This is a genomic window from Collinsella aerofaciens (genome assembly GCF_015548375.1).
GTDB lineage: Bacteria > Actinomycetota > Coriobacteriia > Coriobacteriales > Coriobacteriaceae > Collinsella > Collinsella aerofaciens_AB.
Map to the genome: position 1 here is coordinate 124,987 of NZ_JADMWW010000001.1, position 57,671 is coordinate 182,657.

51 protein-coding genes and 1 riboswitch (1 of these 52 running past the window's edge) are annotated in these 57,671 nt (G+C 59.4%); of the genes, 20 read left to right on the forward strand and 31 right to left on the reverse strand.

Annotated elements, in window-relative coordinates; translation table 11 throughout:
* Positions 1-614: 614 nt before the first annotated feature.
* From ppk1 to I1969_RS00585, 5 genes are all read left to right on the forward strand, one after another.
* Positions 615-3,017, forward strand: coding sequence for a polyphosphate kinase 1 (gene ppk1, locus I1969_RS00565; protein WP_229028171.1), 2,403 nt, complete (start codon positions 615-617; stop codon positions 3,015-3,017).
* 98 nt (positions 3,018-3,115) lie between these two features.
* Complete coding sequence (rlmD, locus tag I1969_RS00570) at positions 3,116-4,444, forward strand: 23S rRNA (uracil(1939)-C(5))-methyltransferase RlmD (RefSeq protein ID WP_117745918.1); 1,329 nt, start codon at positions 3,116-3,118, stop codon at positions 4,442-4,444.
* Between the two features lie 105 nt (positions 4,445-4,549).
* A complete protein-coding gene (locus I1969_RS00575) occupies positions 4,550-5,092 on the forward strand; it encodes a DJ-1 family glyoxalase III (protein ID WP_055287259.1) in 543 nt (180 codons plus the stop codon).
* Complete coding sequence (locus I1969_RS00580) at positions 5,089-5,670, forward strand: Maf family protein (RefSeq protein WP_195232075.1); 582 nt, start codon at positions 5,089-5,091, stop codon at positions 5,668-5,670. Before I1969_RS00575 ends, I1969_RS00580 begins: the two co-directional genes overlap by 4 nt.
* A 100-nt stretch (positions 5,671-5,770) precedes the next feature.
* A complete protein-coding gene (locus I1969_RS00585) occupies positions 5,771-6,772 on the forward strand; it encodes a P1 family peptidase (protein WP_195232076.1) in 1,002 nt (333 codons plus the stop codon).
* Between the two features lie 372 nt (positions 6,773-7,144).
* Here the strand turns inward: I1969_RS00585 and I1969_RS00590 are convergent, their stop codons facing one another.
* Both I1969_RS00590 and glf read right to left on the reverse strand, forming a co-directional pair.
* The gene (locus I1969_RS00590) at positions 7,145-8,176 is read right to left on the reverse strand and encodes a glycosyltransferase family 2 protein (RefSeq protein ID WP_195232077.1); all 1,032 of its coding nucleotides are present in this window, start codon (positions 8,174-8,176) and stop codon (positions 7,145-7,147) included.
* Entirely contained in the window at positions 8,169-9,371 is a 1,203-nt protein-coding gene (gene glf, locus I1969_RS00595; RefSeq protein ID WP_195232078.1) for a UDP-galactopyranose mutase, read from the reverse strand. The genes I1969_RS00590 and glf overlap by 8 nt, the downstream gene beginning before the upstream one ends.
* A gap of 231 nt (positions 9,372-9,602) precedes the next feature.
* Between glf and pta the strand changes: the two genes are divergently transcribed.
* Entirely contained in the window at positions 9,603-10,583 is a 981-nt protein-coding gene (pta, locus tag I1969_RS00600; RefSeq protein ID WP_006234296.1) for a phosphate acetyltransferase, read from the forward strand.
* 551 nt (positions 10,584-11,134) lie between these two features.
* Here pta and I1969_RS00605 read toward each other — a convergent pair.
* From I1969_RS00605 to rnd, 9 genes are all read right to left on the reverse strand, one after another.
* Positions 11,135-12,313: an acetate/propionate family kinase gene (locus I1969_RS00605; protein ID WP_138339777.1), complete on the reverse strand. Its 1,179-nt coding sequence runs from the start codon at positions 12,311-12,313 to the stop codon at positions 11,135-11,137.
* Between the two features lie 163 nt (positions 12,314-12,476).
* On the reverse strand, positions 12,477-13,655 hold the full coding sequence (locus I1969_RS00610; RefSeq protein ID WP_195232079.1) for an acetate/propionate family kinase: 1,179 nt from the start codon (positions 13,653-13,655) through the stop codon (positions 12,477-12,479).
* 120 nt (positions 13,656-13,775) lie between these two features.
* Positions 13,776-14,936, reverse strand: coding sequence for an MFS transporter (locus tag I1969_RS00615; RefSeq protein ID WP_195232080.1), 1,161 nt, complete (start codon positions 14,934-14,936; stop codon positions 13,776-13,778).
* Between the two features lie 119 nt (positions 14,937-15,055).
* Positions 15,056-15,946: a LysR family transcriptional regulator gene (locus tag I1969_RS00620; protein ID WP_118260350.1), complete on the reverse strand. Its 891-nt coding sequence runs from the start codon at positions 15,944-15,946 to the stop codon at positions 15,056-15,058.
* A gap of 41 nt (positions 15,947-15,987) precedes the next feature.
* Complete coding sequence (locus I1969_RS00625) at positions 15,988-16,323, reverse strand: histidine triad nucleotide-binding protein (protein WP_118334004.1); 336 nt, start codon at positions 16,321-16,323, stop codon at positions 15,988-15,990.
* A 49-nt stretch (positions 16,324-16,372) separates the two neighbouring features.
* Positions 16,373-16,639: an exodeoxyribonuclease VII small subunit gene (gene xseB / locus I1969_RS00630; protein ID WP_006234311.1), complete on the reverse strand. Its 267-nt coding sequence runs from the start codon at positions 16,637-16,639 to the stop codon at positions 16,373-16,375.
* A gap of 42 nt (positions 16,640-16,681) precedes the next feature.
* Positions 16,682-18,133: an exodeoxyribonuclease VII large subunit gene (xseA, locus tag I1969_RS00635; protein ID WP_324248641.1), complete on the reverse strand. Its 1,452-nt coding sequence runs from the start codon at positions 18,131-18,133 to the stop codon at positions 16,682-16,684.
* A 115-nt stretch (positions 18,134-18,248) separates the two neighbouring features.
* Positions 18,249-18,953 carry a zinc metallopeptidase gene (locus tag I1969_RS00640; RefSeq protein ID WP_195232081.1) on the reverse strand — a complete coding sequence of 235 codons (705 nt, stop codon included), beginning with the start codon at positions 18,951-18,953 and terminating at the stop codon, positions 18,249-18,251.
* A gap of 130 nt (positions 18,954-19,083) precedes the next feature.
* The gene (gene rnd / locus I1969_RS00645) at positions 19,084-20,217 is read right to left on the reverse strand and encodes a ribonuclease D (RefSeq protein WP_195232082.1); all 1,134 of its coding nucleotides are present in this window, start codon (positions 20,215-20,217) and stop codon (positions 19,084-19,086) included.
* A 98-nt stretch (positions 20,218-20,315) separates the two neighbouring features.
* On the opposite strand from rnd, the gene I1969_RS00650 reads away from it, so the two are divergent.
* The 5 genes from I1969_RS00650 (at position 20,316) to I1969_RS00670 (ending at position 27,253) form a co-directional block, all read left to right on the forward strand.
* A complete protein-coding gene (locus I1969_RS00650; RefSeq protein ID WP_117735253.1) occupies positions 20,316-21,233 on the forward strand; it encodes a diacylglycerol/lipid kinase family protein in 918 nt (305 codons plus the stop codon).
* Positions 21,234-21,630: 397 nt separating this feature from the next.
* Positions 21,631-23,577, forward strand: a complete 1,947-nt coding sequence (locus I1969_RS00655; protein ID WP_161159684.1) for a C69 family dipeptidase — start codon at positions 21,631-21,633, stop codon at positions 23,575-23,577.
* 399 nt (positions 23,578-23,976) lie between these two features.
* On the forward strand, positions 23,977-24,549 hold the full coding sequence (locus I1969_RS00660) for a hypothetical protein (protein WP_161159682.1): 573 nt from the start codon (positions 23,977-23,979) through the stop codon (positions 24,547-24,549).
* A gap of 213 nt (positions 24,550-24,762) precedes the next feature.
* Positions 24,763-26,514: an ABC transporter ATP-binding protein gene (locus I1969_RS00665; RefSeq protein WP_195232083.1), complete on the forward strand. Its 1,752-nt coding sequence runs from the start codon at positions 24,763-24,765 to the stop codon at positions 26,512-26,514.
* Positions 26,507-27,253, forward strand: coding sequence for an energy-coupling factor transporter transmembrane component T family protein (locus tag I1969_RS00670; protein ID WP_195232084.1), 747 nt, complete (start codon positions 26,507-26,509; stop codon positions 27,251-27,253). Before I1969_RS00665 ends, I1969_RS00670 begins: the two co-directional genes overlap by 8 nt.
* Positions 27,254-27,378: 125 nt before the next feature.
* Here I1969_RS00670 and I1969_RS00675 read toward each other — a convergent pair whose 3' ends face one another.
* On the reverse strand, positions 27,379-28,125 hold the full coding sequence (locus tag I1969_RS00675) for an aspartate/glutamate racemase family protein (RefSeq protein ID WP_229028173.1): 747 nt from the start codon (positions 28,123-28,125) through the stop codon (positions 27,379-27,381).
* A gap of 84 nt (positions 28,126-28,209) precedes the next feature.
* A complete protein-coding gene (locus tag I1969_RS00680; RefSeq protein ID WP_195232085.1) occupies positions 28,210-29,466 on the reverse strand; it encodes a carboxylate--amine ligase in 1,257 nt (418 codons plus the stop codon).
* Positions 29,467-29,700: 234 nt separating this feature from the next.
* Here I1969_RS00680 and I1969_RS00685 point away from each other — a divergent pair, with 234 nt between their 5' ends.
* Complete coding sequence (locus I1969_RS00685) at positions 29,701-30,333, forward strand: MOSC domain-containing protein (RefSeq protein ID WP_271747924.1); 633 nt, start codon at positions 29,701-29,703, stop codon at positions 30,331-30,333.
* Positions 30,334-30,567: 234 nt separating this feature from the next.
* Positions 30,568-31,701, forward strand: a complete 1,134-nt coding sequence (locus I1969_RS00690; protein WP_117770125.1) for a coiled-coil domain-containing protein — start codon at positions 30,568-30,570, stop codon at positions 31,699-31,701.
* A gap of 37 nt (positions 31,702-31,738) precedes the next feature.
* On the opposite strand, the gene I1969_RS00695 is transcribed toward I1969_RS00690, so the two are convergent.
* The 7 genes from I1969_RS00695 to I1969_RS00725 all read right to left on the reverse strand — a co-directional run bounded on the left by I1969_RS00695 (position 31,739) and on the right by I1969_RS00725 (position 36,614).
* Positions 31,739-33,112, reverse strand: a complete 1,374-nt coding sequence (locus tag I1969_RS00695) for a serine/threonine protein kinase (protein WP_195232086.1) — start codon at positions 33,110-33,112, stop codon at positions 31,739-31,741.
* A gap of 98 nt (positions 33,113-33,210) precedes the next feature.
* On the reverse strand, positions 33,211-33,633 hold the full coding sequence (locus tag I1969_RS00700; RefSeq protein ID WP_195232087.1) for an XRE family transcriptional regulator: 423 nt from the start codon (positions 33,631-33,633) through the stop codon (positions 33,211-33,213).
* A 39-nt stretch (positions 33,634-33,672) separates the two neighbouring features.
* On the reverse strand, positions 33,673-34,218 hold the full coding sequence (locus tag I1969_RS00705; protein ID WP_195232088.1) for a DUF4352 domain-containing protein: 546 nt from the start codon (positions 34,216-34,218) through the stop codon (positions 33,673-33,675).
* Between the two features lie 161 nt (positions 34,219-34,379).
* Entirely contained in the window at positions 34,380-34,649 is a 270-nt protein-coding gene (locus tag I1969_RS00710; protein WP_195232089.1) for a hypothetical protein, read from the reverse strand.
* Positions 34,650-34,729: 80 nt separating this feature from the next.
* Positions 34,730-35,071, reverse strand: coding sequence for a HigA family addiction module antitoxin (locus I1969_RS00715; RefSeq protein WP_195232090.1), 342 nt, complete (start codon positions 35,069-35,071; stop codon positions 34,730-34,732).
* Positions 35,043-35,324: a type II toxin-antitoxin system RelE/ParE family toxin gene (locus I1969_RS00720; protein ID WP_195232091.1), complete on the reverse strand. Its 282-nt coding sequence runs from the start codon at positions 35,322-35,324 to the stop codon at positions 35,043-35,045. Before I1969_RS00720 ends, I1969_RS00715 begins: the two co-directional genes overlap by 29 nt.
* A 102-nt stretch (positions 35,325-35,426) precedes the next feature.
* Complete coding sequence (locus tag I1969_RS00725) at positions 35,427-36,614, reverse strand: N-acetyldiaminopimelate deacetylase (RefSeq protein WP_229028174.1); 1,188 nt, start codon at positions 36,612-36,614, stop codon at positions 35,427-35,429.
* 144 nt (positions 36,615-36,758) lie between these two features.
* Positions 36,759-36,927, forward strand: a riboswitch (Lysine riboswitch).
* Between the two features lie 65 nt (positions 36,928-36,992).
* Between I1969_RS00725 and dapA the strand changes: the two genes are divergently transcribed.
* From dapA to dapD, 3 genes are read left to right on the forward strand one after another with little or no spacing between them, the layout of a single operon-like run.
* A complete protein-coding gene (dapA, locus tag I1969_RS00730; RefSeq protein ID WP_195232093.1) occupies positions 36,993-39,302 on the forward strand; it encodes a 4-hydroxy-tetrahydrodipicolinate synthase in 2,310 nt (769 codons plus the stop codon).
* Positions 39,295-40,035, forward strand: coding sequence for a 4-hydroxy-tetrahydrodipicolinate reductase (gene dapB, locus I1969_RS00735; RefSeq protein ID WP_195232094.1), 741 nt, complete (start codon positions 39,295-39,297; stop codon positions 40,033-40,035). The genes dapA and dapB overlap by 8 nt, the downstream gene beginning before the upstream one ends.
* Positions 40,036-40,074: 39 nt before the next feature.
* Positions 40,075-40,794: a 2,3,4,5-tetrahydropyridine-2,6-dicarboxylate N-acetyltransferase gene (gene dapD / locus I1969_RS00740; protein WP_082437754.1), complete on the forward strand. Its 720-nt coding sequence runs from the start codon at positions 40,075-40,077 to the stop codon at positions 40,792-40,794.
* A gap of 256 nt (positions 40,795-41,050) precedes the next feature.
* Here dapD and I1969_RS00745 read toward each other — a convergent pair whose 3' ends face one another.
* From I1969_RS00745 to I1969_RS00765, 5 genes are all read right to left on the reverse strand, one after another.
* Complete coding sequence (locus I1969_RS00745) at positions 41,051-42,055, reverse strand: nucleoid-associated protein (protein WP_022094136.1); 1,005 nt, start codon at positions 42,053-42,055, stop codon at positions 41,051-41,053.
* A gap of 111 nt (positions 42,056-42,166) precedes the next feature.
* On the reverse strand, positions 42,167-43,327 hold the full coding sequence (locus I1969_RS00750; protein WP_006234342.1) for a DUF2974 domain-containing protein: 1,161 nt from the start codon (positions 43,325-43,327) through the stop codon (positions 42,167-42,169).
* A 129-nt stretch (positions 43,328-43,456) separates the two neighbouring features.
* The gene (locus I1969_RS00755) at positions 43,457-44,407 is read right to left on the reverse strand and encodes an L-lactate dehydrogenase (protein WP_006234343.1); all 951 of its coding nucleotides are present in this window, start codon (positions 44,405-44,407) and stop codon (positions 43,457-43,459) included.
* A gap of 201 nt (positions 44,408-44,608) precedes the next feature.
* Positions 44,609-45,772 (reverse strand): pyridoxal phosphate-dependent aminotransferase, encoded by a 1,164-nt coding sequence (locus I1969_RS00760; RefSeq protein ID WP_195232095.1) that lies wholly within the window; start codon positions 45,770-45,772, stop codon positions 44,609-44,611.
* 118 nt (positions 45,773-45,890) lie between these two features.
* Positions 45,891-47,870, reverse strand: coding sequence for an NAD(+) synthase (locus I1969_RS00765; protein ID WP_229028175.1), 1,980 nt, complete (start codon positions 47,868-47,870; stop codon positions 45,891-45,893).
* A 203-nt stretch (positions 47,871-48,073) separates the two neighbouring features.
* On the opposite strand from I1969_RS00765, the gene I1969_RS00770 reads away from it, so the two are divergent.
* A complete protein-coding gene (locus I1969_RS00770) occupies positions 48,074-49,024 on the forward strand; it encodes a hypothetical protein (RefSeq protein ID WP_195232097.1) in 951 nt (316 codons plus the stop codon).
* A gap of 136 nt (positions 49,025-49,160) precedes the next feature.
* Positions 49,161-50,468, forward strand: a complete 1,308-nt coding sequence (locus I1969_RS00775; protein ID WP_195232098.1) for a hypothetical protein — start codon at positions 49,161-49,163, stop codon at positions 50,466-50,468.
* Between the two features lie 221 nt (positions 50,469-50,689).
* Here the strand turns inward: I1969_RS00775 and ettA are convergent, their stop codons facing one another.
* The 3 genes from ettA to I1969_RS00790 form a co-directional block, all read right to left on the reverse strand.
* Positions 50,690-52,369 carry an energy-dependent translational throttle protein EttA gene (ettA, locus tag I1969_RS00780; protein ID WP_117763769.1) on the reverse strand — a complete coding sequence of 560 codons (1,680 nt, stop codon included), beginning with the start codon at positions 52,367-52,369 and terminating at the stop codon, positions 50,690-50,692.
* A 177-nt stretch (positions 52,370-52,546) separates the two neighbouring features.
* Positions 52,547-53,251, reverse strand: coding sequence for an SdpI family protein (locus tag I1969_RS00785; protein WP_195232099.1), 705 nt, complete (start codon positions 53,249-53,251; stop codon positions 52,547-52,549).
* Positions 53,244-53,522 (reverse strand): autorepressor SdpR family transcription factor, encoded by a 279-nt coding sequence (locus I1969_RS00790; protein WP_195232100.1) that lies wholly within the window; start codon positions 53,520-53,522, stop codon positions 53,244-53,246. The genes I1969_RS00785 and I1969_RS00790 overlap by 8 nt, the downstream gene beginning before the upstream one ends.
* Before the next feature lie 300 nt (positions 53,523-53,822).
* Here I1969_RS00790 and I1969_RS00795 point away from each other — a divergent pair, with 300 nt between their 5' ends.
* Both I1969_RS00795 and I1969_RS00800 read left to right on the forward strand, forming a co-directional pair.
* Positions 53,823-54,617 carry a tRNA threonylcarbamoyladenosine dehydratase gene (locus I1969_RS00795; protein WP_117794489.1) on the forward strand — a complete coding sequence of 265 codons (795 nt, stop codon included), beginning with the start codon at positions 53,823-53,825 and terminating at the stop codon, positions 54,615-54,617.
* Between the two features lie 14 nt (positions 54,618-54,631).
* A complete protein-coding gene (locus tag I1969_RS00800) occupies positions 54,632-55,414 on the forward strand; it encodes a TatD family hydrolase (RefSeq protein WP_195232101.1) in 783 nt (260 codons plus the stop codon).
* 278 nt (positions 55,415-55,692) lie between these two features.
* Here the strand turns inward: I1969_RS00800 and I1969_RS00805 are convergent, their stop codons facing one another.
* The 3 genes from I1969_RS00805 to I1969_RS00815 form a co-directional block, all read right to left on the reverse strand.
* Positions 55,693-56,556, reverse strand: coding sequence for a PfkB family carbohydrate kinase (locus I1969_RS00805; RefSeq protein ID WP_195232102.1), 864 nt, complete (start codon positions 56,554-56,556; stop codon positions 55,693-55,695).
* Between the two features lie 60 nt (positions 56,557-56,616).
* The gene (locus tag I1969_RS00810) at positions 56,617-57,276 is read right to left on the reverse strand and encodes an HAD family hydrolase (RefSeq protein ID WP_324248642.1); all 660 of its coding nucleotides are present in this window, start codon (positions 57,274-57,276) and stop codon (positions 56,617-56,619) included.
* Positions 57,277-57,339: 63 nt separating this feature from the next.
* Positions 57,340-57,671, reverse strand: partial view of a Cof-type HAD-IIB family hydrolase gene (locus I1969_RS00815; RefSeq protein WP_195232104.1) — the 3' portion only. The gene runs 511 nt beyond the window's last position; the window shows 332 of its 843 coding nt (coding positions 512-843); its start codon lies off the right edge, out of view — the gene reads right to left on this strand; its stop codon occupies positions 57,340-57,342.

Genomic DNA, 57,671 nt, shown 5'->3' on the forward strand with positions numbered 1-57,671 from the left:
CAGGCAGACCTTCCTGAGCTTGCCGATCTCGGAAGGCACGTGCAGACCTTTCGTCATGGCCTCCTACCTTTCTTTCGGGCCTTACTGGCCGAATGTATCAGCGCCCCTCCGTATGGGACGCTGCTTGCTGACAGCTCTAGTTATATCCAAAAACCACCTGCAATTCCACCTCGCCCCCGAACGGTCAGCAAAGTGCGATCAACGGTATATCTCATATGATTCCCCCATGATGCACTTCGGTTCTCTAAAGCAGGTTTTCAAAGGTAAATGTTCTTTTTTCTAAGGAATTAAGCTAGATTGCACAAATATTTTCATGTTTAGGAATTGCATAGCTAAAACGGTTTTCTGCATATATATGTCGTTTGTTCATGATTCAATTTGGATTCGATTATATTCAGCTCGCAATCATTCTTATTCATACATCCTCACCAATTGAGTATGGATATAGATTGTTTCTAAACGAGTTGGGCAGTTAGTTGCATGCCTTGGCAGCGTAAGAAGTAGGTAAAGATACCGTTCACGCAATACGTCCGTGCCACAGGTCGACTAAATTGAGACAATAGTGAATAGTGTTAGGCTACCGTCCCCTGTGGGGACTGAACGGACAGATGCATATGCCGAGCAAAATCGAAAAGAAGCAAGCCGCCGCAAAGCTGCGCAAACCGCCGCGCGACTTCTCATACACGCAAAACCGAGAGCTCAGCTGGCTACGCTTTGACAACCGCGTGCTCGACGAAGCCTTCGACGAAACCGTTCCGTTATTCGAGCGACTAAAGTTCGTCTCGATCTTCGAGTCCAACCTCGATGAGTTCCTCATGGTGCGCGTGGGCGGCCTGTCCGATCTGGCGGAGCTCAAAAAACAACCTGTCGACAACAAGAGCAATATGACCGCCTCCGAACAGGTCGATGCTGTCATGGCCGAAATGCCCGGGCTCCTTACCCGTTGGGAGTCCATCTTTAAGAGCATCGAGGGCAAGCTCGACACCTTGGGCGTTCACCGCGCCCACATCGATTCGCTTACGCCCGAGGAGCGTACCTTTGTAACCCGCTACTTCCAGGCCTACGTGTCGCCGGTCATCTCGCCGCTGGTCATCGATCCTCGCCACCCCTTCCCCAACCTGCGCAACGGCGCGCTCTATCTGGCCTGTGGTCTGGACGGCACCACCGACGAGGAGAGCCTACTGGGCCTTATCGAGATTCCCGCCTCGATGAACCGCGCGGTCGAGATCCCCTCGCCCACCGGCACCTACTCCTACATCTTGCTCGAGGACGTCATCCTCGCCTGCCTGGACAGCTGCTTTGGCTCCTATAAGCCGCTGGATCGTGCGCTGATCCGCGTCACCCGCAACGCCGACATCGATCCGGACGGCGAGGGCGTCGAAGAGGAAGAGGACTACCGCCAGCACATGAAGCGCATTCTCAAGAAGCGCCTGCGCCTGCAGCCGGTAGTGCTCGCGGTCTCGGGGTCGCTCGAGAAGGCGACGCTCAAGACTATCCGCAAGGCGCTCGAGCTTTCGCGCCGCTCTGTCTTTACCTGCGATATCCCGCTCAACCTGGGCTACGTCTTTGGCATTGAGGGCAAGATTCCCGAGCACCTGCGCAACGAGCTCCTCTTTACGCCGTTTAAGCCACAGCCCAACCCCACCATCGACATGACCCGCTCCATCCGCGAGCAGGTGCTGCAGCACGACAAGCTGCTCTTCTACCCTTACGAGGCCATGAATCCGTTCCTGGATCTGGTACACGAGGCAGCCTACGATCCCGAGTGCATCTCGTTGCGCATCACGCTCTACCGCGTGGCCAAGCAGAGCCGCCTATGCGAGTCGCTGATCGATGCCGCCGAGAACGGCAAAGAGGTCACGGTGCTCATGGAGCTCCGCGCCCGCTTTGACGAGCAGAACAACATCGAGTGGGCCGAGCGTCTGGAAGAGGCAGGCTGCACCGTCATCTACGGCTCCGAAGGCTTTAAGTGCCACTCCAAGATCTGCCAGCTCACCTATCGCGAGGGCATGGCGCTCACCCGCCTCACGCTTTTGGGCACCGGCAACTTTAACGAGAAGACGGCCAAACTCTACAGCGACTTTATGCTCATGACAGCCCATCCCGGCATCGGTGAAGACGCCAACCTGTTCTTCCGCAATCTGTCGCTGGGCAACCTGCGCGGCGACTACCGCTTCCTGGGTGTGGCGCCCGTCGGACTGAAACCGCTCATCATGCGCGGGCTTGACCGCGAGATCCAGCGCGCCCTTGCCGGCGAGCCCGCCCGCGTGTTCTTTAAGCTCAACTCACTGACCGACCGCGAGGTTATCGACAAGATCGCCGAGGCATCGTGTGCCGGCGTGCGCGTAGACATGATCATCCGCGGCATCTCGTGCCTCAAGCCCGGTGTTCCGGGCAAGACCGAGAACGTGCATGTCCGCTCCATCGTCGGACGCTTTTTGGAGCACGCGCGCGTCTATGCTTTCGGCGTGGACTCGGACATGATTTACCTGAGCTCGGCAGACATGATGACGCGCAACACCGAGCACCGCGTGGAGATTGCCTTCCCCGTGCTCGACCCCACCTGCCGCGCTCTGGTGCACGAGTACATGGGCATGCAGCTGCGCGACAACGTGAAGGCCCGCAGCCTCACGAGCGACGGCACCTGGGTCCCCGTGGAGCGTGCAGAGGGTGAGAAACCCTTCAACTCACAGGAAGCCCTGCTGGAGCGCGCCTATCGCAACGCCGAGGCCGCGCCCGAGCCCGTCATTGAGGCGGAACCTGCCTCCGAGGCCGAGCCGCAGCCAGTAGCACCCAAGGTCCAAGAGGTCCAGGCGACCGTCATTGAGCCCGAGCCTGCACCTGCACCTCAGCCCGATCCGCAGGTCACCAAGCCCGCACCCGAGACGAGCGCCCGTCGCGATAAGCCCGCTGGCAAGACCAAGGCCATCGAGCGCCATCGCCCCGGCCGCGTGCGCATGGGCCTGGGTCTGATCGGCCTGGGTCTTAAGACGCTCATTACCGGCAAGACGAAATAGTCGTTTGTAGAAGCAGTTTGTAGAAGCGCCCCGCATTTGAGGAAAGCCTCGGATACGGGGCGCTTTTCCCTGCTACCATGGTGCGAACAACAACGCGAATGACAGGCAGGAATATGAAGCTCACTATAGAATCGATGACCTACGGCGCCGACGGGCTGGCGCACGCCGACAACGGCAAGGCCGTCTTTGTGCAGGGTGCCGTGGCAGGCGACACCGTCGAGGCCGAGGTCGTACAGGACGGCAAGTCATTCATGCGCGCCCGCACCACCGAGATTCTGGAGCCAAGCCCCAATCGCATTCAGCCTCCCTGCCCCTTCGTGGGCATCTGCGGCGGCTGCTCGTGGGGCAATCTCTCACGCACGGCACAGCTCGCCGCCAAGGAGCAAAACCTGCGCTCCACGCTCGAGCGCATCGGCAAGTTCGCTCCTGAGCTGGCAGATGAGTTGGTACAGCCCATCTGCCACACCAAGGACGACTGGGGCTACCGCAATAAAATCGAGCTCGAACCGACCGTCGTCAACGGTCGCGTGCGCCTTGGCATGCACGGTGTCGACCCCAGCAAAATCGTGACCGTCGATATGTGTCCGCTGTTCGATAAGCGCTTCCCGAAGGCACTCAAATCGGTCGTCGGCGCACTCAACTATCTAAGCGGCAGCCATGACTTGGGGCTCGAACGCGTGGGCATTCGCGCATCGCGCCGCACCAAGGCACTCGAGGTCGCACTCTGGACGCCCACAGGCTCTTTTCCGCGCTCGCAGGTCTCCCGCGTGCTGGCGGACGCCGCTCATCCTACGAGCATCGTACGCGTGATGAGCAAGGGCGAAAAGAAGGCCCGCCGTGTCTCCAAGGTCGAAATGCTCGCCGGAGAGGGCTCATGGACCGAGAATATCGCCGAGGATCAGATGCGCTTGTCTGCCCCGTCTTTTTTCCAGGTCAACACCAAGGGTGCCGAGATTTTGATCGATCTTGTCATGGAAGCGCTCGACCCGCAGGAAGACGAGCTTGCCGTGGACCTGTACTGCGGTGCCGGCACCTTTACCCTGCCGCTCGCCCGCCGCTGCGACTTTGTCGCTGCCGTCGAGGCCTACGGCCCCGCCGTGCGCGATCTACGCCGTAACCTGGAAATCAACAAGCTTGATAACGTCGACGTCATTGGCGGAGACGCGGTGCGCGAGTTCCCCGACCAGGATGCCGACATCTTGGTGGTCGACCCGCCGCGCGCAGGCCTCGCCCCCGAGGCGATCGGCCTTATCGCCAGCACGAGTGCCCGCGATGTCGCCTACGTGAGCTGCGACCCGGCCACCCTGGCGCGCGATCTCAAACGCTTTGTCGAAGAAGGCACCTTCTCCCCCGTAAAGATCACGCCAGTCGACCTGTTCCCACAAACCTTCCACTGCGAGACCGTCGTCCACCTTAGGCGCAACTAGCCGCTTAATCATTGCTCAGAAAATCATTGGGAAATCGAGCGTGGCAAGCGGAGGTCTTCGGGGTATAAGACGGCTAATTGTATGCCGCCTATGAAAGGAACCCTCATGCCCAGCGTTGCCGTTCTCGCCGCCGATGGCTTTGAAACTATTGAATGCTTGACCATGGTCGATGTCATGCGTCGCGGCGGCGTGCGTGCCACGCTCGTCTCGATCATGCCCACGCGCGAGGTCGTAAGCTCGCTGCAGATCCCCGTGACCTGCGATGCGCTCTTTGATGAGATCAACTTTGACGAGTACGACTGCGTCGTGCTGCCCGGCGGCCTGCCCGGTGCCACCAACCTGCGCGCAGATCAGCGCGTCTGCGACGTGGTCTGCGAGTTCGCCGCAACCAAGCACGTCGCCGCCATCTGCGCCGCCCCGTTTATCCTGGGCGAGCTCGACCTGCTCGAGGGGCGCCATGCCACGTGCTTCCCTGGCTTTGAGAAAAGCTTCCCCGAAGGCGCCTATACCGGCGAGAAGGTCACGCAAGACGGCAACATCATCACTGCCAGCGGCATGGCACAGTCCCTCCCCTTTGCATTGGAGCTGCTGCGCACGCTCGCCGGCGACAAGGCCGTCGAGAAAGTCGCCGAGGGCATTCAGCTATGATTTTGGCTTCGCAATCGCCGCGCCGCATCGAGTTGATGCGCGAGGCGGGCTATGACATCCGCATCATCCCTGCCGATATCGATGAAACGCCGTTTGACGACGAGGCGCCGCTCACGCTTGTCGAGCGATTGGCACGGGCCAAAGCCGCTGCTGTCGCTGCCGAGCATGCCGAGCCCACCGAGCTGACCGTCGCGGCCGACACGATCGTCACCTTCGATGGCAAGATTTTAGGCAAGCCGGCAAACGAGGACGAGGCCTGCACTATGCTCCGTGAGCTTTCGGGCCGCACGCACCAGGTCGCGACCGGCGTCTGCATCGTTAAGGCCGGCGACACTGCCGCCCCGCATGCCGCCGAGAGCCTATCCTTTGTCGATGTGACCGACGTGACGTTCTATGAGCTCACTGACGAGCAGATCGAACACTACGTCGCCTCGGGCGAGCCCATGGATAAGGCCGGCGCCTACGGTATTCAGGGTGTCGGCGGACGCATGCTCGTGCACGATATTTCGGGCGACTTCTACAACGTGGTGGGCCTACCCATCTCACGCGTCGCACGCGCGATTCAAAAACTCTCGTAATTGCATCTGGCGCTGGGTATCCCCCAGCGCCTACAATTTTGCCGTACCGTACGGATCCCGACCGGGCATAAGGCCCGGCCGAAAACCGATAGGAGAAAACATGGACACACTGCTTGAAGCCATTGACGTTTGCGATATCGATGGCTTTTGCTTTGGCAACTATACGGACGAGGAGGCTGGCACCGGTTGCACCGTAATCGTGGCCGCCGAAGGCGCCACCGGCGGCGTTGACGTTCGTGGCGGTGCCCCAGCATCACGCGAGACCGACCTGCTGCGCCCCGAGAACACCGTCGACAAGGTCCACGCCGTCTGCCTCTCGGGTGGATCGGCCTTTGGCCTCGAGGCAGCAAGCGGCGTTGCCCGCGAGCTCGAGAGCCGCGGTATCGGCCTGCCCGTCGGCCCCACGCAGGTGCCCATCGTATGCTCCAGTTGCATCTTCGACCTCGCCTATGGCGACCCCACCGTGCGTCCCGACATCGATGCCGGCATCGCCGCCGTGCGCGAGGCGCTCGATAACACCCCCACCACGCTTGAGCAGGGCAATGTAGGCGCCGGCACCGGTGCTACGGTAGGCAAGCTCATGGGACCTGCCACCTGCATGAAGGCCGGTCTTGGCGCCGCCGCCGTGTCACTCGGCCCCGTCAAGGTGGGCGCCGTGGTCTCGGTCAACGCCTGCGGCAACGTCGTCGATCCCCTCACCGGCGAGTGGGTCGCCGGCATGCGCGCCGCAGCCGATAGCGACCAGATCGTCGACATGGAGCTCGCAGCCTTTGCCGCTGCCGGCTCCATGCAAATGCCGCTCGACCGCACTAACACTACCATCAGCTGCATCGTCACCAACGTAGAGCTCACCAAGGCCCAGGCCACCAAGGTCTCCCAGATGGCCGCAGACGCCTACGCACACGCCATCCGCCCCACGCACACCACCAACGACGGCGACACCATCTACACCCTCGCCAGCGGCAAACTAGGCACCCAGGCAAGCGCCGCCGTACCCCTAGACCTGCTTGGTATGCTTGCCGTAAGGGCCCTACAAACCGCCATCGTAAACGGAGCCAAAACCGCCAAAACCTCCCACGGCATCCCCGGCGCCGCGAAGTAGCCTAACCTGACCGGTTGCCCGGTGGGGCTTGGTTATGTTTGCTGCTCTACAGTCCTGGCTCGCACGAAGAGCACATTAAGTGCTCTTCGGCTCGTGCGGAACTCGCGACAAACATAACCAAGCCCCACCGGGCAACCTACCAACCAGATTCTTTTCAGCCCAGGCCCCTGTGTACCGCGCGTCGAAGATCTTCAAATTCAAATAAACTGACAATCGATTCTTATAGCAGAGGCCCCTTGGCCTTTAGTTTGATACAAGTTCCGCACGAGCCGAAAAGCACTTAATGTGCTTTCCGTGCGAGCAGGACTGTTCGCAGTAGCAAACTAAAGGCCAAGGGGCCCAGTCAACCTATCAGCAGCGATTACTCGGCAGCTAGTTGAATTTGAAGATCTTTGAGGCAAGACGGTATAGGCCGAGTGTGGTTTTGTCTCCGGCCCGTCCGCGCAGATTGGTGAAGAACCCGACCACGCCGTAGCGGGCACGACGATACATGCGCTCGTCGTAGGCCTTCAAATCATTCCACAGCATCTTTAGGCGCTCGTCGGCGCAATCTTCCTCGGAAAGCTTGGTGAGAACCGAGCAGATCGCCATCATCATGGTGAAGTAGCCCATCATGTACGAACGCAGACGCGACGACTCAACATCGCTGTACAAGTGGTACGACTCCATCATAATACGCGTAACACGGAACTGCTGGTCCAGACGCTTGACCATCGTTGCCTCGTTGACGCTCTGACCTTCGCGACCGATAAAGTAGCGGTAGAGGTCGATGTCGGCGTAGTACATGGTCTTGCAACGCGGCAGCGGCACGTAGGCGTAGATGTTGTCCACATAGAACGTGTGCGGCGGCATGGGAAGGTTGGACTCACGCAGCACATCCGTGCGATAGCACAGGCTGTGCATGAGTAGGTTCTGGTCCAGGCGGAAATGACCGATCTGATCCCAAGAAAAGATCTTTTTGCGCGGCAGGGCAAATTTGTAGCCAATAGCGGTATGTGTCCCCTCGTAAACCTTCTCGTACACGTAGTTCGAGATAAACAGGTCAACGCGCTGGTCGCGCTCCTCAAAGCCACGCAGAATCGACAGCATGGTCGAAAGGGCAGCGCCGTCAAGCCAGTCGTCCGAGTCGACAACCTTGTAGTAGGTGCCCTGCGCCTCGCGCAGACCCGAAAGGACGGCAATACCGTGACCGCCATTCTCCTGGTGCACCGCGCGGATGATTCCAGGATAACGGGCCTCCCACTCGTCGGCCTTGGCGGCCGTCTCGTCCTTGGAGCCGTCGTCCACCACGATAATCTCGATATCGGTGGCGTAATTGCTCCCCTCCAAGATGGAGGTGATGCAATGGTCCATGTCCTTGGCGGCGTTATACGAGGGAATACCGAATGTTATGACTTTATGCATGGCAGGCGATAATCTCATCCGAAAGATCGAGGGCGGAATTGGTCACGGCGTCCATATCGTAGTAACGATACTCGGCCAGACGACCCACCGGGTGGAAGTTCGTCAGGTTCTGGACGCGCTCAAGATAGCGCTCATAGAGCTCACGGTTCTCGGGCTCAAGAATGGCGTAGTACGGCGTCTCGCCCGAGTCGGGCGTATAGGCCTTGGAGTACTCCTTCATGATGGTGGTCTTGCCGGGCAGGACCTGACCGGTCATGTTCTTGAACTCGGTGATGCGCGTGTAGTCCTCGCTCGTGGTGTAGTTGACGGTGCCCACGGGCTGGAACTGGTCCATATCGAGCGTCTCGAACTTCATATCGAGCGTGCGGTACGGCAACGCGCCCAAGTCGAGGTTGAACAGCTCATCGAGCGGACCTGTATAGACAATCTCGCCGCCGTAGACCTTACCGTCGACCTTGACGGTGGTCTCGTCGATCTCAAAAAGATCGCGGGCGTCCACGTCGCAGAACACGTCAATCAGGTCGTGGTCGAGCATGTGCTCAAAGAGCGCCGTGTAGCCCTCCTGCGGCATGCCCTGGAAGGGAGCTTGCGGGAAGTAGCGGTCATCATCGCCCACAAAGACGGGAACGCGGCCGGTGATCGAGGGGTCGATCTGATCGGGCGTCTGGCCCCACTGCTTCATGGTGTAATGCAAAAAGACATTCTCGTAGACGTAATCGGCGACCTCGGCAAGATCCGGGTCGTTCTTCTTACGCAGCTCCATAATGGGCACCTTGACATCCTTGCCAAAGGTCTCCACGAGCTTCTGATACAGCTCCTCGCCGCGCTCGTCACCAAAGGCGAGCTTGAGACTCGCATGGTTGAAGGGCACGGGCATAAGGGTACCGTTGATGTTGGCGAGCACCTTGTGCTGATAATCCGTCCACTTGGTAAAGCGCGACAGGAAATTGTGCACGCGCTCGTTAAAAGTGTGATAGATATGCGGACCGTACTCGTGGATCAGGATTCCGGCCTCGTCAGTGCAGTCATAGGCATTGCCCGCAATGTGGCTACGGCGCTCCAAAACGGCAACACGATAGCCGATGGTCTCGGCAAGACGGCGGGCGCAAACGGCACCGGCATATCCAGCACCGACGACAATCATGTCGTACGCGCCGGCGTTAAAGCCTTCAGGCAGGCCTGAGGTAATCTGCATCGATACTCCTTGTCAAAAGCCACGGGCTCGTTAGCTGGGCTTTTCTCGAACATTCTTCGAGACATATTTATCAGAGCGATTATAGCGCTAATGCGTCCTATAATGAGCTTGCCACACAAGGAAAGCTCAAGCACCGCGGCGTACATAATTGAAAGGTAAACCCGCTAGCAGCGGGTTTATTCGTGAACAGCCGGGTGCCTGGAGCTTAGCGAAACGCTTGTAAGGAGTAACATGAGCGATTTCCTAAACCGTATGAAGTCTGCCGCCAAGGCCGACCTTAAGACGATCGTCCTGCCCGAGGGCGAGGATCCGCGCACTATCGTCGCGGCCACCAAAATCATCGAGGAGGGCCTGGCAAAGATCGTCATCCTGGGCAACCCCGACGAGATCAACGTTCCCGGCGCTACCGTCATCGACCCGCGCAATGCCGAGAAGCACGAGGAGTATGCGCAGAAGTTTGCTGAGCTCCGCGCCAAGAAGGGCGTTACCATCGAGCAGGCTCGCGCCCAGGTGATGGACGCCACCTACTTTGGCACCATGATGGTCAAGATGGGCGACGCCGACGGCCTGGTCTCCGGCGCCTGCCACTCCACCGCCGACACCCTGCGCCCTGCACTTCAGATCCTCAAGACCGCCCCGGGCACCAAGCTGGTCTCGGCCTTCTTCGTGATGTGCACCGACACCCCGCAGTTCGGCACCGACGGCACGCTGATCTTCGCCGACTGCGGCCTCAACATCAACCCGTCCTCCGACGAGCTCTCCGAGATCGCCATCGCCTCCGCTCACTCCTGGTCCACCTTCATGGGCAACGTTGAGCCGCACGTGGCCATGCTCTCCTACTCCACCATGGGCTCCGCCGGCGGCGAGGTCGCCAAGAAGGTCCAAGAGGCCGTAAAGTTCTGCAAGGAGAAGGCTCCCGAGCTCGCCATCGACGGCGACCTGCAGCTCGATGCCGCTATTGTCCCCACCGTCGCCCAGCTCAAGGCTCCCGGCTCCTCCGTTGCCGGCAAGGCCAACGTGCTCGTGTTCCCCGACCTCGAGGCCGGCAACATCGGCTACAAGCTGGTCCAGCGCTTCGCCGGTGCCGACGCCTACGGCCCCATCCTGCAGGGCATCGCCAAGCCGGTCAACGACCTGTCGCGCGGCTGCTCTGCCGACGACATCGTGGGTGTCGTAGCCATCACCGCCGTCCAGGCTCAGATGGCTGAGTAGCGGACATATCCCCTCGGGACCCTACAGGGTAAAGCTCTGAAAACGTCCTCGGACATGCATGAAACCCCCGCTGCGCAACTTCGTGCGGCGGGGGTTTCATGCGTCCTGCGGAATATTTTCAGAGCTTTACCCTGTAGGGTCTCTGCCACCACGTAGCAATCAGGGAATCCGGGGTGGACGGCGGCTTGGCTACGAGCTGGGGCTGAAAATCTGAATGGATGGGTGCCGTTGCTGGGAGCGCAGGCGTTGCTGATGATGATCGCTTTGGAGATTGAAAGGCCGGTGGGCTTCGGCGGTTGTTGTGCCGGAAACTACATCCCAGTTTGGAGGCGGATTGTGGGATGTGGCTTCCGCTTGGGGCCTGTTTGGGAAACTTTGGGACGGAATTTTGCTTTATTGTGGGTCGCACTTTCCGCAACATGCCTCAACTGGAAAGCGTGTCCCAGAATTTACGCTCGAAATGGGATGGAGTTTCCGTCGTCCACCTGCTAGCAAAAAGGCCTCCGGAGCTGTTGCTCTGGAGGCCTTTCGTTTACTTGCAAATGCGCGCGTTAGTTGTTCTTGGTCAGGCGCTCGACGTCGTGGGCGATCATGTATTCCTCGTCGGTGGGGATGACCATAACCGTGACGGAAGAGCCGGCGGCGCTGATGACCTGTGGGCCGTTGCCCACGGCCTCGCGGTTCTTGTTGTTGTCGATGCGCACGCCCAGCCACTCGAAGCAGTCGCAGAAAGCCTTGCGGATCGACCAGTCGTTCTCGCCAATGCCGGCGGTAAAGGTAATGGTGTCCACGCCCGCCATGGAAGCGATCATGGAACCGGCCTGCTGCATGGCCTTATAGGCGAACATATCGAAGGCGAGAAGGCAGCGCTCGTCGCCCTCGGAGGCGCGCGTGCGGATGTCGCGGGCGTCGTTGGAGATACCCGAAATGGCAAGCAGGCCGGACTGCTTGTTCATCATGTCGTCGACTTCCTGGTAGCTGTAGCCGCCCTCGCGCTGCAGGTAGCACACGGTAGCCGGGTCAATGGAACCGCAGCGGGTACCCATCATCAGACCGTCAAGCGGCGTGAGGCCCATCGTGGTGTCGCGGCACACGCCGTCCTCAATGGCGGCAAGCGAAGCACCGTTACCCAAATGGCACGAAAGCAGACGGTGGCAGCGCGAACCCAGGATCTCCTTGGCCATCATCCACTCATAGCGGTGGCTCGTGCCGTGGGCGCCGTACTTGCGCACGTGGTACTTGTCGCACACGTCCTTGGGCAGCGCGTAGGTATAGGCGACCTCGGGCATGGTCATGTGAAACGAGGTATCGAAGACGGCGACGTTGGGCAGCTCCGGATACTTCTCGCGGCAATACTCGATTGCTGCGGCCTCGCCGTAGTTGTGCAGCGGAGCAAGCGGTGCCACCTCGAGAATCTTGGCCATAACCTCGTCGTCGACAACTGCGGAATCATCGAAGTGCCAGCCGCCCTGAACGATGCGATGCCCAATGCCATCAATCGTAAAGTCGGTCTTCTCGAGCTCCTCGAGCACGCGAGCGATAGCAGAGCGATGATCGGGGAAAGGGACCTCCTCGGTTTGCTTGGCGCCACCGTTCTCGGAGTGACCAAAGATGCCCATGTCCGATCCGATACGCTCGCAGTTGCCCTTGGCGAAAACCTTGCGGGTATCGGTATCCAAAAGCTGATATTTAAGGCTTGAGCTGCCGGCGTTGACAACAAGTACGTTCATGAGACTCCTTCGCAGTGCAATACGGTCGACGCAGGCCCCTTAAGGCGGCCGCATTTTAATAAGAAGTTATCATATCTTGATAAATAGATATCAGCATATCGCCCAACGAGCGCAAAAGAGGGGCCGAACGGCGCTCGGTCGTCCAGCCCCTCCCCTCTTGCAATTACTTGCCGTTGACGATGCGCTCGACGTCGGAAGCGATCATGAACTCCTCGTCCGTAGGGATGACGAAAATCTTGACCTTGGAATCCTTGGCGGACAGGCACCAAGCGCCGTCGCCACGCAGGGCATTACGGGCGTGATCCATCTTGACGCCCATAAAGGCCAGACGATCGGCCACGCCAGCGCGAACGGCCGGAGCGTGCTCGCCGATGCCGGCGGTAAAGACCAGGGTGTCCATGCCGCACATGGAGGTGGCCATCTCGGCGGCCTTAGCGGCAATCTTGTAGACGAACATATCGAAGGCGAGCTGAGCCTCGGGGTCACCAGCAGCGGCGAGCTCCTCAACGTTGCGGCAGTCGTTGGTCTTGCCACCGGTCACAGCCAAAAGGCCAGACTTCTTGTTCATCATCTCGTCGACCTCGTCGAAGGTGTAGCCACCCTCGCGCTGCAGGTAGCACACGGTAGCCGGGTCGATGGAGCCGCAGCGGGTGCCCATCATGACGCCGTCGAGCGGCGTCAAGCCCATGGTGGTGTCCATGCACTTGCCGTCCTCGATGGCGCACAGGGAAGCGCCGGAGCCGATATGGCACACGACGACCTTGCGGGCCTCGCCGTTGGTCATCTCGGCGATCTTCTTGGAGATGTAGCGATAGCTGGTGCCGTGGGCGCCGTACTTACGGATGTGCAGCTTGTCGCAAACATCCTTGGGAAGGGCGTAGGTCTTGGCAACCTCGGGCATGTTGAAGTGGAAAGCGGTGTCGTAGACCGTGACGTTGGGCAGGTCGGGATACTGCTCCAGGCAGTACTCGATAACGTTGGCCTCGGGGTTGTTGTGCAGCGGCGCCAGCGGAGCGACCTCGCGGATCTTGGCGAGAACGTCCTCGTCGACGAGGGAGGAGTCGCCAAAGTACCAGCCGCCCTGAACGATACGGTGACCAATGCCCTCGATCTTGACGCCGTTGGCCTCGAGGTCCTTCAGAACGACCTCGATGGCGACCTTGTGGTCGGGGAACTCGATGTTCTCGGTCACCTTCTTGGAACCGTTGGCAGCGTGGGTGAAGGTACCGCCGGTAAAGCAGACGCGCTCGCAGGAGCCCTTTGCGGACACCTTGTGGGACTTGGTATCGATGACCTGATACTTAAGGGTCGAAGATCCTGCGTTGACGACCAGAACGTTCATGTGTCTCCCTACTAACAGGCGGTGTGGCGCCGCCAGGTTACATACGCTTCAATAATAAACCCAAACGCCCTCGCGCTCGGGTTTATTGCGTTGATATATAAGTTATCGGTACCTAAATACTCATGGCCTTTGACTTGTAAGACGAAATAGCGCGGGGATATACACCAGGGAAGAAATCCCGAGCGCAACAAGCAATACGACTCGAATGCCCGCAACGCTACTCAGCACAGAGTTGAGCAGATAGAAAAGAACAGCACCCACCGCCACCATCTGGCTTTGAACCGAAATCAGTGAACAGCGCATCGATGAATCGGCAGCATTTTGGAAAACTGAGTATTTGATTGGGGCAAACAACGAGTACGCAACCGTCTGCAGCACATAGAACACGGACAGCAAATTAGCCGGAGTAAGAGGAATCAAAAACAAAGCTGTCAATACTAAGCGAAAGATGCCGCAAATACGCGCAAAACGGCCCTTGTCGACACGAGCAATCACACTGGGCACAATAAACCCCATGGAGGCCGAGGCAAGGAGCTGGACCGCAATGGTCACGCCCGAAGCGACGGCATTCATTCCGCGGCCTGCAAGTAACAGTGAGAAGAAGTCTTCCAGAGCGACGAAGGCAAATGCCTGAGAACAGTCCATGATGAACGCTGACCGAAGAATGCCATTACCCGCAATAGCAGCACCGATCATCCTCGGGCTCATTCCATGCCCAGGTGTCACCGCAGCGCCCTCTCTTCTCGCCTCAGGAATACAGACAACGACAACCAATGTCAGCACCATTGTGATGATATCGACCGAAAGCCCAATGAGATACGTGCCAGCGGACGAAATGAAACCACCCACACAAGCGGAGAGGGCATAAGAGGCATAGAAAACAAATCGCTCAACGACATTAAGTCTTACGAGCTGGTCCTGAGAGACGCTGTCAATGTAAATCGCTTCTATGGATCCGCTCAGACATGCAACGGCAAAACCTTTGAGAGCAAACGCACCGATTAAAAGCAGAGGAGATCGGACGAGAAGCAGGGCGGCGTAGTACCCAAGCATTCCCACAATGCCAACGAGGCCGCTCACCTTTCGTCCAAACCTATCAGCAATATAGCCAGTGGGAACTTCGAGGATGAACTTGCTCACTTGATATGCAATCATCATGCTAGAAATCGCCACCATCGAGAATCCGACGAATTCAAGGTAAACCGTCAGAAAATACAAAATGGTGCTGAAGTTCGACAGAAAAACGAACGTCATATAAAGAAAAACCGTACGGTTTTTCATGCTCCGCCCTCCAAGAGTCAGCAATCTAAATCGGAATCTTGGAAAAGCATGAGGGCAAAGCTGTCAGCTATGTGTTGCAAGGCGTCAATAATCACTTGACGTCTCGAAGCCAATTAATCTCACGAAGCAAGATGACGCAATAGGTGCAGAAAAACCGTCTGGTGTCGATCGGTCCAGGAGTTTTGCCGATAGCAGAAGTAGATGGGCAAGGCTACGTCATGCGAGGCTTCAATGGAGCACTCGCTCACTTCCGATCCATCTGATGCGAGAGAAGAGCCAGAAAAACCCAATATCAATCCCCCGGCTTGAAGAAACTCAGCCTGCGCTCTGTTTCCGTATTCGACGTCGCGGAAGCGGAAATTAACCAGCTGAGCTTCGGGGCATTGATTGATTGCATTGAGACAGGGCGACAAATTAATGGGAACAGCTAACCTGCCGCCCAGTAACTCACGAACGGTCATAGCGCCCACAGATTGATGACCCGCTGGGCACGAAAGAACCTTGAGCTCCTTTTCACCCAAGTATTTCGAAGAAAGGACACTGTTCCTTGGTTCCTCAAATGAGATGGCCGCATCCGAAATGCCAAGCACAAGTGATTCAAAGCATGTAGCCGTTGGCTGATGCCACACATCAAGGTGAATCTGAGGGTGCGAGCTTTCAAACGAGTCGTACCAGTTTTCGGAAAAGAGACGCCCCCGCCCTTGAAGGCAGGGGGCGTAAAGACGGAAGTGGCCGTCGGGCGAGACGCCGTCGTCCCTCGATTGGGCGTACTTTTTAAGATCGTCGACTTGTGCCAGGATCACGCGTGCACGACGCGCAAATTCTCTGCCCGCCGGAGACAAAACAGCCTCCCCCGCCGATCGGTCGAGCAAAACAATCTGATACTCAGATTCCAACTTTTTGATTGCCGACGAAACGGCCTGCGGACTCACATGAACGGCGCGAGCTGCTTTGCGCACGCCGCCATAGTTCGCTACCGCTTGAAGGTATTCGAGTTGAGAAAGCTGCATAGATTACTCCAAAGGCAGCCAAGTCGACGGGCTACGTGTCCTCAGATGAGGTTCTCGCCCAGGTTCTTGCCGCCGAGGACATGCATGTGGAAGTGCATGACGGTCTGGCCGGCGTTGACACCCTTGTTGGAAATGACGCGGAAACCGTCCTCCAGACCCTTGGCCTTGGCGACCTCCTGGACGGCGTGGGCCATGGCACCCATGGTCTCGGCCGGCACGTTATCGGCGATATCGCTGTAGTGCTTTTTGGGGATCACGAGCGTATGGACCGGCGCCTGGGGATTGAGGTCGTCGAAGGCGATGACCTGGTCGTCCTCATAGACAACGGTCGAGGGGATCTCGTGGTTGGCAATTTTGCAGAAGATGCAATCGCACATGGTTGGTTCCTTTCTCACAGACCAAGGTAATTATATTTGGTCGGGATGGTTAGAACGAGAGGTTGTCGTCGGTGTTGGCGGCTTCGCCGTCGGCGAGCACGTCGTTGCCGTCGACGTCCTTAAGAAGCACCGAGACCTTCTGCTCGGCATCGGACAGGCGGGTGCGCAGGCTCTTGAGGAGCTCGACGCCGCGGGTATAGCTCTCGAGCGACTCCTCGAGCTCCATATCGCCCGACTCCAAGCTGCGGATGATGAGCTCCAACTCCTGCGAAGCCTGCTTGTACGTAAGCTGCTCGACCGGGGTTTTCTCTGCCATATCTGTTTCCTTTCCTAAAGGTTTATCGCTATGAAACGCGGCCTACTCGACCGTATCGACCGTTGCCGTCACGTTGCCGTCTGCCATGCGCACGCGGATGGCGTCACCGGCCTTAAAGGTCTTGGCGCTCGTGGCCACCCCATCATCGCTGTACGCGATGGAATAACCACGGGCAAGCACCTTGAGCGGCGACAGGGCATCTAGCGAGGCTGCCGCACGGCCCAGGTCGGACGCGGGCTTGTTGAGCATCGTGCGCCCCTGATGCTCCAGACGGGAACTCGCAATCGCGAGCGCATGGCGCTTGCCATCGAGCCCCGAGGTGCTTGCAACCAGACGCTCGGGCAGGCGCTCAAAGTTGGAGCGGAATGTCCCGACCGAGCGTACTATGGCGCCCGACAGGCGATCGGCCGTCAGGGCAAGCTCAGACTCGCGACGCTCGACCATAAACGTTGGGTCGTTGAGGCACGGGCGGCACGCAGCCGCATCGAGCGCATCGCCCAAGCGGGCCGTATAGGTATCCCAGGCGCGGCGACCGCGCTGGTCGAGCATCTCCAGATCAACCTGATTCGACCCAATCATCGATGCCATCGCGGCACCCAGACGCTGATGGCGCGCCTCGAGCACATCGGCCAACTCCGTCATAGCCGGCGCCACCGATTCTGCCGCCGCCGTGGGCGTGGAGGCGCGGCGGTCGCTCACCATGTCGCAAATCGAGGTATCAGGCTCATGGCCAATGCCGGTCACCACGGGCACAGGACAAGCCGCCACCGCGCGAGCAAGCTCCTCGTCGTTAAAGGTCATGAGGTCCTCAAAGGAGCCGCCGCCGCGCACCAGCAAAATACAGTCGGGCGCCGGCGTAATGGAAGCGGCGCGGCGCAAGCCTTCAATAAGCTCTGCTGGCGCACCCTCGCCCTGGACCTTGGCACCCACGCAAACGAGCTCGACAAGTGGGTTGCGACGGCGCAGCGTACGCTTGACGTCGTCAATCACGGCGCCGGAAAGCGAGGTGACGACCGCCACGCGCGAGCAAAACACCGGGATGCGGCGTTTGCGGGACTCGTCCATCAACCCCTCGCGGCGCAGCTTTTCGGCCAACTGTGCCACCTGTTGACGCAGCAGGCCCTCCCCCGCCAGCGAGAACGAGCGAGCGACAAAGCTCATACGGCCTGTGGGCTTATAGAGATTGAAGCTGCCCTTAAAGCTCACCTGCATGCCGTCACGCAGATCGAAGGTGCGCTTGAGATAGGCGCCCTTCCAGATGATGCAGTCAACGGCGGCCGAGTCGTCCTTGATCTGGAAGTAGCAGTGGCCGCTTCGGGCATTGGGACCACGAAAGCCCGTGACCTCACCCAAGACGCTCAGCTGCGGAATCGCATCGAGCGCACCAGCGGCAATCTCCACCGCCTGGCTCACGCTGAGCTCTTTGCGCTCCTGCTCGTCCGACCCGTCAAACTCGGCGGAAACGCTGTTGCCGGTTAGATTCCAGCCTGCCACGCAGCCTCCTTTCGTCATCGCGCACTAGGGCTCCGGCCCTGTGCAAATTCAAGTCCCACACATAGTACAGCGCCGCGGGGACACAAATCCCCGCGGCGCCTGCCAGTCCAATTTGTTATCGATTGGAGTCTCTGTTGTAGCGAGCCATAAGGTAGAGCAGCTGAATGATCGAGGTGAGCGCCGCTGCCACATAGGTAAGCGCGGCTGCCGTCAGCACCTTCTTGGCACCGTTGACCTGCTTGGAGCTCATACCCGACTGCTCGATATACGCCACGGCGCGACGACTGGCGTCAATCTCGACCGGCAGCGTAACCAGCTGGAACAGCACGCTAAACGAGAAGAAGATCAGCGCAAGGGTCGTGAGTCCGGCGATGTTCATGAACAGGCCCATGAGCAGCACGATGGTCCAGGTGTTCTGAGTAAAGTTGACGACGGGGACCAAAGCGGTGCGCACCTTCATCATGGCGTAGCCGCTTTGACGCTGAGCGGCATGGCCCGCCTCGTGGCAGGCGACGGCAACGCTTGCGACCGACCCGCCCGAACGGTTGGCGTCCGACAGATACAGGTTGTTGTCCTGCGGGTTGTAATGGTCGGTGAGCTCGCCGGCAACCCCCTTGATACCCACGGCGTTGCAACCGTTGGCGTCGAGCATGCGGCGAGCAACCGCAGCGCCCGTATCGCCGTCCGAGCGCACCTTGGACCACGTCTTGTACGTCGAGTTGATATAGCTCTGCGCGGCAAGGCCAAGCACCGTACAGACAAGAACAACCAGCAGGTACAGCGGGTCGATACCAAAGCCGTATCCATAGTAATAAGGCATGTGAATTCCTCCGAATCGAGTTACACGTTGGAGGCATTTTACCCACCGGAGCGGGACAAACGACCTCACCCCGATGTCGGTGGGACAAATTCATCATGAATTTGTCCCACCACTCAGCTGCTAGGCTTCCCTACAGCAGCTCAATCTTTCCGTCCTTCACGGTGAGCCCCATATTGCCCGAAAGCAAATCATCCAGGCGCGAGCCCACAAGCTCAAAACGCCAACCTTCGCGCAGGGGGCTCTGCTCGGGATGCTCTATGTAGTCTGCCAGGTCATCGCGCGAGGCGATGACCGAGGTCGCCACGCCCGAGCGCTCGGCAACCAGGCGAATGAGCGCATACATCAGGTCCGTCACGCTCTCCAACTCCGGAGAGATCTGGCGATGCCCGCGCATCATGAGCGGCAGGCGATCGTGCGGGCAGCTTGCGCCACGCTTGATGGCCATGAGCGCACCGTCCACGTCGCGCTCCCCCAACTGATCGGTACCGCGAATGCTGCGGAACTCCTCAACGCGCACGGGATTGCGTTTAACGAGCGCAAGCAGCGTGTCGTCGGACATGACCCATTTGCGCGGGATGTTGCGGCGCTCGGCGCGGTCCTCACGCCAGGCGGCGAGCTCGCGCGCGATACCCAGCTGGTGACGACTGCACGAGTTGATGCGTTTGACCTTGCGGAACGCCTCGTGGCGATCGGCACGATAGTGCGACTCGTCAGCCAGCGGGCGCAGCTCGTCGAGCACCCAGTCCACGCGGCCCAGCTCGCGCAGGCGGCTCATCATCTCGGTATAGGCGACGATCAGATACTTGACGTCATCGATCGCGTACTCAATCTGCTTATCGGTCAGCGGGCGACGCGACCAGTCGGTCAGTGACTCGGTCTTGGGCAATGAGACGCCGCAAAACGTCTGCACGAGCGCGCCGTAGGAAATCTGCTGACGCTCGCCCAAAAAGGCGGCGGCCACCTGCGTGTCAAAAATCGGACGCGGCAGCACGCCTACGGTATGGAGCATGACCTCCATATCCTGCGAGCAGGCGTGGAAGACCTTGGTCACGCTCTCGTCGGCCATAAGCTCGGCCAGCGGCGATAGGTCGTCGATTACCAGGGGATCGACCGCTACACTCTCGGCAGGGGTGGCAATCTGAACCAAACACAGACGCGGATGGAACGTGCGCTCGCGCAAAAACTCGGTATCGACGGCAATCGCGTCGAACTCACGGGCGCGCTGGCAAAAGTCGAGTAGAGCCTGATGTGTGGAAATGTACATATCAACCCATCGAATAAGGTTAGGCCCGAAAAACACGGGTAGGATATCGGCATTGCCTTACAACTATACTCGGTTAGTCACAGAACGGGAACGTAAGTATGCGCTGCCTTATCATCCACAACCCGGCATCGGGCCCCAGCTCAGATGAAATCTACGCATTCACGCACGCCCTTGCACAGGGCGGCGACGAAGTCGTGATGCGCTTTATCGGCGATGGCATGGAGCCCGAGGACGCCGTGGCAGACGTTCGCGAGTTCGACCGCGTGGTCGTCTCGGGCGGCGACGGCACCGTCTCCAACGTGCTCGACCAGATGCGCGGCTGCGGCGTCCCCACGCTCGTTTTCCCCTCCGGCACGGCCTGCCTGTTCTTTAACAACATCGGCAATGCCCCCGAGGCAGCGGCGCTTGCCAAGGCATGTCGCGCCGGCCGCACGGTCAAAGTAGACATGGGCGAGCTCTTTTGGCTCGACGAGAACGGCAACGAAAAGCGCCATGGCTTTATCATCATCGCCGGTTCGGGCTTTGACGCCGAGATCATGATGAAGGCCGCCCCCACCAAAAACGACATCGGCGAGATCGCCTACTTCCTCTCCGCTCTCGCCACGCCCAACCCCACGGTGGCGCACTTTACCATTGAGCATGATGGCATTGTTGAGGAGCTCGACGGCATCTGCTGCATGGCGGGCAACACGTCTGTCATCCAAAACGACATCAACCTGTTCCCCAACTGCCGTATGAACGATGGCATGGTCGACATTGCGGTTATCGAACCCGTGCGCACCGTGCAGCTGCTGCCTACTGTGATCACCGCTGCGCTTGACCCCGCCGGCAAGGTACTCGGGCGCCCGCAGTTCAAGATCATCCAGACCAAGGAAGCCAAGATCACCTGCACCCCGTCGCTGGGCATGCAGTTCGATGGCGAGATTATCTCCAGCAATTCGGGCGTCTTTGGAGCCCGCGCGCTTCCGCAATGCCTCGACCTCATCGTCGACGAATTCTCGCCGCTCGGAAAATAGGAGGACCCCCGTGAACGACAACCCCATCCTTGGCTTTATCGTCATCGTTTTGGCCATGCTCGTCGGCTATGCCATTAACGTGATTCACCGTCGAAAGAAGTAGCCATTACTCTTAGACGGCCCGTGCAGCCCGGACCCCTCGCCGGCATGAAACCACATGCCGGCGAGGGGTCCGCTTTTTTCTTGACGCTTTATTTAGCTACATTTTTCGCTGGCGTTATACAAATTGATTTCCCACTAAATGAGTTCAATTTACCGTTAATCGCATATTTCGCTACGCTTATCGAGTAAATAACTTTCATGAATGTATATTGTTTCGAATTCGTTACGCTAAGGGGGTGTAATTATTGGGTGAAGCCCTCTGGAGACAGAGGGCTTTCGCGCGCTGGGAGGGAATATGAGTAAAACTCATCCCGTCAACGCGCTCAAGAAGCTTGGCATAGGCCTTGCATTTGGAGCTGCAACCATCATGTCCATGCCGACATCTGCGCTCGCCTGCACGCAGATGTACATGGGCAACAAGCTGACGGCCGACGGTGACACGTACTATGGCCGCGCCGAGGACTTCGATAAGCGCTACCTCAAGCACTTTGGCATTGAGCCTTCTCACGGCCCGGGGCATACGTACGGCTCGGACGAGTCCGCATTCATGTATACCTCGACCAAGACCACGTATCGCTACACCTATGTACGCGACCATCCCTCCCAGTGGCACGGGCGCTATGATGCCTACTCTGAGGCAGGCATCAATGAGAAGGGCGTGTCCTGCTCCGCAACGCTGACCACCGGCATGAATGCTGATGCTGAGGCAGCAGACCCCCTGACCAAAACCGGTATTGGCGAGTACAGCTACGGCAGCGTTATCTTAGGTGAAAGCGCCAATGCACGTGAGGGCGTCGAGCTCCTCGGCAAGATCATCGACGAGCAGGGCGCCTGCGGCAACGATCAGATTATCATCGCCGACAGCAACGAGACTTGGCTGTTTGCCGCACTTTCCGGCCACCAGTGGATCGCCATGAGGCTCACTGACGATATCGCCTCGCTCAACCCCAACATCGGCAACCTCAACTACAAGGTTGACCTCACCGACACCGCGAACTGTCTCCACTCTGCGACCATCGAGTCCATGCCTAAGGAGAATGGCTTCGCCAAGTACTTCGATGACGGTCAATTTGACGTTGCCCAGACCTACGGCGAGGCAATTAGCGAAAAGGCCATGCATTCTTGGGCCCGTTATGTCCAGGGTCGCGCCTACTTCGGTGTGCCGCTCACCGAGGGCACCGACTACGAGATCGTCAAGGACGAGCGCGAAGATGCTCGTGCCACGACCGGCGCCCTGGTTAGCAAGGCGCAGCCGCTGTTCTTCCAGCCCGGCAAGTCCGACTGGAACACCTTTGAGATGATCCGCGCGTTTGGCAACCGCGGCGAGAAGGTCCCGGGCCTCAACGCCAACACCGACGGCGCCTACGCCATTGGTACCGAAACCAACACCGAGGTCAATCTCTTCCAGATCCGTCAGGGCATGGACCCCGAGATCGCGACCATCCAGTGGGAGATGCTCTCCCGCGCCGCCTACTCCGTCGCCATCCCCTACTACTCCGCACTGCTCACCGAGGTTAGCCCGTACTACAGCGACCAGACCGTCTCCTTCGATCACTGCGAAGAGGAGGACATCGTGAACAACGAGGAGCCCGAGAACTCCATCAACTATGTCCTCATGGACATCAGCTCCCTGTGCTTCGAGCACCGTGAGCAGCTCGGCACCGGCGTTCGCACCTACCTCGACGCCCTCCAGAACGAGCTCGTCGAGCAGAACTTGGAAGTCGACGAGGTCATGCAGGCCACCGAGGGCACCGAGGCCCGTACCGCCCTGGCAAACAAGGCCGGCAATGCTGCCACCGAGAACACCTACGTCAAGTGCAAGGCCTTGCTCCAGGAGATGCGCGCCTATCTGAAGGCTGAGAACTTCGACCAGCCCTTCACCCCGAGCGACCTGAACACCGAGACCAACGGCCTCAAGGTGTCCATCACCTACGCCAAGGACGCTCTTGCCACCGACCCGGTAACCCCGGATCAGCCTGGCACTCCCGAGCAGCCTGGTACTCCTGAGCAGCCCGGTACCCCCGAGCAGCCCGCTAAGCCCGAGCAGCCCACCACCAAGCCCGAGAAGCCTGGCAAGTCGGACACCACGACCACGGTAACCACCAACAAGGCGAACACCAAGGGCGGCCTGCCCACCACCGGTGATCGTTTTGATGGCCGCGTGGTGGCTGCATTCGCCATCGCTGGCGTTGCCGTCATCTCCGCGGGCGGTTACTTCCTCTACCGTCGCAATAAGGAGTAACGTCCTAGCTGAGCGGGCAAGGCAGCAATGGCAGCCTCGCCCGCTCAGCCCGCTCTTTTGACCGGCGGGAAACCCGCCTGAAATCTTTTTAAAAAGATTTCCCCGCACACACTTCGCTGTGCTATAGTGCAGCGCAACAGCAACTAGGTGCGACCGCGCCACGGCATCACGAAAGGAGCCACCGACATGAAGAACACGATGAAGTCTCTCAACAACTGGTGGTGGCGTGATGCGAATACGATCGGTCGACAGTGAGTCCCTCACGCCTGTTTTTGCGCTCTAGGTGATTGGAAGGCCTCCGGTTTCGACCGGGGGCCTTTTTCTATCTCGAGCCCGATCGCATTCGCATCACGCGCCTCCGCTTTTCTCTTGCACCCCCATTCCGAAAGGATTTTCACCATGTCTCAGAACACCACCGCCGCCCAGCCCCGCACCGTCCAGACCGCCGACCGCGGCAAACTCGACGTCCGCGCTCTCGTCCTGCTCGCCATCCTGCTCGCTGCAGGCTTCATCCTCAACTTCACCGTCGGCAAGGCCATCTCGGGCATCTCGGGCGGCATGATCAGCCCCGAGTTCATCATCTCGGCCTTCTGCCTCACCATCCTGGTCGTTCGCCCTAACATCGGCCAAGCGCTCGTCATCGGCCTCATCTCGGCTGCCGTGATCCAGATCACCACCACTTCGCCGTTCGTCGATTTTGCCGCCGAGGGCATCGCCGCCATGCTCATGGCCGGCATCGTCAACGCCGCCGGCAAGAACGGTCAGGTCAAGCCTGCCGTCGCCATTGTTGCAACCTTCCTGACCACCTTTGTCTCCGGCGTCATCTTCATGGTCATCAAGATGGCCATGCTCGGCGTGGTAGGCGAGCTCGCCGCCGCCATGTTGCCCGTCGTCGCCATGACCGCCGTCTTTAACGCCATTCTGGTCGGCGCCCTCTACCTGCCCATCCAGAAGGCCCTTAGGCTCAACTAACCCGCTCGGCTTTACGAGCCACCCCATCTTGGCGTTCATTCGTCGCTCGCGTACCCAAGTACGCTTCGCTCCTCTTTCGCGCCAACCTGGGCCCCCTCGTAAAGCCGTCTCCGTGCTTCACCACCAAAGACCGTCCCAAACAACGAACTTTTTTGGGACGGTCTTAAACAACTGGTCATTTAAGACTGTCCCCAATGACTATGAAAGGTATCCATGGAAACGATCATCAACGTCGACGATGTCTCGTTCTCCTATGGCACGCAGACCGAGCAGGCGCTCAGCCACATCTCGCTCAGCGTGAACAAGGGAGATTTCATCGGCATCATCGGGCCCTCGGGCGCCGGCAAGTCCACGCTTGCCGCCTGCCTGTCGGGTGCCGTGCCCCACCACTACACCGGCACGTTCTTTGGGTCCGTCATGGTCGACGGCCACGACACCTGCGAAGTCTCGCTCACCGACGTCTCGCAAATCGTCGGCAGTGTGCTGCAGGATATCGACACGCAGATGGTCGCTTCGGTCGTCGAGGACGAGATGCTCTTTGGCCTCGAGAACTTTGGCGTTCCCCACGACCAGATCGAGCAGCGCGTGAGCGAAACGCTCGAGACCGTCGGCATCAGCGACCTGCGCGACCGCGAGATCGCCACCCTCTCGGGCGGACAGAAGCAAAAAGTGGCCATCGCCGCCATCCTCGCCATGCGTCCGCGCGTCTTGGTTCTCGACGAGCCCACCGCGGCACTCGACCCCGCCAGCTCCACGCTGGTTTTCGAGACCCTGCGTGAGGCCAACCGTGCACTCGGCATCACCATCGTCGTCGTTGAGCAAAAGGTCGCCCTGCTTTCGGAGTACTGCAACCGCGTGCTCGTGCTCAATCATGGCGAAATCGCGCTGCAGGGCGAGCCACACGAGGTCTTCGCGCATACCGACGAGCTCCGTGCCATCGGCGTCGACTGCCCTCGCGTCACGCGTATCTTCAATAGCCTCCAGGCCGATGGCCTGGTAAGCGGCACCCCCTGCTTGGATGTCGATGAGGCCGAGCGCCTGATTTCGGGCATCGTCGACCCCGCACACGCGGCTATCGAAGCCCAGGCGCCCGCCGGTTCCCCGCATGCACCGTCGTTGCGTCCTCATGCCAAGGACGCCGAACCCGTACTCACCTTCGACCATGTTGAGTTTGCCTATCCCAATGGCGGAGCCGCCGTACACGACCTTAGCCTGACGCTCTATCCTGGCGAGCTCGTGGGCATCGTCGGCCAAAACGGCGCCGGCAAGACCACGCTCACCAAACTGCTCACAGGCCTGCTTAAGCCCGCCTCGGGCAGCGTGCGCGTCACGGGACTGGATACCGCAGCCGTTCCCACGAGCCGCATCGCTCGCGAGGTCGCGACCCTCTTCCAAAACCCCGACCGCCAGATCTGCAAGGACACCGTGCTCGACGAGGTCGCCTTTGGCTTGGAGCTTGGCGGCATGGACCGTGCCGAGGCTCTGCGTCGTGCCCAACTCGTCATCGACCGCTTTGGCTTGCCGGCCGACGAGGCGCCCTTCTCGCTCTCGCGCGGTCAGCGACAAATGGTGGCGCTTGCCTCCGTCGTAGTGGTTGAGCCCAAGATCGTCGTGCTCGACGAGCCCACGAGCGGCCTTGATTACCGCGAGTGCATGACCGTCATGGAAACGGTGCGCACCATGGCCGAGCGCGGTTGCGCCGTTATCATGGTTTGCCACGATATGGAAGTCGTCTCGGATTTTGCCGAGCGCATTGTGGTAATGGCCGACGGTCGCATCCTCGACCGCGGCCGCACGCACGAGCTATTCTCGAACATCGATCTCATGCGGCGTGCCTACGTGGAGCCTCCCCAGGTTATTGAACTCTCGCGCCGTCTGGCATCTTCCGTCTCGCCCGCTTTTGCGCAGGTGAGCGAGGTCACCGATGTCGTTCGAATTACCAAGGAGATGGTCCACCGTGGTTAACGTCATCGACTACATGCCGGGCGATACGCTACTGCATCGCCTGAACCCCGTCGTCAAACTGGGCCTCGCCGCCGCCATCATCGTCGGCATCTTCTTGTCCGACACCTACGTGGCGCTGTTGGGCTTTTTGGCACTCACCCTTGCGCTGGGTGCCTATGCCGGTGTCATCGACCGTCTGCTCTCGCTGCTCAAGTTGCTGATTCCGCTCGCGCTTATCATGCTGGTGCTCCAGCTGGCCTTTATGCGCGATGGCAACGTGGTGTGGAACTTTATCACCGACACGGGTCTCATCACAGGATCGAAGGCCTGCCTGCGCCTGCTGGGCGTGGCGTTACCACTCATCCTCATGCTCATGGTGACCAAGCTCAACGACCTTGCCAACGCCTGCGTCGAGGTGCTGCACGTGCCGTATCGCTATGCCTTCACCTTTACCACGGCGCTGCGCTTTGTGCCGGTGTTTGGTCAGGAGATGAACGCCATCATGGAGGCGCAGACCGCACGCGGCGTCGAGTACGACACCAAGAACCCCATCAAGAAGCTTAAGCTCATGCTGCCACTGTGTGTGCCACTGCTCATCTCGAGCGTGGGCAAGACCGATGCCACAGCCTTGGCGGCAGAACAGCGCGGCTTCTATCTGCGTACGCGCGCCAGCTCGTACAAGCGCTACCCCATCAAGGGCCTGGACATCGCCGTACTCATCGTCAGCATCGCCCTCATCGCCATCGGCTTCCTGTTCTAGTTCACCACCGACAGCAACCGCCCAACGCAAAAGGCCTCGGCTCGCACCAAACGAGCCGAGGCCTTTACTGTTTCACCAGATAAAACCTACCAACATTAACCTGTCCCTTTTTGGCGGGTCGGAAGCTAGAGGCGGTAGGGAGCGCCGCTACGGATGATGGATTCGCGCACCAGGACGTCCATGGCGTCAAGGGTAATCTCGGGCATCTCTCGGTACTTTTGCAGCACCGAGAGCTCGGTGCAGGCCAGAATGACGCGGTCGCAGCCGCTACGGGCGAACTCCCACATCACGCGGTCGAACTTATCCATATCGGGCTCACGTCCGGCCTTCACATCATCGTAGATAAGCGACATCACATCGTTCTGACGTTTCTCGCTGGGATAGACGACCTCAACACCCGCAGCCTCGCATTCGCGGCCGTAGACGCCCGCGCCCACGGTTCCGTCGGTGCCCATGATGCCGATCTTGCGCACCGGCTCGGCCGGCATACTCAGGTTGGGGTCGAACTCGCACTCCCCCATCACCGCACCAGCAAGGGCATAGCGAACCGACTCGCGCGGCATGTGGATAATCGGCACCTTCGTAAACGACTGGATCTGGTCGTAGAAGTAGTGTGACGTGTTGCAGGGAATGGCAATGTGCGCACAGCCCAGCGACTCGAGTGCCTGGGCACACTCTTTCATGGTCGCCAGCAGCTTGGCATGCTCGCCGGTCTTAATGGCAAGCGTGCGGTCGGGCATGGTCGACTTGGAGAGCACCACCATGTCGATATGTTCCTGATCGCAGGCAGCAGCCGTATGACGCACTACCTGGTCGTAGTAATACGACGTGGCCTCGGCGCCCATGCCGCCGATAACTCCCAGCTTTTCCATCGCCGCCTCCTTGGTGACGCTTGCGCAATTGCGCGTATCATACCCGCGCCCGCCCGATGTAAACCGGACGGGCGCCGCACTCATCTACTTGTAATACGTCTTGAACAGCTTAAAGTGGCGCAGCTTGGTGTGCCACATGCGCAGCCAGCGGTTAAAGACAAAGTCGCCCTTCATAAACGAAGGGTCGGCGCCCTTGCCTTCCTTGTCCAGGCGATGCACCTTAGCGCGCAGCTCGGGATCCTTGACGTACTTGTCGACGACGCCCATGGGGACGACCATCCACAGTGCCTCGTCCTGCGCCGTCACAAACTCCGGCTCAAACGGGCGGTTGAACACATACTCGTCCACCACATACTTGGCAACGTTAAAGCCGCTGTTAGTGACGTAGTAGTTGCTGCGACCTTGGCGCGTGTTGAAATCGAAGAACTTAAACGAGCCGTCGCGCTCGTCGTACTTAACGTCAAAGTTGGAATAGCCCACAAAGTGAAGGTCCTCGAGCAACTTGCGCACGCCGCCCATGAGCTCGTCATTGGGCTCGGTGATGATACAGGCGTGGTTGCCGACACCGTGAGGCTGATGCTCCTCGAGCAGCACGTGACCCAGGCACATCATGCGCACCTTGCCGTTACGGTCGGAATAACTGGTGAGCACGCGCATGTACTCGTCGTTGCCGGGCACGCGATCCTGCAAGATCAGGTCGTCGGTGTAGCCGCTGGCATACGAGTCGCGAATGACCTGTTCCAGCTCGGCACGGTCGGCAATCTCATAAGCCTTTTTCTGGCCCTCGAACTCGTGCTGCCACCACATGATGCCGTCAGAAGGCTTCAGAATCATCGGGTAGGGAAAATCGATCTGGTCGAGTACTTCGGCAGGCGCCTCGCCTTGGGCGTTCAGCATCGCCATGGTGAAGGTAAAGGTATGCGGATAGGGCACGCCATGCTTCTCGCACAGCTCGTAGAAGATCTCCTTCTTCTGACACTGCTCAAGCATGCTATAGGGAGCGTAAGGCGCGACGATATTATCCGCCAACTCATGGGCATCCTTGGCCTGAGCCACGAGGGCAACATAGTTATCGCCACAGCCCACAAGGACAATCGTCTTATCGGCATGCGCTTGGGCAATGCCGTTGACGATCCTGAGCATCACGGGCATGGTATCGATATCCACGTTGGGCGTGTAGTCGATAATCTGGCTGCGGTACGCGGGACCCGTCTGGTACTTGCCAAAGACCAGACTCTTGACCTGGTACTCCTCATAGAAGGCGCGCGCCACCGAATAGGCGTTGATGTCGCCACCGAGCAGCACGGGAATAAACTCGCGCTCTGTAAACTGCAATGCCATGGAAACTTCCTATCATGAACTGCCCACACAACGGGCGGTCTTTGCGCAACTGATTTATTCTAGCGTGCCAAACCGCCGGTGCCCAAAGCTCCACCGTATCTATGGCAATCGACGTAATCGTCCAGCACGAAGGCCAACACGAAGACGGCGCTCACCGTTGTATGACAATGGGCAATGAACCTACCATTGTTGTAGGATTCAGCGTATTGACATCCTCAAACGAAAGGCGCGCACGTGCCCCAAGACCATCCGACCGATAACCCCATCCTCAATGCCGCGAAACGAGAGCTGGAGGAACGCGCACAAACGGCCGTTCCCCTACGCACGGCAAACGACGCCTACGACAGGCCCGCCCGCATCGTCTCAATCAACACGTCGGCGCACAAGGGCACACGCAAGTCGCCCGTCGCCGATGGACACGACACCGTTATAGAGCAATTTGGCCTCGCCTCCGACGCACACGCCGGGCATTGGCACCGTCAGGTTTCCTTTTTGGCCGCAGAGTCCATCCAGACGGCGCAGGCCCGCGGACTCGATGTGCGCCAGGGTGACTTTGGGGAGAATTTCACCACGCAAGGCATCAATCTACTCTCGCTCCCCTTGGGCACGCAGCTCAAGCTTGGCAGCGAGGTGCTTGTCGAAATCAGCCAAATCGGCAAGGCCTGCCACACACGCTGCGCCATCTACTATCTCGCCGGCGACTGCATCTTTCCCCACGAGGGCGTTTTCGGCGTGGTACTAAAGGGCGGAGAGGTCTACGCCGGCGACGATATCCAGGTAATCAAACTCGGCGACGGCACCTGTTCGTTCACCCCCGCCGAGGCCCTCGAAGAGATTGAGCGGGCTCGCCAGAAGGGCACGCTGTAGTTATAAAACCCCACGTTGAGATGGCTTTTACAGCCCAAAACTCCTCTCAAACAGGGCTCTGTAACGTTAAAGTTGAACTCTATGGTTTCTCAACAATTCATCATAACTGCAGGTCAAAGCCAAAGCCTCAAGTTCAACTTGACCCTTTGGGACCTTTAAGGTTCAAGTTGAGGTCGAAAGCAGTAGTAGAATACCGTTCGAACCATAACCTACGATTGATTGCAGAGGGACTGGATGCAGCATTCGAATCATCGCACCGCAGCGCTCATTGCGTCGAAGCCGGCTCGTATCATCACGAGCGCCGCGCTCGCCGTTGCGCTGACGGCCACGCCGATGCTCTCCCCCGTTGCGGCGTATGCCGCCTCGCAGGCAACGCAGGACCAGCTTTCCGCAGCCCAGCAGAAGATCGAAGCCGCTACGAGCGCCTACAACGACGCCCGCACCAAGCTCGATGACCTACAAAAGCAGATTGACTCCAATGAGGCAAGCATCGAGGAAATCGAGGCTAAGCTTCCCGAGCAGCAGGCCAAGGCAAGCTCCGCCATGCGCGATCTGTACAAGTACCAGAAGGGCACTAACCCCATCGTGAGCTTCCTGGTCAACGCGCAGAGCCTGGGTGAGTTCATCACGACCTGCAAATACACCAACCAGATCACGAGCTCGAGCGTCGACGAGATCGAAGAGCTCAATAATATGCAAACCGAACTCGAGCAGAACAAGGCCGAGCTCCAGCAGGCCAAGTCTCAGCTTGAGGCGGAGCAGAAAAACGCCGAGGATGCGCTGGCGCAGGCCCAGCAGCTCCGCAGCGAGGCACAGGCAAAAGCCGAGCAGGAAAATGCCGCCGAGCTTGCCAAGCTTGAGGCCGATAAGGCCGCTGCCGCCGAAAAGCTCTCGGGCGAGGGCGTAAGCGGCAGCAATTCCAGCAGCCAGGCCACCAACACCAACACCACCATCGACACCACGGTGAACAACGCCAATACCGGTAGCTCCGATTACGATTCGTTCATTAATGAGTGGACGAGCCGCATCGACAATTATCTCGCCGGCTCCCCCATGGCAGGCCAGGGCTATAACTTTGCCGTCGCCGCTTGGAATACCGGTGTCGACCCCCGTTGGTCCCCCGCCATCGCCTGCATCGAGAGCACCAAGGGTGCTTATTGCGCCAATTCTTACAACGCCTGGGGCTGGAGTGCACGTGGCGGCGGTTGGCGCAGCTTTGGCAGCTGGAGCGAGGGCATCTCCGCTCACGTTGCCTATCTGGGCGCCAACTACGGCTCCACCCTTACCCCGGCAGCGGCCAAAAAGTACTGCCCGCCCACGTGGCAGGACTGGTACAACAAAGTCGCCGCTCAGATGAACCGCATCTAAGTGCAACTGCAAAGGGCCCCAATGGGGCCCTTTTCTTTTAGGTAGCGGAGGTATCGACGACGCCGGTCGCATTGGCAACCGCGACTATGACGATCATGCATAGGAGCAGCACACCCAATGCCTTGAGCAAGAGCTTCGCGAGCTTCTTGCCGCGATAGCTGTCGAGCAATGCGAATCGCCGACGAAGACGGCGCTTATCGAGCAGCGCAAAATGCATAAGCACCATAAGGCCATCGACAAAGATAAAATACTCGATTACGAGAAGCCACGTCGGGTAGCTTTGGTTTGCTCCCGTGGGGTGAAAGACGGCAAAGTGACTTCCTGCAAAGAACACAAGCAGCGAAAAGCAGACGAGTGTATTCCAAATGCGCCCCAGAGACTCCGGAACGCGAGAGAGCAGACCGCATGCAGCGGAGGCGGCAGGCCCAGGATGCCCTGTGGGGTTCTTGAGCCCTTGGGGCGTCAACACCGTCTCCGATGCCGGAGTACGGACAGGCGCAGGAGGCCGCACGGGGCGACTCAGGTCGTATGCCGCGCGCGTCGCCCGTCCCAACGCTTCCGCACTCGCAAAACGTTTGGCCGGGTCAAGCGCCATCGACATGCAGATGACATCGGCAAGTGGAGTGGGAATGCCGCGCGCCTCGCATTGCTCGCGCATGTCGAGCCCTGGTTTAGGGTCGACTCCCGTCAAGCAGAAGAACAACAGGGCGCCAAGTGCGTAGACATCGCTGCGCACGCTCGTCTGCCCAAACCCGTACTGCTCGGGCGGCGCATAGGGTCGCGTGCCGAACTTGACGGTGTCGGCATCGGCGCCATCGCGCCATACGCGGGCGATTCCCAAGTCGATAATCACCAGCGATGAAAATGTCAGGCCGTCATCAAGCGTATAGTTGGCACCTGTCACGATGATATTCGACGGCTTGAGGTCGCGATGGATCACCGGCGCCGGCGTCTCCCCCGCCATTGCAAAACCGGCGTGGAGCTCGCCCACGGCATCGCATAGGGCAGGATACAATTCACGCACATAATCGGGAGTGGCTCCCAGACGGTCCACCAGCGCCCCGAGTGTCTCCCCTTCGATGTATTCCATAACCACGTTGAGCTCGTCGCCCACACGACGACAATCGACGATTCTGGGCAGGTGCTCAAAACGCCTGCCTGCCCGCTGGGCGGCAAACAGACGCTCGTATGCCCCGCCGATTTGAGCCGAAGCATCGATGCGTTTACGGACAAAGGGGCCGAGCGAACCACCGCCGGTTCCTTCAAAGTACACGAGCTCGGTTGTTTCAACGGACGAGCGCTTAAGTACACGCTCCACGCGATAGCTGTCGTCGCGATCGAGCGACGCCAGGTGCTCGGCAAGCGCTGCGGTCAGCTCGTCATCGAAATATGTTGGGGTCTGAGTATCCATAGCCTCCATCATAGCGCAGGGCGCAGACGCCCCATGGCATCCGCGCCCCGTTCGTTTGCATCCTTGTTCGGCAGCTCCGCCGGCTCAGATATCAGCCGCTAACTCACCGTTTCCTCGCCAAAGCGATACAGCTCTTCATTGACCTTTTGGAGGCTACACCCGCGATCGATGCAAAAGATGATAATCGCATCACGGCGATCCTTGCAGTTAAGGACGCTTGCGCCGGCAGCCGTCAGTGCACGGTTGGCCTCTTTGAGCGTCAGCGCCGTCGCAAAGGCAATCTGCAGCACCTTATTGCGACTCGGATGACGCGCACCGGCAAAGATCTGATAGCCAAAGGTCTCATTGAGATCAGCCATACGGACCACGCGCGAGCGCTCCAAGCCCTTTTCCTGCAGTAGCTGCTTCAGGTAGTCCGAAAGCGACGGGGCGGCAAAGTCGTGCTCCCTGATATAGCCATCGATGTTCGGCGCGTCGAGAAGTTCATTGAGTAACTCGTCAGTCAACTTTTTATCGGGCATACGACTTCACCTCCCATACGGCGCAACGGTAGCGACATGCTAGGCCAACACCCAGCTTGCAGTGGTAGACTTATCAAACATGTTGGCAAAATACAGTGCCTTCTTGATATCGCCATCAAAGTAGATATTGCCCGCCACAGAGCCACCAGCGGCAAGGGTACCAGACTGCAGCTCATCGGAGCCCTCGCTGTAGTAACCCTGATTCTGCTGAGCGCCGTTGGCGTCCTCGCCCTTCCAGTCGTAGATGTTGTAATCTGCGCCCTCATCACCATTGTTGACGTACGTGACGTGAATGCCCGTCATGGTCGAACCGTCATAATTTGTGAGGCCGGGCTGGACGGAATCGACAACGACGGAAAGACCGGCAGCCGTGGTCACCGTCGCACCAACCGCCAGGTCAGTCGTAGACTGCTCTTCCTTCTTCGCCTCTTCCTTCTTGTCGCCATCGCCAGCGTCCTCGGTGACGGTCGCCTTATCGCTACCACAACCGGTAAGAAGACCGGCAGTCCCCAAGGCGACGGTGGCGAATGCGCCCAGTGCAGCGCGACGGCTCAGCAGCACTTCGTTTTCAAGCTTTTTCATCATGCATCCTTCCTACGATCCGGCTACCGTGCCGGCACACAGCACATCGTAGGAAGGATTAAACTTGAATTCATTAGCTGAGAGCTAAGGCTGCGGTAAACGGCCAATGCAGTTATCCAAACGCCGAGCAAACGCACTTTGCGCAACCGTCTGCTGGCAGTGCATCAACCCACCGTGACGGATTCCCCGGTAAAGGTGCTCACAAGCAACAGGATAAAGAAGGCCAAATAGCTGATGCTCAGCAGGTAGGCGATGACCAAAAAGGCAATCCATCCTACATTGGTCTTACCGTCGGCGCGGCGCTGCTCACGACTGCGATAAAGCCAAATCGTCACGCCGATAGCAGTGATAAACAGTACGAGTGCCGCCGTAGCCAGCCCAGCAAGCACAAACATCACGCCAATGCTCACAGCGATGACCGGAAGCAGTAGCAAACCGCACCCGCATCCACCCGGACTATATACGGAAGACTGTCGGCATCGCCTCATCGCCACCCCCCCATCATCTTTGAGCACTACAGTGCGATGGCCTGCTGAACAGGAACGATCTTATCGAGTTCCGGTTCAATCCGCCTTTTCTCGGCCTCAAGGTCAAACGCCACCTGAGCGCGCAGCCAATAACCATCCGTCAGGCCAAAATAACGGCAAAGACGGAGGTCGGTGTCGGCCGTCACGCGACGTTTTCCCAAGACAATCTGCCCGATACGCTGAGCCGGAATCCCGGTCTCTTTCGCAAGGCGATATTGAGAAATGCCCATGGGAACAAGAAACTCCTCTTTGAGAAGCTCACCAGGAGTCACCGGCGACAACAAATCGGCCGAAGGCTCATCACTTGTGATAATCGACGATTTCGACATTCCAAGCCATCTCCTGTCTCCACTCAAAGCAGACCCGATAGCGCTCGTTAACACGGATGCTATATTGACCGGCACGATCGCCCTTCAAAGCTTCCAGGCGGTTGCCCGGTGGAACGCGAAGATCATCAAGCGAAGCACAAACCTGCAGTTGGCGAATCTTCCTCAACGCAACACGCTCAAAGGGCACGAACCTCCTGACCCGCATACCCATGGCAAAGCGTTCGGTATCCTCATCTTTATACGATGCAATCATAGTATCGCCTTACGTTAGTAACGTCAAACGTTTCTATAGACTTACATCTCTATTATATCGTACGTTTGTTCGTGTTTTCTAGAACAAATACTCCTTCACGCCTTAGTCAAGCAAAAGCAATCGTTTGTAGACATCGAGGCCTTTGAGTAGGATTTCCTCGTCGAAGAGCATGCTATCGGTATGCAGAGCGCTTGTGGCATAGGCTGGGCAGCCATCAGCGTCGATCGGGTTTTCTTGTCCCTCTGGCACGCCCGTGCCCAGCAAGAAAAACACGCCCGGCAGATGGCGCTGATAGAACGCGAAATCCTCGGCGATTAGCAGCGGCTCGTCCACAAGTTGCAGCTCGGACAAGGCAGGCGCAATGTGGGCGAACAGCTCGGGGTCGTTATCGACTGGCGGATAGCCCTCGGCAAAGTCGAGATCATACGTGCAGCCCGTTGCGGCACAGGCATCGTCCAGCACGCGGCGCACTCCTTCGCGCGCCCGGTCGAACATGTCGTCCGTAAACACACGTAGGCTGCCGGCAACATGGGCCTCCCCCGCCACCGCATTGCAGACGGTGCCGGCCTGCAGCAGGCCGAACTTACCAATGCAGGGCTCGTCGACACCCAACTCGTCCATGAGCTCGCGCTCGGAAACCAAGAACTTGGCAGCCGCCAGCGCCGCATCGTGCGACTCCTCGACCGGAACGCCATAGGTCTTGGCGATATGGATGCTCGTCCCGTGAATATGAATGTGTGTCTCACTCGAACGCGCCAGCAACGGACCGGAGCAGCTCGCCAACGTGCCGGCGGGCAAATCGGGCCATACATGGAAGCCAAAGATGCGATCTGCCCCATAGCGCTCGAATACGCCGCTCTCGCACACTGTCTTGGCGCCACCGGTCGTTTCCTCGGCCGGCTGAAACACAAAGAGCACGTTGCGCTTAATGGCGCCCGGCCGCTCACGGATCGTACGGTCGACAAAGGTTGCCGCCGCAAGCGCCATGGCCATGTGTCCATCGTGTCCGCAAGCATGCATCTTGCCGGGATGCGTCGAGGCAAAGGCCGCGCCCGTTGCCTCGGCAATGGGCAGCGCATCCATATCGGCGCGAATCGCCGTGGCATGCACGGCACCAACACCAGCGTCGAAGAAAGCGCAGACGCAGCTGGGACACGGATGGGTCACCTCGCAGGCGAGCGGAGCGAGCACGCCCTCGATATAGGCGATGGTTTGCGGAAGATCGAAGTCGAGCTCCGGAATGCGGTGCAAGTCGCGACGATAACGACGGAGTTCTTGGAGCTCGGTCATAGGGATTCCTTTCATGAGACGACTCGATTGACACCTATTGTGACGCAGGATTGTGGCACCCTTGTTTCTAGCATGATGCTGCATTTTTTAAACGTTATATACGAATACTCTTGTTTGGTAAAGTGCAACGTGGTAGGGTCTTTACCACTTGATAGAGGCGCGGGCACGAAGAGCCGCGGGCGAGTCGGCAGACTTTGACCCTGCGGGGAGGCGAAACCCGCCGAACTGGGCATTTCGGGCACGAACAGCCTGGTGGGCCTGCGGGAAACACCCGCAGGACTGTCTGCAGCAATGCGGGAGCGCTATCCGGACATTGGGTCCACGTTATGCGGATTCGATGCGCAGATGGCGCCGTCTGGATAGCGAGGTTTACGGGACATGGCATTGACCCCCAACGAGGCATATGCGGCCAAGCAGCCGTTTGTGGACAAGGAGACGCTCGAGCATATCGTCGAGCAGTTCCCCACGCCGTTTCATCTATACGACGAGGCGGGCATCCGCCGCAACATGCAAGAAGTGCGCGACGCCTTTGCATGGAACCCGGGCTTTAAGGAATACTTTGCCGTCAAGGCCAATCCCAACCCGGCGCTCATCTCCATTCTCAACGAATACGGCTGCGGCTGCGATTGCTCGAGCTATACCGAGCTCATGATCGCCCGCTCGCTGGGCATTACGGGACATGACATCATGTTCTCGTCCAACGACACGCCGGCGGCGGACTTTGAGCTCGCCGACAAGCTGGGAGCCATCGTCAACTTTGATGACATCAGCCACATTGAGTTCTTTGAGCGCGTTGCGGGGCCCATTCCCAAGACGGTCAGCTGCCGCTTTAATCCGGGTGGCCTGTTCCAGCTCTCCAATGGCATCATGGATAACCCCGGCGACTCCAAATACGGCATGACCACCGAGCAACTCTTCGAGGCCTTCCGCATGCTAAAGGTCAAGGGTGCCGAGGACTTTGGTATCCACGCATTCCTTGCCAGCAACACCGTCACCAACGACTACTACCCCAAGCTTGCGCGCATCCTCTTTGAGCTTGCCGTGCGCCTGGAGCGCAAGACCGGCGCACACGTCGCCTTCATCAATCTGTCCGGCGGCGTCGGCATCCCCTATCTGCCCGAACAGCAGGCCAACGACATTCACGCCATCGGCGAGGGGGTACACACGGCATACGACGAGATCCTGGTTCCTGCCGGCATGGGCGATGTGGCCATCTGCACCGAGATGGGCCGCTTTATGATGGGCCCCTACGGCTGCCTGGTCACCAAGGCCATCCACGAGAAGCAGATCTACAAGAACTATATCGGTGTCGACGCAAGCGCCGTCGATCTGATTCGCCCTGCCATGTATGGCGCCTACCACCACATTACGGTGATGGGCCAGCCGGGTGGCGCCGACAAGACCGTAGCACCGGTCACAAACACGTACGACATTACGGGCAATCTGTGCGAGAACAACGACAAGTTCGCTATCGATCGCAAGCTACCGCATATCGACATGGGTGACCTGCTTGTAATCCACGATACCGGTGCGCATGGCTACTCCATGGGCTACAACTACAACGGACGGCTGCGCTCGGCCGAGGTCCTGCTGCGCCCCGATGGCGCGGCCGACCTCATCCGCCGCGCCGAGCGCCCGGGCGATTACTTTGCCACGCTCGACGTGCTGCCGTGCGGCCGAGAGCTGCTGGCCAAGTCGCGCGCCGAAAGTGCCCGCCGTCGCGCCGAAGACGAGCGCCTGGCAGTCGCAGCTCAATGGAACAAACGCATCCAGATCGCGGAGGCGAAGGAGAAGAACATGGACATCCGCAATCTCGAGGGCTCAATCGTCGCCCTGGTTACGCCGTTTAAAAAGGACAGCAGTGTCGACTTTGACGCGCTCGAGCGCCTTATCGATTTCCACTTGCAAAATGGCACCGACGCCATTCTCACCCTGGGCACCACCGGTGAGAGCGCCACGATGACCGATGACGAGGACAACTCCGTCGTCGCCGCCGTGGTCAAGCATGTTGCAGGACGCGTCCCCGTCATCGCCGGCTCGGGCTCCAACTCCACGCAGACCATGCTCACCAAGTCGCTTACTTACCAGGGCTTGGGAGCCGACGGCCTGCTGCTCATTACCCCCTACTACAACAAGTCCAACGAAGAGGGTATCTATCAGCACTTTAAGGCCGTCGCCGATGCCGTTGACATCCCCTGCATCCTGTACAACATCCCCGGCCGCTGCGGCTGCGGTATCAGCGAGCGCAACGTAGAGCGCTTGGCCGCGCACCCCAACATCATGGGCATCAAGGAGGCCTCGGGCAACGTCGCCTACGCGGCCAAGATCGCCCACCTGCTGTCAGACGACTTCCGCATGTACTCGGGCGAGGACGCGCTTACCGTGCCGCTCATGAGCCTGGGCGCCTCGGGCACCATCAGCGTGTGGGCAGACGTTCAGCCGCAGCTCGTGCATGACATGTGCCGCGCCTATTTGGACGGTGACGTGGCACGTGCCCGCGATATCCAAATTGCCGGCCAGCCGCTCATCAATGCCCTCTTTAGTGAGGTCAACCCCATCCCCGTCAAAGAGGCGCTCGCTCAGATGGATATGATCGAGGCAAACTACCGCATGCCGCTGTGCCCCATGGCAGACGACACGCGCTCTGCACTTACCGATGCCCTGAAGGGAGCTGGTCTGCTTGATTAAGACTGTCATTATGGGAACGGGCCGCATGGGCTCGCTCATCCGCACCACCGCCGAGGGCGTTGTCGACGCCGCCGGTCAACCCGTTTTTGATATCGTGGCCCAGATTGGCTTCGATTTGAGCGAACTCGAGAACGCACCGGCTGCCGATGTGATTATCGACTTCTCGAACGTCGTGACCTTCGATGCCGTCGTCGCCTATGTCGAGCGCACGGGCGCGGCGCTGGTCTCGGGCACCACAGGCTACACCCCCGAGCAGATGGATCGTCTGCGCGAGCTGGGCCAGAACACCCGCGTTATGCACGCGGGCAATTATTCCATCGGCATCGCAGCCCTGCGTCATCTAGTGGCCCAGGCCACGCGTGAGCTGCCCGGCTTTGACTGCGAAATTGTCGAGGCTCACCACAACCAAAAGGTCGACGCCCCCAGTGGCACCGCCAAGCTGCTGCTCGACGCCGTCGTCGAAGCTGAACCCGAGGCAGGCTACCACCCCGTCTATGGCCGCGAGGGCATGTGCGGAGCGCGCGACCCCAAGGAGATCGGCATGCACTCGATGCGCGGCGGCACCGTAGCTGGCGTACACGAGGTGGGTTTCTTTGGCCAGGACGAGGAAGTCACGCTCACCCACCGCGCCACGAGCCGTCAGATCTTTGTCAACGGCGCCCTGGCAGCCGCGCAGAAGCTCGTCGTCCGCGAACCCGGCTTCTATACGTTCGACCAGGTCATGTTTGCCTAACCAGGTATCAACCGAATCCACCCAAAGGAGAGATAGCAAATGAGCAACGCAGCCGAGATGGATGCACAGGAGATTATCAACTACATCGCCACCGCGCCCAAAAAGACGCCCGTCAAGCTGTACGTGCGCGAGAAGCCGGGCATGAAGGTTGCCTGGGGCGACGCACATGTCTACGGCGGTCGTCGTGGCAAGACCGTCTTTGGTGACTGGGATGAGCTTAAGGCCATCCTGGACGCCAACGCCGATTCTATCGATTACTACGACGTTGAAAACGATTGCCGCAACTCCGCCGTGCCCATGCTCGACCTTAAGGGCATCAACGCCCGCATCGAGCCGGGCGCGATCATCCGCGACCGCGTCGAGATTGGCGACCGTGCCGTCATCATGATGGGCGCCATCATCAACATCGGCTCCGTCATTGGCGAAGGCTCCATGATCGATATGGGCGCCGTGCTGGGTGGCCGCGCCACCGTGGGTAAGAACTGCCACATCGGCGCCGGCACCGTATTGGCGGGCGTCGTGGAGCCCGCAAGCGCCACGCCCGTCATCATCGAGGACGATGTCATGATCGGCGCCAACGCCGTGGTCTTGGAGGGCGTGCGCGTGGGCAAGGGCGCCGTCGTGGCTGCCGGTGCCGTGTGCGTCGAGGACGTCCCCGCCGGCGCCGTCGTGGCCGGCGTTCCCGCCCGCGTCATCAAGATGCGCGACGAGAAGACCGACAGCAAGACCGGCCTGGAAGAGGGCCTGCGCCAGCTGTAGAAGTTACGCGGTTTTCACCAAACCGCGTAACTAGTCGACGCTGCAAACGCCCCAGAGCGGCAATCTGGCGTTCAATCGTCGGGCATGACCAAAAGGTCAATGCCCTCCTCTTTCACGTCACCTTGCTCGCTCTGGGGCGTTTTCGCTGACGCATGCCCAACCTGCGGCGCAATGTCAGCAACCAAGCCGAAAACATAAAAGGCCGAAGTCCCGAAGGGCTTCGGCCTTTGCTTTCTCGCTGTAGGCGCAACGCAACTTATCGATTCTCGATGCTACCGATATTTTTGAGCTCGATGGAAATGAGGCCGTTGGGCTCGTTGACGAACTCAATGTACTCGGAGTTCGAACCCATCTCGGCCGGGAAGCTGATCTCGATGCCCGTGTCGGTACGGATCTTGTGGTTGCGCACGGCCGCGCGTTCGACCTGCTTGCGCTCCACGGGCACACGCTCAGGCACCTTCTCCTCAGTCAGTGCCGCGCGCACGCTCTCCTTGATAACCGGCTCGTCCTCAAAGACCTCATCGACGATATCCCAAGGCGGCAGTTCCTCGTCATCCTCAACTTTCTCGGCAACAGCAGCCTTAACCTTGGCGAGTGCTACAGCCGTGTTGGCACCGTGCTCCTCGGCGACTTCCTCGACCACACGCGTCACGGTGTCGATGACCTCCTTGCCCGATACCCCCGTGTCGCACTGCAGCAGGCCATCGGGAATGAGCATGCGATCCTCGCCGGCAATCTTGCGCTTCTTATCCACATAGCCGATCTCCATGGTGCTTGCACGCACGATTGCATAGCTCGGCACCTTTTGCGAGGGATTCGGCAGAATGGCGTAGTGGCGCGCAATGTCGTTGCGCACCTCGCCCTCTTCGCGACCCACCTCGTGCATAAAAGCCTGCTTGGAGCCCAGCAGCATCACGGCAAACCAGCGGGCATCCTCATCGTCATCAAAGTCCGCCACAAGCACGTCAGTGGACTCGGCTTTCTCGGCCTTGGTAAGTTCGGAAGAGATGAACTCCGCAATCTGCTGAGACAGATCCACGAACTCACGCTCACCAAAGAAATAGCCCTTGAGCTCGCCGCCGAATGCGGAGTTCTCGGCAAACGTGGCACGCTTGTTATCAGCCGAGGTACGAGCGCGCCGCAGGTGCGTGGTTACGAAATTACGCACGGTGCGGCTCTCGATATCGAGCTCGCGCTGGCTCATAACGTTGACGGCAGAGTCAAAGTCCAGGATATGCAGAATCGCGTGATTGATTTTCATATACGGCATTCCGTTCTAGATCGATTTCGGCACGAACCAGTATAGCGGTCGATCCCGCCCCAGGCGCATCGAAGATTGGTGCATCGGGGACAGGTTGCTTTGCACCAATGGTTAGCGCAGGAGCTCGGACTGCCAAGCCTCGAGCTGTTCTGCCAAGCTCTTGCCGGCAGCGGGCATGTCGATCTGGGGACGTTTGGGCAGAAGCGCACACTTAAGAATCGCAACGATAGTCTGCGAGACAAAGCGTCGCGTATCCTTGTCAAAGCCTTGCGCAGCCTGGAGCATCACGGGCAGGCTCTCGCGCAGATTCCCAGCGATATCCGCAAACCGCTCAGCACCCGTAGCCTCAAGCACGGAGAACAACGCATCTACAAAACGCTCGCGCTCGTTAGGCGACACTGCAAGCAGCATCTCGCGAATGGAACCATCAACGTATCGAGCACCGGCGGACAGGCGCTCACAGTACACGAAGTCGCGACCATCAACCACCCAGCTAAAGGGATTGTGTTGCAGCAGGCTGAACTCGGTGCTCTCAACGATGGCATAGTCCTCCTGTGTCTCGAACATCATGCCAAAGATCGACGACCGAGGTAGCGTCTTGTCGATTCGACCGGATAGGTCGGCGAAGGCGTTGCCGCTCAGAAACTCCTCGACGAAGCCCGGACCATCATGGGAATACGCCCGTTCGATTCGCTCACGGGCGACATCGGGGCACATCGCCGCACCGTACACCGCAAGGTTTCCACCCTTGGAATGACCTCCGCACAAAAGCGGCCCGTCAATCGCATCCGCCGCCTCGTCTACATAACGCGCCGCGGATTCCTGGGCCGGCACAGGACACCGGAACGCCATGTTAAAGTCCTCTTTCCAGCCCACAATCGTGCTGTCGGTCCCCCGGAAGGCAAGATAGCTAAACCCCGCCGGAAATCGGAACGTCATGGCCGCAAACTGCTCCGTTGTCTCGGCATCACTCACGCTACGATAGCCGCAAACACGAACGCCACGGTAGCGAGGGCTTGCTGCCACAGCCTCCAACAGGGCACGACTCCCCTCCGGATCCCACAGGTCGCCAATCATGTCTTGGTAGCACTCGGCGCGCAGCAGCTCGCGTACGTCTAGGCCCTGCCAGTTCGTCAGCTCCGCCATATCACCCGGCAAACGCAAATAGGACAACCACGCAAAGACCAGGCTATCCACCGCGCAGAACGGCCGTTCCTCAAACGGATCAAACGCCGTCTGGGCATAGGTCAAAAAATTAGGCGAATCCGACATGGCCCTCCCATCAACTATGGTGCATTGGGGTGGTGCAAAGTAACCTGACCCCCCCTCGCACTAAAAAGGCGCCCGGACCGTGTGGCCCGGACGCCTTTCATTGTAGCCTGTTGCCCAAACGAGCCGAATTTAGCAGGAGAAGTCGACGCTGTCGATGATGTCCTTGAGGGCCTTGGCGGAGGCGGTGAGCTCATGCTGCTCGTCATCGTTCAGCGGCACGGGGACGCGGCAGACGACGCCGTCGCGGCCAACGACCGTCGGCATGGAGATGGCCAGATCGGACAGGCCATACTCGCCCACCATGAGCGAGGAAACGGGCAGAACGGTCTGCTCATCACGCATAACAGCGGTGCAGATGCGCTTAACGGCCATGGCGACGCCGTAGTAGGTGGCGTGCTTCTTCTCGATGATGGTGTAGGCGGAGTTCTTAACGTCCTCGGCGATGCGCTTCTCGGCAGCCTCATGCTCCAGGTGGCCGTGAAGCTCGCAGAAGGTGTTCAGCGGCACGCCGGCAACCTGGGCGCTGGACCAAGCGACAAACTCGGAGTCGCCGTGCTCACCCATGACATAGGCCTGAACGTCGCGCGGGTCAACCTCGACGTGGGCACCAAGCATCTGCTGCAGACGGCCAGTGTCGAGCACGGTGCCGGAGCCGATGACATGGCCCTCGGGCAGGCCGGACATCTTGATGGCAGCATAGGTCAGAACATCAACCGGGTTGGAGACGATTAGCAGAATGCCGTCGAAGCCGGACTTCTTAATCTCGGGGATAATGGACTTAAAGATGTTGACGTTCTTGTTGACCAGGTCCAGGCGGGTCTCACCGGGCTTCTGGGCAGCGCCAGCGGTGACGACGATCATGGCGGCGTCGGCGACATCGGAATAATCGCCGGCGTAGATCTTCATCGGCTCGGCAAACGTCATGCCGTGCGCGATATCCAGAGCCTCACCCTCGGCGCGGTTCTTGTCCACGTCGATGAGGACCATCTCGGAGAACAGACCGCTCTGCATCAGAGCGAACGCCGAAGACGAACCGACGAAACCGCAACCGACAATAGCGACCTTCTTCTCGTTAACCATTAGAAACTCCCATCTCTCTCCACAAACAAGCCGCCCGGGAACGACCCGAGCGGCTTGCCGTAATCCCAATACATCCAATCGGGACTTTGATTATGCTCCTATTCGCAGCCAAAAATCGACCGTTTACCGAAATTGTTTGCAGAATTCGTAAAATAACTGCACGAAATCGGTTTCGAGCTATTGACGAGTCGAAATAGGTTTCTAATACAGGCCCGCCTCGCGAATGGCCTCGACAGCCAAAGCGATCTGATCGGGCGGCAGGACCAGTGCCATACGCACGTGCCCCTCGCCCGAAGGGCCAAAGCTCGCGCCCGGCGTCACCACAACGCCGGCCTTCTCCATAAGCTCCTCGCAAAACGCCATGGAATCGGTGCGACCACCGGGAAGCTTGGCCCACACAAACATAGAGCCATGCGCGTTGGGACGCTCCCAGCCCAGGTCCTCAAGACCGTCGCACAGGGCATCGCGGCGTTCCTGGTACTTCAGACGCTGCGCCTCGACCTCATCGCGCGGGCCATTAAGGCACGCGATGGCGGCCTTCTGAATCGGGAAGAACATACCAAAGTCGATCTGGCTGCGCAGCTTGGCAAAGGCAGAGACCACATCCTCGCGACCGACCAAAAAGCCGATGCGGGCACCGGTGACGTTAAACGACTTGGAAAGCGAGAAGAACTCCACGCCCACCTCAAGCGCACCGGGATACTGCAAGAAGCTGCCGCCCGGCTCGCCGTCGAACACGATGTCGGAGTATGCGTTGTCATGGACGATGAGCAGGTCGTGCTCGCGGGCAAAAGCGATGATCTCCTCGTAGATCTCGGGCGTGCCCACCGAGCCCACCGGGTTGGCGGGCAGCGACACGATCATGTACTTGGCACGATCGGCCACCTCGGGATCGATGCCTTCCACATAGGGCAGGTAATTATGCTCGGCAACCAGCGGATAGTACTCGAGCTTGGCATCGGCAATCTTGGCACCCGCCTCAAAGACCGGGTAGCACGGATCGGGAACCAGAATGGTGTCACCCGGATCGAGCAGGGCCAGGCCCAAATGGCCCACGCCCTCCTGCGTGCCGTTGCACGACTGCACCATAGACGGCGTAATGCCCGAAACGCCAAAGCGACGCTCATAGTAATCGCACACGGCTTGCTTGAGTTCGGGCAGGTCGCGCAGGGCATACTTCCACATCTCGGGATCTTGGGCTGCCTGCGTGAGCGCCTCGACCACGTGGTCGTACGGCTTAAAGTCGGGCGTGCCCACGCTCATGTTGTAAATGGTCTTGCCCTGAGCCTTCAGCGCGAGAAGCTTGTTGTTGAGCGAGGCGAAGACCTCCGCGCCAAAGCGGTCGAGACGCTGCGATGCCTGCATGGTGCCACCTTTCGATATAAAAAACGCGGCGCTCCGACAAGAGCGCCGCGCGATACGGGCCATCAGATTGCAAAAGTGTAACGCTTGCAACCCCCGTATTGGTTCAATTTAGCCAACCTTAGTCAACTGGATTGAGCGCGTCGATCTGCGCAAGCCACAGACACGAGCTAGCGTCACTCGGCATACGCCAATCGCCGCGCGGGCTGAGCGTCACCGATCCCACCTTGGGACCATCGGGCAGGCAGCTGCGCTTAAACTGCTGGGCAAAGAAGCGGCGGTAGAACGTACGTAGCCACGTGTGGACGGTCTTGACATCGTAGACGCCCTCAAAGCTCTTGAGCGCCATGTGGTAGATCTTGCCCGGCTCAAAGCCAAAACGTAGCAGGTAGTAGAGGAAGTAGTCGTGCAGCTCGTACGGGCCCACCAAATCCTCGGTCCTCTGTGCAATCTCGCCATCGCCCGTGGGCGGCAGAAGCTCGGGGGACACCGGCGTATCGAGGATATCGAGCAAGACCTCGGCAATACGCCCGCCAAAGACATCGGCGGCATAGCGCACCAGATGGCGCACAAGCGTCTTGGGCACGCTCGCGTTGACGGCGTACATGCTCATGTGGTCGCCGTTATAGGTAGCCCAGCCGAGCGCCAGCTCCGACAGGTCGCCCGTGCCAATGACAAAACCGCCAGCCTGGTTGGCCAGATCCATCAGGATCTGCGTACGCTCGCGGGCCTGGCTGTTCTCGTAGGTCACGTCCTGCACGGCCGGATCATGCTCGATATCCTTAAAGTGCTGTTCCACGGCAGCATGGATTGAGACCTCGCGGAAGCTCACACCCAAGTCACGAGCGAGCGACTCGGCATTGGACTTAGTGCGGTGCGTCGTGCCAAAACCGGGCATGGAAACCGCCGTGATACCCGTGCGCGGCAGCCCCAGCGCATCGAAGGCACGCACGGTCACAAGCAGCGCTAGCGTGGAGTCCAAGCCGCCCGAAAGGCCGATGACCGCAGCCTTGGTACCTGTGTGGGCGAGGCGGGTCTTGAGGCCCGCAGTCTGTAGATCAAGGATCGTCTCGCAGCGCTCGGCCAAGTCGCCGTGGTCGGCCGGCACAAAGGGCGCGCGCGGGAAGACACGGTCGATGTCGCAGGCATCGCGCAGGACAGGTTCGTCCGTCAGCACGCCCTCAAACGAAAATTCAACGGTCGTGGCCTCCGGCGCATCGTCCGCGCGCGTCCACGTCGTCGAGCGGCGGCGCTCGGCAACCAGACGGTCAAGATCGACATCGGCCACCGCCATATCGCAGGTAAGAAGCTTCGTGGCGGCGAGCTTAGATCCGTTTTCGTAGACGAGGTTCTCGCCCGCAAAGACCATGTCGGTCGTGGACTCGCCCTCGCTCGCATCTGCATAGGCATAGGCACAGTACAGGCGCGCGCTCTGGTTGGATATGAGGCTGCGTCGGTAATCTGCCTTGCCGATAATCTCGTCCGAGGCCGACGGGTTGAGGATCACCGTCGCACCGGCAAGCGCCATCTCGGTCGAAGGGGGCGCCGCCACCCACAGGTCCTCGCAGACCTCAATACCGAGCACCAAATCCTCGGCACCCTCGTCACAGCAGCGGTAGACAAGCTCCGAACCCAGCGGAACCGGACCCTGACCGGCAAACTCGACCCACACGGGATCTGCGGGCGCCGGAGCAAACCAGCGGCGCTCGTAGAACTCGCCATAGTTGGGCAGATACTTCTTGGCCGTGAGGCCCAAAAGCTCGCCCGCGCAGCACACGGCGGCGCAGTTGTAGATATTCTCGGCAACTGCAACGGGAAGACCGATGGTAAAGACAATCGGAAGCTCACGAGTCTCATCGAGGATATGCACCAAAGCAGCCTCGCAGGCATGCAGCAGCGTGCGGTTATGGAACAGATCGGCCGCGGTATAGCCAGTCAGATTAAGCTCGGGCAGCACCAGCGCGCGAACGCCGCGCTCAACAGCCGCGCGAACAGCCGCTAACGCAACCTCGGCATTGCCCTCGACATCGACCACGCGAATCTGCGGCGACGCCGCCGCCACACGCAAAAAGCCATCAGACTGAGAAAGGTGAAGATTCATAAGAATGCTCCCGTGCGTAGACGCCATTCACAACAATTAGCAAGCCCTATTGTAGTTCAACCGCCGGGTGTAACCGCATCCCACCAACTTGGTGAGCTATTGATGAGTTGATGGTATCTGTTAAACGTCACGCACGATTCACATCTGGTGGGTACCCTGAGGGCTACACGAAACGAAGCAGATTTACACCGGGAGGACCCCGTATGACAACCAAGTACACCGACGCGCCGCGCACGCGCGTCATGACGCCGGCATCGCTCAACAACGGCGTGCACGAGAACCATTCCATCGGACAGACCATGGCCATCGCGCCCAAAAAGGGCCTGTTCGACGACATTTCCATTCCCCAGATCATCGCCGGCGCCGCAGCTGCCGCCACGAGCGTCGCGCTTGCCTCCAAGATTGGTATCGCTGGTTCAGTAATTGGTGCCGCCGTGAGCTCGGTTATCACCGTTGTGTCCTCGCAGGTCTACCGCCACTTTATCTCTGCCAGCGCCGAAGCCCTCAAAGGTACGCACGCCGCCGTCGACTACCCCGCCGGCGCCTATGAGCCCGTTGAGTTTAATGCCGAGGAGCACCTGGGCGGCGCCGCGACTACGCAGGAGATGCGCCAGATTGCGGGGCGCGCGACCACGGCGCGCGTTGCTCCCGACAGCCTGCGCGCCAAGGCGGCGGCAGAGCGCAGCCAGACGCAAAAGAAGGTCATCGTCTTCTCGATCGCCATCGCCATTGTCGCGGTCATCGCCTGCGCCGGCGCCATCCTTATCACCACCGCCGGTGAGGGTCTGGGCGAGCGCCCCGAGCCGATTCTGTCGTCGCGCACGACGGAGAGTGATGCAAATGGCAACACCCAGTCGCAAGACCAGCAGGCACAGACGGACGGCACGCAGGACAGTTCCACCTCTGCCGATTCGTCCTCGAACACCCAAAACCAATCGCAGGGCACCGATTCCTCTACGTCCAACAGTGGCACGCCGTCCGGCACGACCGACTCAAGCCAAACGACTGACGGTTCGCAGCCGAACACGGGCGGCCAGACGAGCGACACCACATCGGGAACGGGCACAGCAGACAGCAACAACAGCAATTCGAGTGGCACCACATCGGGCACGACATCTGACAGTTCAAGCCAAGGCACGACATCGGGCAACTAGGCGCTGCATCCCCAGATAGGCAACCTGTACAACGGGCGCGAATCGATAGCGGTTCGCGCCCGTTTGCCTTGGGTGCCGCCATGGCGAACGCTATGCGATGGTAAGATGCTTTACGTGTGTAAAGAGGAGATTTGCCATGAGCAAGACAATAGTTAGGCCCACGCTATCGCTGGGCAACCACATCTATCTGTATCGCCTGCTGCGCGATGCGATTGGGTGCGGCAAGCAAACGTTTATGACGCAGGTCGAGGAGGCACTCGCCGCTGGCGACATGGCCGCTTATGACCTGGGCTTCGAGTCCACGCGCGAGCTGCTCGAGGAGCTCGATGACTGCATTAAGCTGACCGTCTTTAAGGGCGGTCGCCTGTATGCCACCGTCATCGCCAACGAGGCATGGGATGCCGCCCTTGCCAAGGGCGAGGACAAGCCCAAGGCTGCCAAGGGTGCCAAGCAGTCCTACAAAAAGAAAAAACGCGGCGAGAAGGACCTCAAGGCCGTGCGTCCCAAGCACGTTAAGCGCTCCGAGCCCGAGCCCGTGGCCGAAGTCGCTCCGGAGCCCGAGCCCGAGGCAGAGATCGAAGTCGCTATTGAGGTAACGGCAGAAGCCGAAACCGAAATCGCCGCCACGACCGACCCCGAAGTCATATCCGAGCAGGAAGCCACTGCCGAGCTCAACGAGGCTCCCAAGTCGACAACCGAAGAAGCCGCTGACCAGCCCGAGACGTCTGCGTTCCAAAACAGCGATGTCTTTGGCGACGAGGCCGAGGACAATCAGCCCGACGAGCCCGACGAGCAAGGCGCTACTGAGTCGACGCCGGAGCCCGAGACGCCGCAGCCCGCCATCTCGCTCACGGTCGTCTATGACCCCGAGAACGCCAACGCCGGCATCACCACCATGGCATCCACGCCCATCGAGGCAAAGTCGAGCGTCGAGAACGAGAACGCAACGCAGGTTAAGGTTGAAACCGCAGCTGTAGACGCGCCCGTCACCGAGGAGCCCGCAGATTCCACGATCAAGCCGGAAGCGACGCCGGAGCCCGCACCCTTCATCGAATCCGTGCCCGCCTCTGCTTGCGACCGAATTCCCTCACCGGCACCGGCTTCGGTACCCGTAGCGGCCCCAACCCCCGCACCCGTAGCGCCCGCCATCCCCGAGGACTTCCCCATCGATTTCGCAACCGAAGTCTTCTGCCCCGGTCCGCTTCTGCACCAGTTGTCGACCTATCTCCCCTACGGCGACGGCGCCCTCGGCATTGTCGGCGAGTACTACTGGATCGCCCGCGAGCGCGGTACCATCGAGGCCGCGCGAAACCGCGCAATCTTCCCCCTGCGCTACACGCAGGCCGGCGAGCGCCACGAAGTCACCGTGCGCATCCGCCGCAACACCACCGGCGGTCTCGGAGCCGCCTGGGCCATCGACAAAGTCGAAGAACCCGAGCAGTAACGACAAACGGCTCAAATCCAAACCCGGATTTGAGCCGTTTTTATTAGCATTCATCGATGTTTCGTGACCAACAGCGAGCGGGCCGCAAGTGCCCCAGGTTGCCGTGAAAGAGGAGCGACGCGTACTTCGGTACGCGAGCGACGGTTTGAACGGCAAGATGGGGTGCTTGCGGCCCGCGCAGCGTCGAGCAGTTACGCGGTTTGGTAAAACCGCGTAACAAATTAGTCACGCGTCAGCTTGCGGTGGATACGATGCGGCTGGGCTGCGTCCTCGCCCAGGCGCTCGATACGGTTGGCCTGATAGGCCTCGAAGTTGCCCTCAAACCAATACCAGTTGCCCGGGTTCTCGTCGGTGCCCTCCCACGCCAGGATGTGCGTGGCAACGCGGTCCAGGAACATACGGTCGTGGCTAATGACCACCGAGCAGCCCGGGAACTCGAGCAGCGCCGCCTCGAGCGAGGACAGCGTCTCGACGTCGAGGTCGTTCGTGGGCTCGTCGAGGAGCAGCAGGTTGCCGCCCTGCTTGAGCGTAAGCGCCAAGTTCAGACGGTTACGCTCGCCGCCGGAGAGCACGCCGGCGCGCTTCTGCTGGTCCTGGCCCTTAAAGCCAAAGCTCGCCACGTACGCGCGGCTGGGGACCTCGGTCTCGCCGACCATCATGTGGTCCAGGCCATCCGAGACGACCTCCCACAGGTTCTTATCGGGGTCGATGCCGGAACGGTTCTGATCGACATAGGAGATCTTGACGGTCTCGCCCACCTCGAGCTCGCCCGAAGTCAGCGGCTCCAGACCCACAATCGTCTTGAACAGCGTGGTCTTACCGACGCCGTTGGGGCCGATGACGCCCACGATGCCGTTGCGCGGCAGGGTGAACGAAAGGTCGTCGATGAGCACGCGGCCATCGAACTCCTTGTGCAGATGATGGGCCTCGAGAACCTTGTTGCCCAGACGCGGCCCGACGGGAATGCGGATATCGGTCCAGTCGAGCTTCTGGCTTGCGCGCGCCTCGGCCTCCATCTCCTCATAGCGAGCCAGACGGGCCTTGTTCTTGGCCTGGCGAGCCTTGGGCGAGCTGCGTACCCACTCGAGCTCAGCCTCCATGCGCTTGGCGAGCTTGGCGTCGCGGTTGCCCTGTGCCTCGATACGCGCGGCCTTGGTCTCCAGATACGTGGAGTAGTTGCCCTTGTAGGGATAGAGGTGGCCGCGGTCGACCTCGCAGATCCACTCGGCAACGTTATCCAGGAAGTAGCGATCGTGTGTGACGGCAAGCACCGCGCCCTGGTAGTTGTGCAGGAAGTGCTCGAGCCACAGGATCGACTCGGCGTCCAGGTGGTTGGTGGGCTCGTCGAGCAGCAGCAGGTCGGGAGCCTCGAGCAGCAGCTTGCACAGGGCCACGCGACGGCGCTCGCCGCCGGAGAGCACGTTGACCGGCATGTCGGAATCGGGCAGCTGCAGGGCGTCCATGGCCTGGCCGAGCTTGGAATCGATATCCCAGCCGTCGGCGGCGTCAATCTCGTCCTGGAGCTTTCCCATCTCGGCCATGAGGGCGTCCATGTCGCAGTCCGGATCGCACATCTCCTCGCCGATCTTGTTGAAGCGATCGACCTTGGCGATCATGTCGCCAAACGCCATGCGCACGTTCTCGATGACGGTCTTGTCGTCGTCGAGCGGCGGCTCCTGCTGCAGGATGCCCACGGTGTAGCCGGGGGTGAGCTTGGCATCACCGTTGGAGACCTCCTCGATGCCGGCCATGATCTTGAGCAGGGTCGACTTGCCCATACCGTTGGGGCCCACGACGCCGATCTTGGCACCGGGGTAGAAGCTCAGGGTCACGTCGTCAAGGATTACCTTGTCGCCATGGGCCTTGCGAGCCTGATACATCTGATAAATGAACTCCGCCACAGTCATTTCTCCTTATCTAGCTGCGGAAATCTTCTCCCCCTCTCCGTTTTGGAAAAAGCGGAGAGGCAGTCCACGCGTTCTAATAAAAAGGGGCATGGTTGCCCACACCCCCTAATACTACCTGGGAAAAGTCCCCCGGAACATACTATGAACTGCGTACGCTAGTTTTCCGCAACCTTAGCGAACGGCCCGCTGCGATTTGCGCCACAGCAGATACGAGTAGACGTAGACGGCTCCGACCGAACCAAACGCCAGAACCGCAATCACCGCGGCGACGACTTCACTCGAAAGCACGCTGCCTGCCACGCCCATCGCAATCAGGCCAATACCCAGCACCATAAAGCAGGCGCCGCCAAAACGCTGCGTACGGCGCCAGTTCTCGGGATCGGCAAGCGCCCAGGGTGTCTTGATACCGAGCGTATGGTTCTGCTTCACACGCGGCAAGTAGTTGCCTACGCCGATGAACAGCAAACCGACAACACCGGAAATCAGCACGTTAACCGAACCGACCGCCGGCACCACGCCCCAGACCGTAAGCTCTCCCAGCCAGCTTATCGCGCACATGAACAAGGTGAAGGCGATTACGAAGCCCTGGTAGAACTTGCCCGAGGTTCGATATGCCTCACCTTTGGGGTCGATGCGCGGCACCACACAGAACATTGCGAGAAGCGCCAGAGGCAGCACGCCGAGCGCGGAGGCCATCCAGCTAGGACCCCAACCGTCGACGGCGCCGTTCGCGCCCCAGTGCGTGGGAATCTGCGCCGGCAAGCTCGGCATCACCATGAGGTGCGCTACGACATTGGCGACGCACAGAGCGACCAGCGCAATCCACACGCGCGACGATACCCCCGTGGGGTGAATGCCCTTGTTTTCGTTATTCATCCTTATCACCTTCCGTGTTTGTAAAGCCCATAAACCAGCCAATTAAATCCTGCATGACGGTGGTGTTTAAGCTGTATACGATGTTTTGGCCATGGCGCTCATCGGTCACCAACCCGGCGTTTTTGAGCGTCGCCAAGTGATGGCTCAGTGACGGCTTACTGATGTCAAAATGCTCGGCAAGCTCTCCGGCCGTACAATTGCCCTCGTGCAGTAGTTCCAAAATGCGCCGCCGCGTAGGATCGTCAAGCGCCTTAAAACCCTCTCCCGGCATAAGACCTCCTCTCATCATCTCTCATGACGCGCACACTATACTCGATATTTAGATGTTTGTCTAACTATCTAATCTTGTACTCAAAAAAAATAGCCGCCTCCGCGTAATGCGAAGACGGCCACTTCTCACGCTACAAACGTGTTTTAGAGTTGGCCAACCCGCTGCAACGGGTGCCATCTGCTTCAATCTTATGCGAACCCCGATCCCATTTCAACAAGCCCAAGGGCTCAAATGGAATCGCGATAACACCTATAATGGCGATAGCTAAAACACGATTCGCTTCCCCATCGGAGGATGTCTATGACCGAAACCGCTGCCGCTCTCGTCGAGACACGCGACACCAAGCTCGAGATCATCATGGGCCGCGAGGCACTCGATAAGCTCGCCGATGCTACGGTGTTGGTGCTCGGCTGCGGAGGCGTGGGCTCCAACTGCTGCGAGGCACTCGCCCGCGGCGGCATTGGTCATTTCGTCATTCTGGACAAGGACATCGTCGCGCCCAGCAATATCAATCGCCAGGCTATCGCCTTTCACAGCACCATCGGCAAGCGCAAGGTCGATGTTATGGAAGCCATGATCCACGACATCAATCCCACCGCCACCGTTATCAAACGCACCGAATACCTGCTGAGCGACAACATCGACGAGTTCTTCGCGAGCGTTTTGGAGCAGACGGACGGCAAGCTCGACTACGTCGTCGACGCCATCGACACCATCTCGGCCAAGCTCACCATTGCCAAATATGCTCAGGACCACGACATTCGTTTGGTTAGCTCCATGGGCGGGGCCAACAAGCTCCATCCCGAGTGCCTCCGCTTTGCCGACATTTTCGATACGGTACGTGACCCCATGAGCCGCATCATGCGCAAAGAATGTAAGAAGCGCGGAATCAAGAGTCTGCACGTGCTGTTTAGCTGCGAGGAATCGGTTAAGACCCAACCCCGCGACCCGTCCAACATCCACGAGCGTACCGAGTTGGGTACCGCTAGTTTTATGCCGCCCATCATGGGTCAGATGATTGCCGGCGAGGTTATCCGCCAGATCAGTGGACGCGGCACCGAGCGTGTGCGCGCCGACGGCCAACGCCTGGACTAGCGGAGTGCGCCGAGATGGAGCCCCGGTTATTTGATGCACACTGCCATCTTGATTTGATGGCTCACCCGGACGCCGTTGCCGATGAGGCGACGGCACTGGGCTTGGGCCTATTTGATTGCGGCGTCGATCCACGTGACTTTTCGGCCGCAAACGAGCGCGCCCATCGCCAACCAAGCATCATCGCCGGCATTGGGCTTCACCCCTGGTGGCTTGCCGACGGTCGCTGCGGTCCTGCCGAAATCAATCTGCTTTGCGAAGTTGCAGCCCAAGAGCGCTACATCGGCGAGGTGGGACTCGACTTTTCTGCGCGCTTTGCCGGAAGCGAGCCGCTGCAAACACAGGCACTTGACCGGCTCTGCGAGGCTCTCGCGCAACATCCTCTTACCGGGCGTGTGATATCAATTCACGACGTTCGTTCGGCAGGAGCCGTACTGGACGTCCTCGAATCGCATGGACTACTCATCCCAAACCCCGACTCCCCCGCTATCATCTTCCACTGGTTTAGCGGTACTTCGGACGAACTCGTCCGCGCGCGTAATGCGGGCTGTTATTTTTCCGTGAACGAGCGGATGCTCGCCACCAAGCGCGGTCGCGAATACGCCCGACAGATCCCACTCGATCGTTTACTGCTCGAGACCGATGCGCCGGCGGAGGCAAACACCGAAACAAGCGCACAGTCGCTTATCAGATCGCTCACATGGACCTCAGAACGCATCGTCTCACTCAAAAACCGCGACGCAGAGTGCATCGAGTCGGCAGTTTTAGCAAATGCGCACTCTGTTTTTGACCTTCGCTAGCCCCGGTGGGCAAAAAATGCCAAATATGAGTACTGTTGCAAATCCAGTCACATTATTTTACGGCAAAATAGTGCCTTGATAATGTACAGCTATCCATTATCAAGGCACTTTAAGGTGGTTAAAGTCATTTTTAGCAGGTTTTAATCACTCGCAGACACCCAACTAGGCCCTCAATAGCTTAATTTCGCTGTTACTAAATTAGTGACAGTACTCATATTTAGCATTATTTGTCCATGGAGTCCCGGGGGGCGACAATTCGACTCCCCGGGACTGCTCACCTATTCGGAAATCGGCACTCCATGGCCCCAGGAGCCTTCCATGCCGCATACGGTCGAAGCAAACCCCGCCGCAAAGTCGAGTGCACGCTCGATGGCCTCGGCACCATCCTCGCCACGCTTGACGGAATCGAGATAACACATCAGGAACGAAGTCAGGAATGAGTCGCCCGCACCCATGGTGTCCTTCATATCCGTTACCGGCTTAGCCAGTTGGCGGTAATAACGATCGCCATCATAGGCAATGCAGCCCTCAGCGCCAGCCGTTGCCGATACGAAACGCGGACCTAGGCTCCTCACCCATGCCAGACGCTCGCGAATCTCATCCTCACTCGCGGCGTCTGCCGCGCTAAAGAACGCGAAGTCAACGTAGGGAGCAATCTGCTCGTAGTACTCGTCGGTCGAATCGTCCGAGAAGTCAAACGAAACCGTGATGCCCGCGGCCTTCAACTTGGGAAGTTCACGCTCGGTAAAGCAATAGTTGCCCGAGTGGACTACGTCGAACTGCTTCACGTACGCAAGGTCAAAGCGATCGAGCACATAGCGCGCATCACCACGGATGCCGCCCTCATTGGAGCCAAGGAAAACACGGTCGCCGTTAACGACGGTCACGCGTGCCGCACCGTTCTCGCCGATGAGCTGCTTGCACTTGGCAAGCTCAACGTCCTCATCCTCAAGACTCGCAATCACATGCTCAGCAGCAGCGTCATTACCAAGGATGCCCATATACGCGGAGCGCGCGGCGCCGCACTTCTTGGCATACACGGCAAAGTTCACCGCATTGCCACCCGGATACATTGTGTGGATATGCTCGTAGCAGTCGACGACGTTGTCGCCAAACCCCAGTGCGCTCACGTTAAATGCCATGACGCCGCCTCTCTCTTATGCCAACGGAACCACTGTTGTGACAGCAGTACCGCCCAGAATCTACGCGAGTTCCAGCAGCTCCGGCAGCTGGTCGATAATCTTGTCCGCGGCATCCTGGCTAAAGCCAAAGCGCTCCTCGCGCTTGGCAATAACCGTCAGGCCGGCTCGCTTACCCGCGGTAATGCCCGGAACGGAATCCTCAACGCAGCAGCAGCGATTCGCGGGCAGCCCCAGCAGGTCTAGCGCATGCAGGTAGATGTCGGGCTCGGGTTTACTCTCCTTAAACTGCTCGCCGCTCACCACATACTCAAAGGCATCCGACAGCCCGCATGCGTTGAGCACTTCCTCGATGCTAACCATGGGAGACGAGCTGGCAAGCGCCACGCGAACGCCACGGCGCGGCAGCTCTCGAATCGTATCCACGGCGCCTGGGTTAATCAAAGCCTGATAGTCGCGCGGACGCTCATGCGCCCACTCGTCCCAACGGGCCAACGCTTCCTCGCCAGTGAAGTGCCCCTTACCGGCGCGCTCAAACCAATCGACCAGCATATGCAGGAAGAACTGATGCGAGGTACCGACCTGCCCATTCAACTCCTCTTGAGTCAGATTAAGCCCAAGCTCCTTGGCAAACGCGGCAGTCTCGCCCAGGTAGTAATACTCGGTATCGACAATGACGCCGTCCATGTCAAAGATAACGGCGTCGAACGGAAATGCGGACACGGCACCCTCCCTAACAAAAGGGCGCCTGCAAGCAGGCGCCCAAACCATGCATTATCGGCGATTCTAACCCAGCAGCTTATCCAGCGCCATTGCAATACCATCTTCGTTGTTATCGGCGGTCACCATCTGGGCCACAGCCTTAACCTCATCGACGGCGTTACCCATGGCAACACCGGTGCCGGCCCACTCAATCATGGACTTGTCGTTCTGGCCGTCGCCAAACGATACGACCTCGCTGGCATCGATGCCGAGTTTGGGCAGGGCACCCTCGAGCGCACGGGCTTTGTCGATACCGTGCGCCGTGTACTCAAAGTACCAGTCGGCCGTAAACATGCCCGAAAGCGTCTGCTTAAAGGGCGCATACATCTCCTCGTAATGCGCCTGCAGGTAGGCCG

Bases quoted from the DNA above. Each gene is read 5' to 3' on its own strand.
- ppk1 (WP_229028171.1), top strand. From the start codon at position 615: ATGCCGAGCAAAATCGAAAAGAAGCAAGCCGCCGCAAAGCTGCGCAAA.
- rlmD (WP_117745918.1), top strand. From the start codon at position 3,116: ATGACAGGCAGGAATATGAAGCTCACTATAGAATCGATGACCTACGGC.
- I1969_RS00575 (WP_055287259.1), top strand. From the start codon at position 4,550: ATGCCCAGCGTTGCCGTTCTCGCCGCCGATGGCTTTGAAACTATTGAA.
- I1969_RS00580 (WP_195232075.1), top strand. From the start codon at position 5,089: ATGATTTTGGCTTCGCAATCGCCGCGCCGCATCGAGTTGATGCGCGAG.
- I1969_RS00585 (WP_195232076.1), top strand. From the start codon at position 5,771: ATGGACACACTGCTTGAAGCCATTGACGTTTGCGATATCGATGGCTTT.
- I1969_RS00590 (WP_195232077.1), bottom strand. From the start codon at position 8,176: ATGCATAAAGTCATAACATTCGGTATTCCCTCGTATAACGCCGCCAAG.
- glf (WP_195232078.1), bottom strand. From the start codon at position 9,371: ATGCAGATTACCTCAGGCCTGCCTGAAGGCTTTAACGCCGGCGCGTAC.
- pta (WP_006234296.1), top strand. From the start codon at position 9,603: ATGAGCGATTTCCTAAACCGTATGAAGTCTGCCGCCAAGGCCGACCTT.
- I1969_RS00605 (WP_138339777.1), bottom strand. From the start codon at position 12,313: ATGAACGTACTTGTTGTCAACGCCGGCAGCTCAAGCCTTAAATATCAG.
- I1969_RS00610 (WP_195232079.1), bottom strand. From the start codon at position 13,655: ATGAACGTTCTGGTCGTCAACGCAGGATCTTCGACCCTTAAGTATCAG.
- I1969_RS00615 (WP_195232080.1), bottom strand. From the start codon at position 14,936: ATGAAAAACCGTACGGTTTTTCTTTATATGACGTTCGTTTTTCTGTCG.
- I1969_RS00620 (WP_118260350.1), bottom strand. From the start codon at position 15,946: ATGCAGCTTTCTCAACTCGAATACCTTCAAGCGGTAGCGAACTATGGC.
- I1969_RS00625 (WP_118334004.1), bottom strand. From the start codon at position 16,323: ATGTGCGATTGCATCTTCTGCAAAATTGCCAACCACGAGATCCCCTCG.
- xseB (WP_006234311.1), bottom strand. From the start codon at position 16,639: ATGGCAGAGAAAACCCCGGTCGAGCAGCTTACGTACAAGCAGGCTTCG.
- I1969_RS00640 (WP_195232081.1), bottom strand. From the start codon at position 18,953: ATGCCTTATTACTATGGATACGGCTTTGGTATCGACCCGCTGTACCTG.
- rnd (WP_195232082.1), bottom strand. From the start codon at position 20,217: ATGTACATTTCCACACATCAGGCTCTACTCGACTTTTGCCAGCGCGCC.
- I1969_RS00650 (WP_117735253.1), top strand. From the start codon at position 20,316: ATGCGCTGCCTTATCATCCACAACCCGGCATCGGGCCCCAGCTCAGAT.
- I1969_RS00655 (WP_161159684.1), top strand. From the start codon at position 21,631: ATGAGTAAAACTCATCCCGTCAACGCGCTCAAGAAGCTTGGCATAGGC.
- I1969_RS00660 (WP_161159682.1), top strand. From the start codon at position 23,977: ATGTCTCAGAACACCACCGCCGCCCAGCCCCGCACCGTCCAGACCGCC.
- I1969_RS00665 (WP_195232083.1), top strand. From the start codon at position 24,763: ATGGAAACGATCATCAACGTCGACGATGTCTCGTTCTCCTATGGCACG.
- I1969_RS00675 (WP_229028173.1), bottom strand. From the start codon at position 28,125: ATGGAAAAGCTGGGAGTTATCGGCGGCATGGGCGCCGAGGCCACGTCG.
- I1969_RS00680 (WP_195232085.1), bottom strand. From the start codon at position 29,466: ATGGCATTGCAGTTTACAGAGCGCGAGTTTATTCCCGTGCTGCTCGGT.
- I1969_RS00690 (WP_117770125.1), top strand. From the start codon at position 30,568: ATGCAGCATTCGAATCATCGCACCGCAGCGCTCATTGCGTCGAAGCCG.
- I1969_RS00695 (WP_195232086.1), bottom strand. From the start codon at position 33,112: ATGGATACTCAGACCCCAACATATTTCGATGACGAGCTGACCGCAGCG.
- I1969_RS00700 (WP_195232087.1), bottom strand. From the start codon at position 33,633: ATGCCCGATAAAAAGTTGACTGACGAGTTACTCAATGAACTTCTCGAC.
- I1969_RS00705 (WP_195232088.1), bottom strand. From the start codon at position 34,218: ATGATGAAAAAGCTTGAAAACGAAGTGCTGCTGAGCCGTCGCGCTGCA.
- I1969_RS00715 (WP_195232090.1), bottom strand. From the start codon at position 35,071: ATGTCGAAATCGTCGATTATCACAAGTGATGAGCCTTCGGCCGATTTG.
- I1969_RS00720 (WP_195232091.1), bottom strand. From the start codon at position 35,324: ATGATTGCATCGTATAAAGATGAGGATACCGAACGCTTTGCCATGGGT.
- I1969_RS00725 (WP_229028174.1), bottom strand. From the start codon at position 36,614: ATGACCGAGCTCCAAGAACTCCGTCGTTATCGTCGCGACTTGCACCGC.
- dapA (WP_195232093.1), top strand. From the start codon at position 36,993: ATGGCATTGACCCCCAACGAGGCATATGCGGCCAAGCAGCCGTTTGTG.
- dapD (WP_082437754.1), top strand. From the start codon at position 40,075: ATGAGCAACGCAGCCGAGATGGATGCACAGGAGATTATCAACTACATC.
- I1969_RS00745 (WP_022094136.1), bottom strand. From the start codon at position 42,055: ATGAAAATCAATCACGCGATTCTGCATATCCTGGACTTTGACTCTGCC.
- I1969_RS00750 (WP_006234342.1), bottom strand. From the start codon at position 43,327: ATGTCGGATTCGCCTAATTTTTTGACCTATGCCCAGACGGCGTTTGAT.
- I1969_RS00755 (WP_006234343.1), bottom strand. From the start codon at position 44,407: ATGGTTAACGAGAAGAAGGTCGCTATTGTCGGTTGCGGTTTCGTCGGT.
- I1969_RS00760 (WP_195232095.1), bottom strand. From the start codon at position 45,772: ATGCAGGCATCGCAGCGTCTCGACCGCTTTGGCGCGGAGGTCTTCGCC.
- I1969_RS00765 (WP_229028175.1), bottom strand. From the start codon at position 47,870: ATGAATCTTCACCTTTCTCAGTCTGATGGCTTTTTGCGTGTGGCGGCG.
- I1969_RS00770 (WP_195232097.1), top strand. From the start codon at position 48,074: ATGACAACCAAGTACACCGACGCGCCGCGCACGCGCGTCATGACGCCG.
- I1969_RS00775 (WP_195232098.1), top strand. From the start codon at position 49,161: ATGAGCAAGACAATAGTTAGGCCCACGCTATCGCTGGGCAACCACATC.
- I1969_RS00785 (WP_195232099.1), bottom strand. From the start codon at position 53,251: ATGAATAACGAAAACAAGGGCATTCACCCCACGGGGGTATCGTCGCGC.
- I1969_RS00790 (WP_195232100.1), bottom strand. From the start codon at position 53,522: ATGCCGGGAGAGGGTTTTAAGGCGCTTGACGATCCTACGCGGCGGCGC.
- I1969_RS00795 (WP_117794489.1), top strand. From the start codon at position 53,823: ATGACCGAAACCGCTGCCGCTCTCGTCGAGACACGCGACACCAAGCTC.
- I1969_RS00800 (WP_195232101.1), top strand. From the start codon at position 54,632: ATGGAGCCCCGGTTATTTGATGCACACTGCCATCTTGATTTGATGGCT.
- I1969_RS00805 (WP_195232102.1), bottom strand. From the start codon at position 56,556: ATGGCATTTAACGTGAGCGCACTGGGGTTTGGCGACAACGTCGTCGAC.